44 protein-coding genes and 1 tRNA gene (1 of these 45 only partly in view) are annotated in these 57671 nt (G+C 69.5%); 22 read left to right on the top strand and 23 right to left on the bottom strand.

Features of this window, described 5'->3' with window-relative positions; translation table 11 throughout:
• Nucleotides 1-140 precede the first annotated feature (140 nt).
• Together gpmA and NUG21_RS13015 are read left to right on the top strand one after the other, a co-directional pair.
• On the top strand, nucleotides 141-890 hold the full coding sequence (gene gpmA / locus NUG21_RS13020; RefSeq protein ID WP_019798779.1) for a 2,3-diphosphoglycerate-dependent phosphoglycerate mutase: 750 nt from the start codon (nucleotides 141-143) through the stop codon (nucleotides 888-890).
• A 36-nt stretch (nucleotides 891-926) separates the two neighbouring features.
• Entirely contained in the window at nucleotides 927-1178 is a 252-nt protein-coding gene (locus NUG21_RS13015; protein ID WP_242081210.1) for an SHOCT domain-containing protein, read from the top strand.
• A 148-nt stretch (nucleotides 1179-1326) separates the two neighbouring features.
• Here the strand turns inward: NUG21_RS13015 and NUG21_RS13010 are convergent, their stop codons facing one another.
• Nucleotides 1327-3312: a glycoside hydrolase family 127 protein gene (locus NUG21_RS13010; protein ID WP_263391088.1), complete on the bottom strand. Its 1986-nt coding sequence runs from the start codon at nucleotides 3310-3312 to the stop codon at nucleotides 1327-1329.
• 29 nt (nucleotides 3313-3341) lie between these two features.
• Nucleotides 3342-4745 carry an MFS transporter gene (locus tag NUG21_RS13005; RefSeq protein ID WP_345780428.1) on the bottom strand — a complete coding sequence of 468 codons (1404 nt, stop codon included), beginning with the start codon at nucleotides 4743-4745 and terminating at the stop codon, nucleotides 3342-3344.
• A gap of 188 nt (nucleotides 4746-4933) precedes the next feature.
• Here NUG21_RS13005 and NUG21_RS13000 point away from each other — a divergent pair, with 188 nt between their 5' ends.
• Nucleotides 4934-5752, top strand: a complete 819-nt coding sequence (locus NUG21_RS13000; protein WP_019797120.1) for a helix-turn-helix transcriptional regulator — start codon at nucleotides 4934-4936, stop codon at nucleotides 5750-5752.
• Between the two features lie 270 nt (nucleotides 5753-6022).
• Here NUG21_RS13000 and NUG21_RS12995 read toward each other — a convergent pair whose 3' ends face one another.
• The 11 genes from NUG21_RS12995 to NUG21_RS12945 all read right to left on the bottom strand — a co-directional run bounded on the left by NUG21_RS12995 (nucleotide 6023) and on the right by NUG21_RS12945 (nucleotide 23264).
• A complete protein-coding gene (locus NUG21_RS12995) occupies nucleotides 6023-7099 on the bottom strand; it encodes a protein-glutamate methylesterase/protein-glutamine glutaminase (RefSeq protein WP_160948211.1) in 1077 nt (358 codons plus the stop codon).
• Nucleotides 7100-7127: 28 nt separating this feature from the next.
• Complete coding sequence (locus tag NUG21_RS12990; protein WP_160948210.1) at nucleotides 7128-7934, bottom strand: CheR family methyltransferase; 807 nt, start codon at nucleotides 7932-7934, stop codon at nucleotides 7128-7130.
• 12 nt (nucleotides 7935-7946) lie between these two features.
• A complete protein-coding gene (locus NUG21_RS12985; RefSeq protein WP_263391087.1) occupies nucleotides 7947-9218 on the bottom strand; it encodes an EAL domain-containing response regulator in 1272 nt (423 codons plus the stop codon).
• Nucleotides 9219-9267: 49 nt separating this feature from the next.
• A complete protein-coding gene (locus NUG21_RS12980) occupies nucleotides 9268-9801 on the bottom strand; it encodes a chemotaxis protein CheW (RefSeq protein ID WP_184502463.1) in 534 nt (177 codons plus the stop codon).
• A 9-nt stretch (nucleotides 9802-9810) separates the two neighbouring features.
• Nucleotides 9811-11727 carry a HAMP domain-containing methyl-accepting chemotaxis protein gene (locus tag NUG21_RS12975; RefSeq protein WP_263391086.1) on the bottom strand — a complete coding sequence of 639 codons (1917 nt, stop codon included), beginning with the start codon at nucleotides 11725-11727 and terminating at the stop codon, nucleotides 9811-9813.
• A 48-nt stretch (nucleotides 11728-11775) separates the two neighbouring features.
• Nucleotides 11776-13770: a methyl-accepting chemotaxis protein gene (locus NUG21_RS12970; RefSeq protein ID WP_263391085.1), complete on the bottom strand. Its 1995-nt coding sequence runs from the start codon at nucleotides 13768-13770 to the stop codon at nucleotides 11776-11778.
• A 58-nt stretch (nucleotides 13771-13828) separates the two neighbouring features.
• Complete coding sequence (locus tag NUG21_RS12965) at nucleotides 13829-15970, bottom strand: methyl-accepting chemotaxis protein (protein ID WP_263391084.1); 2142 nt, start codon at nucleotides 15968-15970, stop codon at nucleotides 13829-13831.
• 52 nt (nucleotides 15971-16022) lie between these two features.
• Nucleotides 16023-18119 (bottom strand): chemotaxis protein CheA, encoded by a 2097-nt coding sequence (locus tag NUG21_RS12960; protein ID WP_263391083.1) that lies wholly within the window; start codon nucleotides 18117-18119, stop codon nucleotides 16023-16025.
• A 13-nt stretch (nucleotides 18120-18132) separates the two neighbouring features.
• The gene (locus NUG21_RS12955; protein WP_019798878.1) at nucleotides 18133-18453 is read right to left on the bottom strand and encodes an STAS domain-containing protein; all 321 of its coding nucleotides are present in this window, start codon (nucleotides 18451-18453) and stop codon (nucleotides 18133-18135) included.
• 451 nt (nucleotides 18454-18904) lie between these two features.
• Nucleotides 18905-22600 carry a transcription-repair coupling factor gene (gene mfd / locus NUG21_RS12950; RefSeq protein WP_263391082.1) on the bottom strand — a complete coding sequence of 1232 codons (3696 nt, stop codon included), beginning with the start codon at nucleotides 22598-22600 and terminating at the stop codon, nucleotides 18905-18907.
• 121 nt (nucleotides 22601-22721) lie between these two features.
• Nucleotides 22722-23264, bottom strand: a complete 543-nt coding sequence (locus NUG21_RS12945; RefSeq protein WP_019797389.1) for a GNAT family N-acetyltransferase — start codon at nucleotides 23262-23264, stop codon at nucleotides 22722-22724.
• A gap of 132 nt (nucleotides 23265-23396) precedes the next feature.
• On the opposite strand from NUG21_RS12945, the gene NUG21_RS12940 reads away from it, so the two are divergent.
• Nucleotides 23397-24368 carry a YwqG family protein gene (locus tag NUG21_RS12940; RefSeq protein WP_263391081.1) on the top strand — a complete coding sequence of 324 codons (972 nt, stop codon included), beginning with the start codon at nucleotides 23397-23399 and terminating at the stop codon, nucleotides 24366-24368.
• A gap of 33 nt (nucleotides 24369-24401) precedes the next feature.
• On the opposite strand, the gene rlmJ is transcribed toward NUG21_RS12940, so the two are convergent.
• Nucleotides 24402-25259: a 23S rRNA (adenine(2030)-N(6))-methyltransferase RlmJ gene (gene rlmJ / locus NUG21_RS12935; protein ID WP_263391080.1), complete on the bottom strand. Its 858-nt coding sequence runs from the start codon at nucleotides 25257-25259 to the stop codon at nucleotides 24402-24404.
• A 393-nt stretch (nucleotides 25260-25652) separates the two neighbouring features.
• Here rlmJ and NUG21_RS12930 point away from each other — a divergent pair, with 393 nt between their 5' ends.
• The 9 genes from NUG21_RS12930 (at nucleotide 25653) to NUG21_RS12890 (ending at nucleotide 34629) form a co-directional block, all read left to right on the top strand.
• Complete coding sequence (locus NUG21_RS12930; protein ID WP_263391079.1) at nucleotides 25653-26252, top strand: hypothetical protein; 600 nt, start codon at nucleotides 25653-25655, stop codon at nucleotides 26250-26252.
• Between the two features lie 61 nt (nucleotides 26253-26313).
• Nucleotides 26314-27024: a two-component system response regulator CreB gene (gene creB, locus NUG21_RS12925; protein ID WP_263391078.1), complete on the top strand. Its 711-nt coding sequence runs from the start codon at nucleotides 26314-26316 to the stop codon at nucleotides 27022-27024.
• Nucleotide 27025: 1 nt separating this feature from the next.
• Nucleotides 27026-28468, top strand: a complete 1443-nt coding sequence (gene creC / locus NUG21_RS12920; RefSeq protein WP_263391077.1) for a two-component system sensor histidine kinase CreC — start codon at nucleotides 27026-27028, stop codon at nucleotides 28466-28468.
• A 267-nt stretch (nucleotides 28469-28735) separates the two neighbouring features.
• Nucleotides 28736-30094 carry a cell envelope integrity protein CreD gene (gene creD / locus NUG21_RS12915; protein WP_263391076.1) on the top strand — a complete coding sequence of 453 codons (1359 nt, stop codon included), beginning with the start codon at nucleotides 28736-28738 and terminating at the stop codon, nucleotides 30092-30094.
• 22 nt (nucleotides 30095-30116) lie between these two features.
• Nucleotides 30117-30554, top strand: a complete 438-nt coding sequence (locus tag NUG21_RS12910) for a hypothetical protein (protein ID WP_263391075.1) — start codon at nucleotides 30117-30119, stop codon at nucleotides 30552-30554.
• A 510-nt stretch (nucleotides 30555-31064) separates the two neighbouring features.
• Nucleotides 31065-31670, top strand: coding sequence for a GNAT family N-acetyltransferase (locus tag NUG21_RS12905; RefSeq protein WP_263391074.1), 606 nt, complete (start codon nucleotides 31065-31067; stop codon nucleotides 31668-31670).
• Nucleotides 31667-32551, top strand: coding sequence for a carbon-nitrogen hydrolase family protein (locus NUG21_RS12900; protein WP_263391073.1), 885 nt, complete (start codon nucleotides 31667-31669; stop codon nucleotides 32549-32551). The genes NUG21_RS12905 and NUG21_RS12900 overlap by 4 nt, the downstream gene beginning before the upstream one ends.
• Nucleotides 32552-32717: 166 nt before the next feature.
• On the top strand, nucleotides 32718-34124 hold the full coding sequence (gltX, locus tag NUG21_RS12895; protein WP_263391072.1) for a glutamate--tRNA ligase: 1407 nt from the start codon (nucleotides 32718-32720) through the stop codon (nucleotides 34122-34124).
• A 16-nt stretch (nucleotides 34125-34140) separates the two neighbouring features.
• Complete coding sequence (locus tag NUG21_RS12890; RefSeq protein ID WP_017907264.1) at nucleotides 34141-34629, top strand: transcriptional repressor; 489 nt, start codon at nucleotides 34141-34143, stop codon at nucleotides 34627-34629.
• Nucleotides 34630-34815: 186 nt separating this feature from the next.
• Here the strand turns inward: NUG21_RS12890 and rtcR are convergent, their stop codons facing one another.
• A complete protein-coding gene (gene rtcR / locus NUG21_RS12885; RefSeq protein WP_019796454.1) occupies nucleotides 34816-36426 on the bottom strand; it encodes an RNA repair transcriptional activator RtcR in 1611 nt (536 codons plus the stop codon).
• Nucleotides 36427-36610: 184 nt separating this feature from the next.
• Here rtcR and NUG21_RS12880 point away from each other — a divergent pair, with 184 nt between their 5' ends.
• The 5 genes from NUG21_RS12880 to NUG21_RS12860 all read left to right on the top strand — a co-directional run bounded on the left by NUG21_RS12880 (nucleotide 36611) and on the right by NUG21_RS12860 (nucleotide 42660).
• On the top strand, nucleotides 36611-38158 hold the full coding sequence (locus NUG21_RS12880) for a VWA domain-containing protein (RefSeq protein WP_263391071.1): 1548 nt from the start codon (nucleotides 36611-36613) through the stop codon (nucleotides 38156-38158).
• Nucleotides 38159-38739: 581 nt separating this feature from the next.
• Nucleotides 38740-38875: transfer RNA gene (locus tag NUG21_RS12875), tRNA-OTHER, on the top strand.
• A gap of 84 nt (nucleotides 38876-38959) precedes the next feature.
• A complete protein-coding gene (locus tag NUG21_RS12870) occupies nucleotides 38960-40180 on the top strand; it encodes an RtcB family protein (RefSeq protein WP_263391070.1) in 1221 nt (406 codons plus the stop codon).
• Nucleotides 40181-40275: 95 nt separating this feature from the next.
• Nucleotides 40276-41295, top strand: a complete 1020-nt coding sequence (gene rtcA / locus NUG21_RS12865; RefSeq protein ID WP_263391069.1) for an RNA 3'-terminal phosphate cyclase — start codon at nucleotides 40276-40278, stop codon at nucleotides 41293-41295.
• 243 nt (nucleotides 41296-41538) lie between these two features.
• Entirely contained in the window at nucleotides 41539-42660 is a 1122-nt protein-coding gene (locus NUG21_RS12860) for a hypothetical protein (protein ID WP_263391068.1), read from the top strand.
• A gap of 79 nt (nucleotides 42661-42739) precedes the next feature.
• Here the strand turns inward: NUG21_RS12860 and NUG21_RS12855 are convergent, their stop codons facing one another.
• Genes NUG21_RS12855 through NUG21_RS12845 form a run of 3 tightly spaced genes read right to left on the bottom strand, consistent with a single transcriptional unit; the run spans nucleotide 42740 to nucleotide 45395 of the window.
• The gene (locus NUG21_RS12855) at nucleotides 42740-43519 is read right to left on the bottom strand and encodes a LytR/AlgR family response regulator transcription factor (protein ID WP_263391067.1); all 780 of its coding nucleotides are present in this window, start codon (nucleotides 43517-43519) and stop codon (nucleotides 42740-42742) included.
• Nucleotides 43516-44595 (bottom strand): sensor histidine kinase, encoded by a 1080-nt coding sequence (locus tag NUG21_RS12850; RefSeq protein ID WP_263391066.1) that lies wholly within the window; start codon nucleotides 44593-44595, stop codon nucleotides 43516-43518. Before NUG21_RS12850 ends, NUG21_RS12855 begins: the two co-directional genes overlap by 4 nt.
• Before the next feature lie 44 nt (nucleotides 44596-44639).
• Nucleotides 44640-45395 (bottom strand): DUF2306 domain-containing protein, encoded by a 756-nt coding sequence (locus NUG21_RS12845; protein WP_263391065.1) that lies wholly within the window; start codon nucleotides 45393-45395, stop codon nucleotides 44640-44642.
• 331 nt (nucleotides 45396-45726) lie between these two features.
• Here NUG21_RS12845 and NUG21_RS12840 point away from each other — a divergent pair, with 331 nt between their 5' ends.
• From NUG21_RS12840 to NUG21_RS12830, 3 genes are all read left to right on the top strand, one after another.
• Nucleotides 45727-46875 (top strand): winged helix-turn-helix domain-containing protein, encoded by a 1149-nt coding sequence (locus tag NUG21_RS12840; protein WP_263391064.1) that lies wholly within the window; start codon nucleotides 45727-45729, stop codon nucleotides 46873-46875.
• 214 nt (nucleotides 46876-47089) lie between these two features.
• A complete protein-coding gene (locus NUG21_RS12835) occupies nucleotides 47090-48142 on the top strand; it encodes an XdhC family protein (RefSeq protein ID WP_263391063.1) in 1053 nt (350 codons plus the stop codon).
• The gene (locus NUG21_RS12830; protein WP_263391062.1) at nucleotides 48142-48747 is read left to right on the top strand and encodes a nucleotidyltransferase family protein; all 606 of its coding nucleotides are present in this window, start codon (nucleotides 48142-48144) and stop codon (nucleotides 48745-48747) included. The genes NUG21_RS12835 and NUG21_RS12830 overlap by 1 nt, the downstream gene beginning before the upstream one ends.
• A 291-nt stretch (nucleotides 48748-49038) precedes the next feature.
• On the opposite strand, the gene NUG21_RS12825 is transcribed toward NUG21_RS12830, so the two are convergent.
• From NUG21_RS12825 to NUG21_RS12810, 4 genes are all read right to left on the bottom strand, one after another.
• A complete protein-coding gene (locus NUG21_RS12825) occupies nucleotides 49039-51234 on the bottom strand; it encodes a xanthine dehydrogenase family protein molybdopterin-binding subunit (protein ID WP_263391061.1) in 2196 nt (731 codons plus the stop codon).
• 22 nt (nucleotides 51235-51256) lie between these two features.
• A complete protein-coding gene (locus NUG21_RS12820) occupies nucleotides 51257-52258 on the bottom strand; it encodes an FAD binding domain-containing protein (protein ID WP_263391060.1) in 1002 nt (333 codons plus the stop codon).
• On the bottom strand, nucleotides 52245-53078 hold the full coding sequence (locus NUG21_RS12815) for a 2Fe-2S iron-sulfur cluster-binding protein (protein ID WP_263391059.1): 834 nt from the start codon (nucleotides 53076-53078) through the stop codon (nucleotides 52245-52247). The genes NUG21_RS12820 and NUG21_RS12815 overlap by 14 nt, the downstream gene beginning before the upstream one ends.
• A 353-nt stretch (nucleotides 53079-53431) precedes the next feature.
• Nucleotides 53432-55822, bottom strand: coding sequence for a TonB-dependent receptor (locus tag NUG21_RS12810; RefSeq protein ID WP_263391058.1), 2391 nt, complete (start codon nucleotides 55820-55822; stop codon nucleotides 53432-53434).
• A 356-nt stretch (nucleotides 55823-56178) separates the two neighbouring features.
• Here NUG21_RS12810 and NUG21_RS12805 point away from each other — a divergent pair, with 356 nt between their 5' ends.
• A complete protein-coding gene (locus NUG21_RS12805) occupies nucleotides 56179-56511 on the top strand; it encodes a DMT family transporter (protein ID WP_010343489.1) in 333 nt (110 codons plus the stop codon).
• Nucleotides 56512-56566: 55 nt separating this feature from the next.
• On the opposite strand, the gene NUG21_RS12800 is transcribed toward NUG21_RS12805, so the two are convergent.
• Nucleotides 56567-57671, bottom strand: the 3' portion of a protein-coding gene (locus NUG21_RS12800; protein WP_263391057.1) for a TonB-dependent receptor. Its footprint extends 968 nt past the window's final position; 1105 of the gene's 2073 nt are visible here — the last part of the coding sequence; the start codon falls outside the window, past its right edge; its stop codon occupies nucleotides 56567-56569.

The following is a 57671-nucleotide window of genomic DNA, read 5'->3' as shown; positions in this document are numbered from 1 at the left end:
CGGCTCTGGCGATCAGGCGGCGCTTGGCCGCTTCACTTGCTGGAGAACCAAGCCCTTGCGAATCCCAAATCCCGAATCCCCGCCACCAGCTACAATCCAGGGCTGCACCACCCATGCATCCCCCAACGGAGACCGTCGCAGTGACCCGCAAACTCGTACTGTTGCGCCATGGCCAGAGCCAGTGGAACCTGGATAACCGCTTCACCGGCTGGGTCGACGTGGACCTGACCGAGCAGGGCCGCCAGGAAGCCGTGGCCGCCGGCCGGCTGATGCGCGAGGAGGGCCTGCAGTTCGACGTCGCCCATACCTCCGTGCTCAAGCGCGCCATTCACACCCTGCAGGGCGCGCTGAAGGAACTGGACCAGGATTGGCTGCCGGTGCACAAGAGCTGGCGCCTCAACGAGCGTCACTACGGCGGCCTGCAGGGCCTGGACAAGGCCGAGACCGCGGCCAAGCACGGCGAGGACCAGGTCAAGATCTGGCGCCGCTCCTACGACATCCCGCCGCCGCCGATGGACGCCGAGGATCCGGGCCATCCGCTGCACGACCGTCGCTACGCCACCCTGGACCGCAATGCGCTGCCGGCCACCGAGTCGCTGGCGACCACGCTCGAGCGCGTGCTGCCGTACTGGCACGACGCCATCGCGCCGCAGCTCAAGGCCGGGCAGACCGTGCTGGTCACCGCCCACGGCAACTCGCTGCGTGCGCTGTACAAGTACTTGAACGACGTGTCGCGCGAGGAGATCCTCGAGCTCAACATCCCCACCGGCATCCCGCTGCTGTTCGAACTGGACGACACCCTGCAGGTGCAGTCCTACCGCTACCTGGGCGATCCGGAAGCGGCGAAGAAGGCGGCCGAGGCGGTGGCCAACCAGGGCAAGGCGAAGTAAGCGCCAGGCCCGGCGCGCGGCCGACAGGAGGACGCAATGGGTGGATTCAGCATCTGGCACTGGCTCGTCCTCCTGGTCGTGCTCGCCTTCCCGCTGCTGATCGCTGTGGTGGTGTGGCTGGCGATCCGCGCCCAGCGGCGCCGGCCGGCGGCCGCGGCGCCGCCGCCACTGCCGCCCACCGCCTCGGTCGAGCAGCGCCTGCGCGCGCTGGAGCAATTGAAGACGCAGGGCCTGATCGACGCCGCGGAGCATGCGCGTCGTCGCGCGGAGATCCTCGCGACGTTGTAAGCGCACTTGGCGCTGCGCCGACACGATGCAGTCCGGATGCAGCTTGTCCGGCAGGAGCGGCTCTTGTCCCCTTTTGCGGGATCGGCCGCGACGGGCGTTCCCGGGAACGTCCAGCGCGTCCTACAGGCTACGTCCCGCAGAGGTGCCTTCAGCCGTCGCTGGCGTCCACCCATACCCGCATCTCGCCCTCGCCGCGATTGGCCCAGGCGAAGTAGGGCACGAAGGTCAGGGTCTGCGGCTGCCCCGCCGGCGGCGGCGCATCGTAGCGGTACAGCGGCGCGGCCGCGGCGTCCGCATCGCCGTGCAGGCGTTCGCCCGTGGCCTGCAGCAGCACCTGGCCGTCCAGCGCGCCGCTGCCGGGCACGGTCTGCAGCGTGGCGCTGGCCGGCAGGCGCAGCTGATGCAGGTCGGCGCCGTTGTCGGCCTGCTCCAGGCAGTACACCAGCGGTCCACGCTGTACCGCGACCTTGCCGGCCAGGTGACGCACGCGCGGGTGTCCGCTGACCCGCATCGGCGGCATCGGCAGGCGCAGTTGCAAGGTGTCGCCGGATTGCCAGCGCCGGCGCAGCACGCAGTAGCCGTGCTGGCGGTGCGCGTCGATCGCCACCGGCTCGCCGTTGAGCCGCAGCTGCGGCGCCTGGCACCAGTCCGGCAGGCGCAGCGCCACTGCAGCGTCCACTACTGCGCTGCACTCCACGTCGAAGGCGATCGTGTCCTGCCACGGATACTCGCCGCGCTGGCGCAGGGTCAGGGTCTGTCCGCCGACCTCGAACCGCGCATCGCTGCCGACGTAGAGATTCACGTACAGGGTGTCGTCGCGGCGGGTGTAGATGTAGTGGCCGAGCGAGGTCAGCACGCGGGCGATGTTGGGCGGGCAGCAGGCGCAGCCGAACCAGCGCTGGCGCACCGGCTTGACGTGGTCGAAGGTGTGGTTGCCGTGCACCGTGGGCGGGTGCACTTCCAGCGGATTGACGTAGAAGAAGTGGCGTCCGTCCAGGGCCATGCCGCCCAGCACGGTGTTGTACAGCGCCCGCTCCATCACGTCGGCGTAGCGGCCATCCGGCGCCAACTGCAGCATGCGGTTGGCGAACATCATCAGCCCGATCGAGGCGCAGCTCTCGTTGTAGGCGGTGTCGTTGGGCAGGTCGTAGTCGACGCTGAAGGCTTCGCCGTAGCTCTGCGCGCCGATCGCGCCGGTCAGGTACATCTGCCGCTGCGTGGCGTTGTCCCACAGCCGCGCGCAGGCCGCGCGCAGGGTGGCGTCGCCGCTGTGCCGGGCCAGGTGCGCCACGCCCGCGTACAGGTACACGAAGCGCACCGCATGGCCGACCGCGGTGTCCTGCAGCGCCACCGGCAGGTGCGCCTGGCTGTAGGCCTTGTCCTGGATCATCCAGGCCGGGCCGTGCCCGCCCCAGAAGAAGGTGCGGCCGCGCCCGGCGTACTCTTCGTCGTAGTAGTGCGGCGTGGTGCCGCGCTGTTCGACGAAATAACGTGCCAGTGCCAGGTAGCGCGCCTCGCCGGTGGCCTCGTACAGGCGCATCAGCGCCAGCTCGATCTCCGGATGCCCGGGGTAGCCGTGCAACTGCGTCGGGCCGGGGCCGAAAACGGCATCGATGTGGTCGGCGAGCCGGCACACGATGTCGAGCAGGGCGCGCTTGCCGGTGGCCTGGTAATAGGCCACGCCGGCCTCGATCATGTGCCCGGCGCAATACAGCTCGTGGCATTCGGCCAGGTTGCTCCAGCGTTCCTGCGGCGCCTTCACCGTGAAGTAGGTGTTGAGGTAGCCGTCGGCCTGCTGCGCGGCGCCGATCAGTTCGATGGTGGCATCGGCATCGCGCTCCAGCGCCGGGTCGGGATGCTGCGCCAGCAGGTAGGCCACCGCCTCCAGCCACTTGGCCACGTCGCTGTCCTGGAACACCATGCCGTAGAACGCGCCGTCGCTGCGGCCGGCAGCGATGCGGAAGTTCTCGATGGCATGGCTGGGCTCGGCATCGGCGACCTTGTCGTTGAGCGCGTCCCACTGGTAGGGCAGCACCACCTCCTGCACCAGGCGCTGGTAGCGCTGCCAGAACGGGTCGGCGATGCGCAGGTGGGCGAGCGGCAGTTCCGGGGACGGCACGGGCGAATGCGGCATGGAGCGCAGATCCTGAAGGGTGGGGAAGGTCAGTGCACCGGGCGCGCGGCGAGGTCGGCGGCGATGCTCGCCAGCAGCGGCCGGCGCAGCCGGCAGCGCAGGATCACCGCGGCCAGCAGCAGGTGCAGGCCGGCGGGGATCAGGGTTTCCAGCAGGGTGATGGCCTGCAGCGAGGCGGGGCTCTGCTGCGCGGCGCCGGCGCGGTAGCCGGCATGGACGAACAGCGCGCTGATCACCACCGCGCTCGAGGCCCAGGCCAGCTTGATGCAGAACAGGTTGAAGGCGAAGTTGATGCCGGAGGAGCGCACCCGGTTCTTCCAGGCGCCGTAGTCGTCGGCGAAGGCCATCAGCGAGAAGTGCAGCGGCAGCGCGAAGCCCAGCACCAGGCAATGCACGAAGATCACCCCCAGCCACAGCGTCTGCTGCGCCGGCCCGGTGGGCAGCCACCATTGCGCCACGCCGAACGCGGCCAGCGCCAGGTTGGTGTGCAGGTACAGCGCCAGCGGGTCGAAGCGGCGGCACAGCGCGTTGACCACGATCGCACCGAGCACCGTGGCCAGCGCCACCATCGCGAAGAACAGCGAGGCATAGCCGCTGCTGCCGCCGAGCACGTAGGTGATGAAGTAAAGATAGCCGCCGCCGCGGATGTTGAGCACGTTGATCAGCAGGAACGACATCAGCAGCACCAGCCGCAGCTGGTCGTTGCGCAGCAGGCCGCGCAGGTGTGCGCCGATGCCGGCGCCGCCGAGCAGGCTGACCGGCACCCGCTCGCGCACGGCGAAGAAGCAGCACAGGAACATCGCCACCGCCAGCGCCGCCAGTACGCCCACGCCGAGCTGGTAGCCGCGCGCGGCGTCGCCGTCGCCCAGTTCCCGCACCAGCCATGGCAGCCCGACCGACACCAGGAAGCCGGCGATGCCGCACAGCACGAAGCGCCAGGATTGCGCGGAGACCACGTCGCGGTGGTCGCCGGTCATGCTGTTGATCAGCGCGCAGTAGGGCACGTTGATCGCGGTGTAGCACAGCGACAGCAGGAAATAGCTGGCGAAGGCGTAGGCGATCTTGGCGCCGGCGCTCAGCTGCGGCGCGCTGAAGGTCAGCACGCAGGCGATGCCGATCGGCAGCGCGACCCACAGTTGCCAGGCGCGGAAACGGCCCCAGCGGCTGCGGGTGCGGTCGGCGATCAGGCCCATCACCGGATCGGACACCGCGTCGGCCACGCGCAGCACGGTGAACAAGGTGCCGACCAGCGCCGGGGTCAGGCCGAACACGTCGGTGTAGAAGAAGGTGAGGAAGTTGGCGATCAGGCAGGTGACCACCGTGCCGCCGGCATCGCCGAGGCCATAGCCGAACTTCTCCAGGCGCGACAGGCGTGGCGTGGTGGCGGCCGGTGCGGCGTCTGCGGCGGCGTGGCCGATGGCGGTCGCGTTCAACGGGCGGCTCCTGGCGCGCCCGGTCCGGCGCCAGCGCAAAGTGGCATGGCGACGCCACTGCGACAAGAGTCTGTGCGGTATAAAAGCGGTACGATTCCGACCATGGGCGCCGGGCCGCGCAGGTGCGGTGGCGCTCATCGAATTGCTGCAGTGCAGCGTCGTGTGCGCAAGGGGGAGACGTTTCCGACATGCTCGAATTCGCCGTCGCCTACCCGATCCGGGTCCAGAACGGGGGCCTGTTCATCTCCCGCGGGGTGGGCGCGCATCCGGCACGGGTGATCCAGTCCTACGAGCTGATCTTCGTCGAGCGCGGCATCCTCTCGATCCGCGAACAGGACAACGACTTCTACGTCGGCCCCGGCGAGACGCTGCTGCTGTGGCCCGGCCGCGCGCATGCCGGCCTGGGCCGGTTCCCGGACGATCTGCGGTTCTACTGGGTGCATTTCGAACTGGAACCGGGCGTGGCGCCGGCGGACCACGCCGTGGCGCTGTCGATGCCGCAACGCACCGCGATCCGCGATCCGGAGCGTTTCGTCGGCCTGTTCCGCTGGTTCCTGGCCGAGCAGGAGGAACGGCGCACGCTGCCGATGCTCGAGCCGATCGTGCTGTCGATGCTGCAATGCGTGGCCGGTGCCTGGCCGGATCCGCACGACTCCGAACGTGCCGGGGTGGCGCTGGCCTACCGCGCCAAGCAACTGATCGGCACGCAGTTCCACACCGCGCTCACCGCCTCGTCGCTGGCCGCGCAACTGCACTGCAATCCGGACTACCTGGGCCGCATCTACCGGCGCAGCTTCGGCACCACGCTGACCGAGGCGATCCACCGCCAGCGCATCGCCTTCGCCGAGAAGCTGCTGCTGGTCAACACCTGCGCGGTGGACGAGGTCGCGCAGCGCGCCGGCTTCAGCGACAGCGGCTATTTCCGGCGCGTGTTCCGCCAGCGCCTGGGCATGACCCCCAGCGCCTACCGGCGCCTGTACTGCAAGGAGCACATCAACTCGGGTTGAGGGGGCTTGTGGGGGCGGTGCGCGTGCTGCATGCCGCGCACTTCTTTGCGGGTGCGCGGGTGTCGGTTGGCTGCTGCGGTCGCAGTGCGTAGCCTGCTTGCGTCGTAGGAGCGGCTTCAGCCGCGACGGGCTTTCCAAGGGAAAGCTCGGTCGCGGCTGAAGCCGCTCCTACAGCAAACGCGGCTTTTGGTTGCTAGCTCTGCGCTTTTACGGAAACGCGCCGTCGCGGCTGAAGCCGCTCCTACGGTCCGGTCAAAGCCGCGTTGGTTGCTAGCTCAGCTGCTGGCCGATCTCACGCGCCATCGCGTTGAGCGGCAGGATCTTCTCCGCGCCGCCGCGCTTGATCGCTTCCTTGGGCATGCCGAACACCACGCTGCTCTGTTCGTCCTGGGCCACGGTGCGCGCGCCGGCCTGGCGCATCTCCAGCAGGCCGACCGCGCCGTCGTCGCCCATGCCGGTCATGATGATGCCCAGCGCGTTGCCGCCGGCGGCGCGTGCGGCGGAGCGGAACAGCACGTCCACCGACGGCCGGTGCCGGTTCACCGGCGGCCCGTCCAGCACTTCGACGAAGTACTGCGCGCCGCTGCGACGCAGCAGCATGTGCTTGCCGCCCGGCGCGATCAGCGCGCGTCCCGGCACCACGCGGTCGTTGTTGGCCGCTTCCTTCACCGAGATCTGGCACAGCGTGTCCAGGCGCGCGGCGAAGGCGGCGGTGAACTTCTCCGGCATGTGCTGGACGATGACGATGCCCGGGCTGACCCGCGGCAGCGCGGTCAGCACTTCCTCCAGCGCCTGGGTGCCGCCGGTGGAGGTGCCGATCGCCACTACCCGTTCGGTGGTCTGCGACAGCGGGCGATTGCCCTGCGCCGGCAGGATCACGTCGGCGGTGTGCTTGATCTCCGGCTCGGCCGGCGCCGGTGCCGCACGCGCCGACAGGCGCTTGACGTTGGCGCGCGCGGCGCTCTTCACCGTGGCGATCATCTCCTCGGCCGAGTCGGTGAGGAACTGCTTGAGCCCGAGCTTGGGCTTGGTCACCACCGCCACCGCGCCGGCGGCCAGCGCATCCATGGTCACCCGCGCGCCCTTCTCGGTGAGCGTGGAGCAGATCACCACCGGGGTGGGGCGCTCGCTCATGATCTTGCGCAGGAAGGTGATGCCGTCCATCTTCGGCATCTCCACGTCCAGCACGATCACGTCCGGCCATTGCTGGCGCATCTTGTCCATCGCCAGCAGCGGATCGGCCGCGGCGGCGATCACCTCGATGCCGGGCGCGTCGTTGAGCACGGCGACCAGCACCTGGCGCACCACCGCCGAATCGTCGATCACCATGGCCTTGATCGTGGTCATGCGGGGTTCCCTCCTGGCACGTCGGCCTTCATGGTTTGCGGTACACCGACGGCGCGATCTGCACCACGTCGCTGTTGACGTCGTTGAGACTTTCGGAGTGGCCGATGCAGAAGATGCCGCCGCGCTTGAGCGCGCCGAGCACCCGCGTCACCACTTCGCGCTTGGTCTGGCCGTTGAAGTAGATCATCACGTTGCGCAGGAACACCACGTCGAACTGGCCCAGATTGGGCAACGCCGCGTTGAGGTTGGCGTGCAGGAAACGCACGTGGTCGCGGATCTTGCGGTCGATCAGCAGGCTGCCCTCGTACTCGCCGCGACCCTTGAGGCAGTAGCGCTTGAGCATGGCCGGCGGCATGTGCTCGATGCGCAGCAGCGGGTAGTGGCCGGTCCGCGCCTTTTCCAGCACGCGGGTGCTGATGTCGGTGCCGACCACCTCGTAGGGGCGGCCCTGCAGGGTGTCGTCCAGCACCATGGCCATGCTGTAGGCCTCCTCGCCACTGGAACTGGCCGCGCTCCAGCAGCGGAACGGCGCACTACCGGTATGCGCGGCGGCGACGCTGCGCAGCAGGTCGAAGTGCTTGGGTTCGCGGAAGAAGTAGGTTTCGTTGGTGGTCAGCAGGTCGATGGCGGTCTGCACCTCGCCGCTGCCCTCGCGGCTTTCCAGCAGCTTGAGGTACTGGGTATAGGTCTGCAGCGAATGCGCCTTCAGGCGCTTGCCCAGGCGTCCGCACAGCATGGCCTTCTTGGCCGGCGAAATGGTGATGCCGGCCGCGTCGAAGATGAAACGCTGGAACCGGCCGAATTCCTGCTCGGTGATGGTGTCGTGGCTGGTCATGGTCGTGGCCGGTCAGTGAGTGGAGGGGGAAGCGGGGGCACTGGCGGTGCCGGTGGGGCCGTGTTCCTGCAGCAGGCGCTGGTGCTCCAGCAGCCAGGCGTGCAGCGCGCCGCCGCCCAGCGGGCGCGCCAGCAGGTAGCCCTGGCCGAAGTCGCACCCCAGCTCCTGCAGCAGGGTCCAGTCCTCCACCGTTTCGATGCCCTCGGCGACGGTGTGCAGGCCCAGCCGCTGGGCCATGCCCAGCGCCGATTCCAGAACCGTGCGCAGGTTGCGGCTGCGGTGCGCGTCGTGGACGAAGATGCGGTCGATCTTCAACTCGGTGAAGGGAATGCGGGTGAGTTGCTGCAGCGAGGAGAAGCCGGTGCCGTAATCGTCCAGCGACAGGCCGAAACCCTGCAGCCGCAGCCGCGCCAGCATGCCCAGCGCGCTGCCGCAGACCAGCGAACTCTCGGTGATCTCCAGCACCAGGTCGGATGGCGCCAGGCCATGCTTGCGCAGCAGCCCAAGCAGTTCGTCGAGCAGGTTCGGGTCCTGCAGCATGCGCGGCGACAGGTTCAGCGCCAGGGTCAGCTGAAACCCGTCCTGCTTCCACGCCGACAGCCGCGCCAGCGCCTGGTCGGCGACGCAGGCGGTGAGTGCGTGGATCAGGCCCTCGCGCTCGGCCACGGCGATGAAGCGGTCCGGCGCGATCGGCCCGGCGCTGGGATGGCGCCAGCGCGCCAGCGCTTCCACGCCGCCGACCCGGCCGCTGCGCATGTCGACCTTGGGCTGGTAGGCCACCTCGATCTCGCCGCGCTGCAGCGCCTCGCGCAGCATCGCGGCCATGGTCGCCTCGCCCGGGGCCTCGGCCTCGTTCCGAGGCGCCGGGGTCGGCGGGGCGTGGGCGCGCACCGCGGCCGCGAGCTGGGCGGCGCGCAGCGGCTTCTCCAGTCCCGCCAGCACCTGCAGGCCGTTGCTGCGGCCGACCTGCAGCACCGAGTCGATCAAGGCCGCGCCACGCTGTGAGGCGACCACGATCGGTACGCGCGCGCCGCAGCGGGCGAGCGCATCGAGCAATTGCACACCGTCCATGCCCGGCATTTCCAGATCCACGATCAGCAGCCCCAGCGGCGAACCCTCGGTCACCCGCGCCAGCGCGGCATGGCCGTCGGCCGCGCCTTCCACCGCCACCGCGCCCATCCGCAGGCACAGCGCCAGCGCATGTTCGCGCTGGACCTGGCTGTCGTCGACCACCAGGACCGTGCCGAAGTGGTGCAGGGCGGCGGTGTCGGGGGGCGTGGGCATGCGAAATCCGTTTCGAAGAAAGGGCGGGGCGATGCGCGGCGAAGGCCGCTCAGGCGGCGATGCCTTCTTCCACGTGGGCGTCGAGGCCGGCCATGCTGGCGAACTCCTGAGGCGCCAGCACCGCGTCGGCGGCGAGCAGGATCACGAACCGCTCGCCGACCTTGCCCATGCCGTGGATGAAATCGCGGCGAATGCCGGTGCCGAACGCCGGCGGCGGCGCGATGTCCGCCGTGGCGATCTCCAGCACCTCGCTGACCGCGTCCACCAGCAGGCCGAGCACCTGGCGCTCCTCGCCGCTGGCGACCTCGATGATGACGATGCAGGTGCGCTTGCTGATCTCGCTGGGCGCGCGGCCGAAGCGCTGCTGCAGGTCCACCACAGGCACCACCGCGCCGCGCAGGTTGATCACCCCGCGCAGGGCCGGCGGCATCATCGGCACGTCGGTCGGCGTGCGGTACTCGATGATCTCCTTGATGCCGAGGATGCCGACACCGAACATTTCCTTGCCGAGCAGGAAGGTCAGGAACTGGTCCGTCGCCAGGTCGCCGGCGTCGGAGGGTGAGAGCGAAGCGGGAGCGTTCATGGCCATGTCTCAGAAGGTTTCGAAGTGGGCTTCGTCGAGCGAGTCGGCCAGGACCAGCTGGCCGCCGGCGACGCGTGCGATCGGCTTGGCCCCGGCGTGCCCGCTGCGGCCGCGCACGGTGCCGGGACGCCGCGCCGCGGTCCTGGCCGGCGGGGTGCCCTGCACCTTGAAGAAGCTCATCAGCTGCTGCAATTGTTCGGCCTGCGCGCTCATCTCCTCGGCCGTGGCGGCCAGTTCCTCGGAGTTGGACGCGGCCTGCTGGGTGGTCTGGTTGAGCTGGCCGACCGCGGCATTGATCTGGCCGACGCCGGAGGTCTGTTCCTCGGAGGCAGCCGTGATCTCCTGCACCAGGTCGGAGGTACGCTTGATCGACGGCACCATTTCGTCCAGCAGCTTGCCGGCATTCTCGGCCAGTTCGACGCTGGAACTGGCGACATCGCCGATTTCCTGCGCCGCGATCTGGCTGCGTTCGGCCAGCTTGCGCACTTCCGCGGCGACCACGGCGAAGCCCTTGCCGTGCTCGCCGGCACGCGCGGCCTCGATCGCCGCGTTCAGCGCCAGCAGGTTGGTCTGGTAGGCGATGTCGTCGATGATGCCGATCTTCTGCGCGATCTGCTTCATCGCCTGCACGGTCGCACGCACCGATTCGCCGCCGTCCAGCGCCTGGCTGGAGGCCTTGCTGGCCATGCCGTCGGTGATCTTGGCGTTTTCGGTGTTCTGCGAGATCGACGCGGTCATCTGCTCCAGCGAAGCGCTGGTCTCCTCCACGCCGGCAGCCTGCTCGCTGGCCGCCTGGCTCAGCGACTGCGCGGTGGCGCTGACCTCTTCCGAGGCGCTGGCCAGCGATTCGGCATTGCCGTTGACCTCGCTGACCACCTGCGATAGGCGCGCGATGGTGTCGTTGATGTAGTTCTTCATTTCGGCGTAGGCGCCGTCGTAGTGCTTGTCGATGCTCTGGGTCAGGTCGCCCTCGGCCAGGCCGCCCATCACTCGCACCACGTCCTGGATGCTGCCGCCGGTGGTGGCCGCCAGCTCGTTCAGGCCCTGGCCCATCTCGCGCTGGAATCCGGCCAGGCCGTCCAGCGCGATGCGCTCGGAGAAGTCGCCGCGGTTGGCCGCCGCAACCACGCGGCGCTGGCCGTCGATCACCAGCTTCAGCCGCTCGACCATGGTCCGCATCGCATACAGCGCGCTGCCGGTGTCGTTGGCGCGCACCGCCACCTGCAGGTCCAGATCGCCCTGGGCGACCTTGTTGGCGATCTCGGCCACGTAGGCCGGCTCGCCGCCCAGCAGGCGGCCGAGGATGCGCACGATGAAGACCGCCACGACCACGCCCAGCAACAACGCCACGACGATGGTGGAGATGATCAGCGTGCGCGCCGAGGCGTACAGCGCGTCGCCACGGTCGCTGGCGTCCACGCCGCCCTTGACGTTCAGATCCACCAGCTTGTCGATCGCGTCGGCGGTGCCGCGGTACAACTGCCGCTGCTCGCCGTTCAGGACTGTCATCGCTTCCTGCGACTTCGCCTGCGCCACCAGCGCCAGCACCTGCTTGTGCAGGTCGCTGTAGCGGTCGAACTTCTTGGCGAAATCCTCGTACAGCGCGCGCTCTTCGGGCGAGGAGATCAAGGGGATGTAGGTCTTGCGGTTGCTCTCGAACGCGTCCAGCGTCTGCACCATGCGCGCGTCGTAGTCCTGCATCTCTGCTGGGCTGGTGGCGATGACCCGCTGCACTTCGAGCAGGCGCAGCTTGTTGAAGTTCGCGCTCATCTCCTCGATGTTGCGGATGCTGGGCATCCAGTTCCCGGCCATCTCCGTGGAGGAGCCGTTGATGCGGGCCATCTGCAGCGTGGCGAAGATGCCGGTTCCCAGCAGCAGCAGCAACACCAGGCCGAAGCCGATGCCGATACGCGTGCCGATTTTCATGTGCGTGAACATCGTGATCCCCTGGAAATGATGTCGTGGAAGTGGTTGTCAGAACGTATCGAAGTGGGCTTCGTCCGGCGCCGAAACCAGTGCCAGGCCGACCTCCCCGAACCCACGTTTGCGCGCAGGCGCCGCCTTGCGGGACGGGACACTGGAGACGGCGGTCGGACGCCGCGGCGCCACGACCTGGTTGGTCCGGAAGAAACTCATCAGCTGCTGCAACTGCTCGGCCTGGCCGCTCATTTCCTCGGCGGTGGCGGCCAGTTCCTCGGAGTTGGCCGCGGCCTGCTGGGTGGTCTGGTTGAGCTGGCCGACCGCGGCGTTGATCTGGCCGACGCCGGAGGTCTGTTCCTCGGAGGCGGCGGTGATCTCCTGCACCAGGTCGGAGGTGCGGCGGATCGACGGCACCATCTGGTCCAGCAGCTTGCCGGCGTTCTCGGCCAGTTCCACGCTGGATTCGGCCACCTGGCCGATCTCCTGCGCGGCCACCTGGCTGCGTTCGGCCAGCTTGCGCACTTCCGCCGCCACCACGGCGAAGCCCTTGCCGTGCTCGCCGGCGCGTGCGGCCTCGATCGCCGCGTTCAGCGCCAGCAGATTGGTCTGGTAGGCGATGTCGTCGATGATGCCGATCTTCTGTGCGATCTGCTTCATCGCCGCCACCGTCGAGCGCACCGCATCGCCGCCTTCGTTGGCTTCGCGCGCGGCCTTGGCGGCCATGCTGTCGGTGACCTTGGCGTTCTCGGTGTTCTGCGCGATGGACGCGGTCATCTGCTCCAGCGAGGCGCTGGTCTCTTCCACGCCGGCAGCCTGTTCGCTCGCCGCCTGGCTCAGCGACTGCGCGGTGGCGCTCACCTGCTCGGAGGCGCTGGCCAGCGCCTCGGCGTTGATGTTGACCTCGCCGACCACCTGCGCCAGCCGCGCGACGGTGGCATTGATGCTGTCGCACAGTTCCTTCAGCTTGCCCTGGCACTGCACGTCCGCCACGCGGGTCAGGTCGCCGCCCTCGATCGCCTTGAGCACGGCACCGGCTTCGTTGAGCGGGCCGATCACCGTATCCAGGGTCAGGTTGACGCCATCGACGATACGGCGGAAGTCGCCGTGGTGCTGGCTGCCGTCGGCGCGCACGTCCAGGCGCCCGGCCGCGGCCGCGTCGGCCAGCAGGCTGGTATCGCGGATCAGCGCGCGCAGGTTGGAACGCACTTGTTCGACCGTGTCGTTGATGAACGCCTTCTTGCCCGGGAAGGCGTCCAGCGGCGCGTCGAAGTTGCCGCGGCCGAATTCGGCGATGCAGGTCATCGCCTTCTTCTTGGTGGCGATATGGTCGCCGACCATGCGGTTGATGCCATCGGCCATGCTGCGGAAGTCGCCTTCGAAGCGGTGGCTCTCGATCACCACGTCGATGTCGCCGGCGTCGTGCTGCGCGGACATGTGCTGCATCTGCGCGATCAGCCCCTGCATGTTGCGGCGCACCTGCTCGATGATCTCGTTGATGAAGACCTTCTTGCCCGGGAACGTCTCCAGCGGCGCATCGAAGTTGCCGCGGCCGAACTCGGCCACGCAGGCCAGCGCCTTCTTCTTGGTGGCGATGTGGTCACCGACCATGCGGTTGATGCCCTCGGCGATCACCTTGAACTCGCCGTCGAAGCGGTGGCTGTCGATCACCACGTCGATGTCGCCGGCGTCGTGCTGCGCGGACATGCGCACGATCTCGTCGTTGATCTGGCGCACCCCGGTCTGCACCTGGCGCAGCGCCAGCAGTACTTCGCAGGCCTGGTCGTTGCGTATGGTCGGCATCACCACCTCGAAATTGCCGTTGGCGAAGCGGGCCAGGGTGGTGGTGGCGATCCGCAGCGAGCGGGTGATGGCGTGGACGGTATAGGCCAGCACCGCGCTAGCGATCACCGTGGCGCCGATGCTCAGCGCCAGGGTCTGCCCGGCGGGCAGGCCGAGGGCGAACCCGCATGCGGCGGCGGCCAATGGCAGCGCGACGGCGATGGCCGAACCGGTCCACAGCTTGGAGGACAGCGAAAGGGAGTTGGACATGCCGGTGTACCTGTGCGGGTGAAAAGTCCCCGGCCTGACAGGCCGGGACGGGGAGGGATCAGAACGAAACGAACGCCGCTTCTTCCAGGCGCGCGGCCTGGGCGGTGGCCGCCGGGCCACCGAAGCTGCGGGCGCGTGGGGCGCGCTGCGCCGACATCGGCAGGCGTCGCGGTTGTGGGGCCGGTGCCGGGGAGGTGGTGGCGCCGGTGGTGAAGAAGCTCATGAGCGTTTGCAACTGTTCTGCCTGGCTGCTTACTTCTTCGGCCGTGGCGGCCAATTCTTCAGCGTTGGCAGCGGATTGCTGTGTTGTCTGGCTGAGCTGAACCACGGCAGCGTTGATCTGGCCGACGCCCGTGCTTTGCTCCTCGGAGGCGGCGGTGATTTCCTGCACCAGGTCGGAGGTGCGGCGGATCGACGGTTCCATCTCGCCGAGCAGGCGCCCGGTGGTCTCGGCCAGGGTCACGCTGGTGCCGGCGACATCGCCGATCTCGTGCGCGGCCACCTGGCTGCGCTCGGCCAGCTTGCGCACCTCCGCGGCGACCACGGCGAAGCCCTTGCCGTGCTCGCCGGCGCGTGCGGCCTCGATCGCCGCATTCAGCGCCAGCAGGTTGGTCTGGTAGGCGATGTCGTCGATGATGCCGATCTTGCGGGCGATCTCCTTCATCGCGGCGACGGTGGCGCGTACCGCCTCGCCGCTCTCGGCGGCCTCGCGCGAGGCCTTGCTGGCCATGCCGTCGGTGATCTTGGCGTTCTCGGCGTTCTGCGCGATCGAGCCGGTCATCTGCTCCAGCGAGGCGCTGGTCTCCTCCACGCCGGCGGCCTGCTCGCTGGCCGCCTGGCTCAGCGACTGCGCGGTCGCCGACAGTTCCTCGGCGGCGCTGGCCAGGGTGGCGGCGTTGCCGTTGACCTCGGTGACGATGCTGGTGAGCTTGTCGATGGTGGCGTTGACGTAGCGCTGCATGTCGGCGAAGGCGCCCTCGTACTGGCCCTGCACCTGGCGGCTGAGGTCGCCCTCGGCCATCGCGCCCATGACCTTGATCACGTCGCCGACGCTGCGCAGGTTGCCGCGGGTCTGTTCGATGATCTCGTTGATGAAGGCCTTCTTGCCCGGCAACTGCGGCATCGGCGCGTCGAAGTTGCCGCGGCCGAACTCGGCGACCACGCTCAGCGCCTGCTTCTTGACCGCGATGTGCGCGGCGACCATGCGGTTGATGGCCTTGCCGATGGCGCAGAACTGCCCGTCCAGGTGCGTGCAGTCGATCTGCACGTCGATGTCGCCCCGGTCGTGCTCCTCGGACATGCGCGCGATCTCGCCGATCAGGCGCTTGAAGTTGCCGCGCACCTGCTCGAGGGTCTCGTTGATGAAGGCCTTCTTGCCGGGCAGCTGCGGCATGCCCGCGTCGAAATTGCCGCGGCCGAACTCGGCGACCACGCCCAGCGCCTGCTTCTTGACCGCGATGTGGCTTCCGACCATGCGGTTGATGCCCTCGGCCACGCTGCGGAAGTCGCCCTGGAAGTGCGCGCCGTCGATGCTGGCGTCGATCTCGCCGGCTTCGTGCTGCTCGGAGACGCGGCGCATCTCGGCGATCAGGCCGAGCATGTTGCGCCGCACCTGCTCGATGGTGTCGTTGATGAAGGCCTTCTTGCCCGGGAAGGCGGCCAGCGGGGCGGAGAAGTTGCCGCGGCCGAACTCGCCCACGCAGTCGATCGCCTGCTTGCACAGGCCGATATGGCCGCCGACCAGCTGATTGATGTCGCCGGCCACGACGCGATAGGCGCCGTTGGCGCTCGCCGCGTCCAGCATCACGTCGCAGTCGCCGGCGGCGTGCGCACTGGTCATGTGCGCCACGTCGGCCTGCAGCTGCCGCAGCGGCCGCTGCGCGGCGAGCAGGGCCTGGCCGATCTCGCTGCCGCCCGCCGCCGCCACGTCCACGCGGTCCAGTTCGCCCAGCGCCAGTGCCTGCAGGCCGGTGCGGGCCAATTCCAGTTCGCGCTGCGCGGCTGCGGCCGCTTGCTGCGCCGCGTGTACGCTGCGGCCCAGCACTGCGGCGGCGGCCAGCGTCGCCACGGCGACCAGCGTCCAGGCGAGGCCACCGGCCAGCGGCAGCGCCAGCGCCGCGACGGCCGCGGCGGCAGGCAGGGCGACGGCGACGATGGCGGCCGTCGGGAGCGTGAACAGGAGCGTCCGGTTCTGGGACATGACAAGGATTCCTGATGAAGGGTGCGGCGGGGGAATGACCGGGCGCGACGGCTCAGGCCGCCAGCGATTCGGCGCCGGGTTGCAACTGGCCGAGCAGCGACGGCACGTCCAGGATCAGCGCGACCCCGCCGCTGCCGAGGATGCTGGAGCCGCTGATGCCCTTGACCTGGGCGAACACCTTGGAAAGCGGCTTGATCACCGTTTGCCACTCGCCGAGCAGGGTGTCGACCACCAGGCCGAAACGCTGCGAGCCCTGGCGGATCACCACGATGCTCTCGCGCGCCGGCGGCGCGCCGGCGATGGCGAACAGCGAGCGCAGGCGCACGTAGGGCAGCACGTTGCCGCGCAGGTCGATGTACTCGCTCTGGTAGTTCGGCGCGAACTCCACGCATTCCTCGACCACGTCCAGCGGCACCACGAACACCGACTTGCCGACCCCGACCTGGAAGCCGTTGATGATCGCCAGGGTCAGCGGCAGCCGCACCGAGATGGTGGTGCCGACGTCCTGCTGGCTGCTGATGTCGACGCTGCCGCGCAGCGCGGCGATGTTGCGCTTGACCACGTCCATGCCGACGCCGCGGCCGGACAGGTTGGTGACCTTCTCGGCGGTGGAGAAGCCAGGCTCGAAGATCAGCGCGAACACCTCGCGGTCCGAGAGCAGGCGGCCGGGTTCGATCAGGCCGCGCTCCAGCGCCTTGGCCAGGATCCGGTCGCGGTTGAGGCCGCCGCCGTCGTCGCTGATCTGGATGACGATGCTGCCCGAATCGTGGAAGGCGTTGAGCCGCACCGTGCCGCGCACCGGCTTGCCGCGCGCCTGGCGCACCTCGGCCGGTTCGATGCCGTGGTCCATGGCGTTGCGCACCAGGTGGGTCAGCGGATCGGCGATCTTCTCCACCACCGACTTGTCCAGCTCGGTGTCCTCGCCGTTGACCACCAGCACGATGTCTTTGCCCAGTTCGCGGGCGACGTCGTGAACCACGCGGTGGAAGCGGCTGAAGGTGCCGCCGATCTTGACCATGCGCAGCTGCAGCGCGCTTTCGCGGACTTCCTCGACCAGCCCGGCGAGGATCGAGGTGGATTCCAGCAATTGCGCGTCGCCGGTGCGTTGCGCGTTGGCACCGGTGCTGGCGACGGCGATGATCAGTTCGCCGACCAGGTCGATCATGCGGTCGAGCTTGTCGGCGTCGACGCGGATCGAGCCGCCTTCGCCGCGTGCGCCCGCGGCCTTGGCCGTGCCGGCGTTGGCGGCGGCGCTCGCGGCCGCGGCCGGCGCGCTGGCCACGGCCGGTGCGGCCGCGGCGGGCGCGGCCTCCGGGGCGGCGACGCTTTCGAACCCGGCGAAATCGTCGGCGCTGGCCTGGCTGCCGGCTTCGGCCACCAGCAGCGGCAGGTCCAGGTTGGCCGCGTCGCCGTTCGGCTCCACCGCCAACACCTGCAGGTCGCAGTCGTCGCGCACGAACTCGAAGATGTCCTCGATCGCGGCCTGTTGCGCGTCGCTGCGCAGCAGGATGTCGAAGCCCAGGTAGCACGCCTCCGGATCCAGGTCCGGCAGCGCCGGCACGCGCTCGTGGCGGGTACGCACCGCCTCCAGGCTGCCGAGGCTGCGCAGGCAGCGGATCAGGTGCAGCGGCGAATTGCCGAAGCGCAGCGCGTCGGTGAACAGCTGCAGCGAGATCCGCCAGTAGCCGGTCTGCGCAGGCGCGGCTGGTACTGCCGGCGTTGCCGCGGTGGCGCTCGCCGTGGTGGCCGGTGCAGCGGCCGGTTGCAGGTAGGTCTGCAGGCGTGCCAGCAGCGGTGCGCCCTCGGCGGCCAGCGTGGCTTCGTCTGCCTCGGCGCCGGCCGCCGCTTCCACCAGCGCGCGGATGTGATCGCAGCAGGCCAGCATCAGTTGGATCAGTTCCGAATCCAGCGCGACCGCGTGCTCGCGCACCAGGTCCAGCACGCTCTCCACCACGTGGGTGAAGCCGACCAGCTGCGCCAGGTCGAACAGGCCGCCGGAGCCCTTGATGGTGTGGGCGGCGCGGAAGATCGCGTTGACCGCGTCGGGACCGGCTTCGCCGCGCTCGGCTTCCAGCAGGTTGCGTTCCATGTCCTCGAGCAGGTCGCGGCTCTCGGCGATGAAGGTCTGCAGCAATTGGGCCAGATTCATGTCGTGCTGCCGATTAGTGAAGGGTGTCGTTGCCGACGCGCTCGAACGCGTCGCCGAGGCCAAGCAGGTCCAGCGCATCGCCGACCGCGGTGCTGCAGCCCTCCAGCTGGAACGGCCGTCCCAGCGCGCGCAGTGCGGCCTGGGTGGCCAGCAGCAGCTGCACGCCGGTGGCGTCGATGTCGGTCACCTCCTGCAGCTGCAGGCGCAGGCCGCCGGGATGCTCCAGCGCGGGCAGCAGCAGCGGCTTCAGTTCGGCCGCACGGCGGATGGTCATGTCGCCGTCCACGCTCAGCTGCAGCGGCAGGTCCTGTTCATCGGGGGGCGTCGAGCGCATGGCGGGTCTCCGGCAGTGGCAAGTGGAAAGCCGGCAGCACGCCGTGACGGGCGCGTGCAGGCTTCGGTACCAGCGATATCGGCGCGGATGGGAAATATTTAGAAATATTTAGCCCGTGTGAACCATTTGTCTCGTGCAGCGCACGCGAGCCTGAGTGGTTCAGACACGCGCCGCGATGCGCATCCCATCTCCGCGCCGATGCGGTGGATACCCAGGTCTCTGCATGTGCTGTGCCAAACGGAATGGCGTGTGAAGGCGTCAAATCGCCGCGCGATGCGCGGGCGCGTCGGTCCTCACGTGAAGGCCGCTGCACAGTGACGACGCGGCAGACGCGCCCGTACCCCGCCGCACGTGGCCGGCGATCGGGGCGAGGCAGCCGGGCAGGGCGACCGTGTGGCGATGCCCGGCGGTCGGTGTGGGAAGCCGGCGCGGGCAGGATCGCCCGCGCCGCTCAGCGCGGCGACAGCGCGGTCAACAGGCCGCGCGCGGCATTGAAGCGGTCGGCCGCTTCCGGCAGCGGCAGCTTGAGCTTCAGCTTGTCCGGGCCGTCCATCGCGTACAGCTTGGGCTGCTTCTGGATCATCTGGATGATGGTCATCGGATCCACGTTCGGCTTGGCCTCGAACACCAGGCGCCCGCCGTGCTCGCCCAGTTCCAGCTTGCGGATGCCCAGCGCGTTGGCCTGCAGCTTCAGCTCGGCGATCGCGAACAGGTGCTTCACCGGATCCGGCAGCAGGCCGAAGCGGTCGATCATCTCCACCTGCAGTTCGCGCAGGCCGTCGCTGTCGCGGGCGCTGGAGATGCGCTTGTACAGGGTCAGGCGGGTATGCACGTCCGGCAGGTAATCGTCGGGGATCAGCGCCGGCACGTGCAGTTCCACTTCGGCGCCGCGCGCCTCCTCGCCGGCGTCCAGATCCGGCAGCTTGCCCTGGCGGATGCTGCGCACCGCGCGTTCTAGCAGCTCGGTGTACAGGCTGAAGCCGACTTCGGCCATCTGCCCGCTCTGGTCCTCGCCCAGCAGTTCGCCGGCGCCGCGGATTTCCAGGTCGTGGGTGGCGAGTGTGAAGCCGGCGCCCAGTTCGTCCATCGAGGCGATCGCGTCCAGCCGCTTCTGCGCATCGGGGGTGATGCTGCGCCGGTCCGGCACCAGCAGATAGGCGTAGGCGCGGTGGTGCGAACGGCCGACGCGGCCGCGCAACTGGTGCAACTGCGCCAGGCCGAAGCGGTCGGCGCGGTTGATGACGATGGTGTTGGCGTTGGGGATGTCGATGCCCGATTCGATGATCGTGGTCGACAGCAGCACGTTGAAGCGCTGCTTCTGGAAATCCAGCATCACCTTTTCCAGCTCGCGCTCGGGCATCTGTCCGTGGGCGATGCCGATGCGTGCCTCCGGCACCAGCTCGCTCAGCTCGCGCTGCATGCGGCCGATGCTCTCCACGTCGTTGTGCAGGAAGTACAGCTGGCCGCCGCGCGCCAGTTCGCGCTGGAAGGCTTCGCGCAGCAGCGCGTTGTCCCACTGGGTGACGAAGGTCTGCACCGCCAGCCGGTTCGGCGGCGGGGTGGCGATGATCGACAGGTCGCGCAGGCCGGCCATGGCCATGTTCAAGGTGCGCGGGATCGGCGTGGCGGTGAGGGTGAGCAGGTGCACGTTGGCGCGCAGCGCCTTCAGCGCTTCCTTCTGGCGCACGCCGAAGCGCTGCTCCTCGTCGACGATGACCATGCCCAGGTCCTTGAACTTCACGTCGGGCTGCAGTAGGCGATGGGTGCCGACGATCACATCGATGCTGCCGGCGGCGACCTTCTCCAGTTCGGCCTTGATCTCCTTGCTGCTCTTGAAGCGCGACAGCACCTCGACCTTGAGCGGGTAGTCGGCGAAGCGGTCGCGGAAGTTGCGGTAGTGCTGTTCGGCCAGCAGCGTGGTCGGCACCAGCACCGCCACCTGCTTGCCGGCGCTGGCCGCGGCGAAGGCCGCGCGTACCGCGACCTCGGTCTTGCCGAAGCCGACGTCGCCGCACACCACGCGGTCCATCGGCTGGCTGCTGGCCAGGTCGCGCAGGGTGGCGTCGATCGCGGCCAACTGGTCGGGCGTCTCCTCGAACGGGAAACCGGCGGCGAACGGCTCGTACATCGCACGGTCCACCTGCAGCGCCAGTCCGGCACGGGCCTGGCGGCGCGCCTGGATCTCCAGCAGCTCCGCGGCCACGTCGCGCACCTTCTCGGCGGCCTTGCGCTTGGCCTTGGTCCATTGCTCGCCGCCCAGCGAATGCAGCGGCGCGGTCTCGGCCGAGGCGCCGGAGTAGCGGCTGATCAGGTGCAATTGCGCCACCGGCACGTACAGCCGGTCGCCCTTGGCGTATTCGATTTCCAGGAACTCGCCGGGCATGCCGCCGGCATCGAGCACGATCAGCCCGCGGTAGCGGCCGACACCGTGGTCCTCGTGCACGATCGGCGCGCCCTCGGACAGCTCGCCCAGGTCGCGGATGATCGCTTCCGGCTCGCGCCCCACGCGCCGGCTGCGCCGCGGCTGGCTGGCGCGCTCGGGGAACAACTGGCGCTCGGTCAGCACCGCGATGCGCGGCGCCTCCAGCGCGAAGCCGTCGTCCAGCGGTGCCACCGCAATAGCGAAGCGCGCACCCACCTCACCGGAGTCGGGCCCCTCTCCCTCCGGCGACCGCAGGGAGTCCCCGTGGGAGAGAGGGGTTGGGGTGAGGGTACGACCGCTAGTGAGCTTTGCCTGCGCTGCGGTTGAGGACGCGGACGAAGCAGCAGCCTTCTTGGATGAGGACCGCGCAGGCGCCGCACCCTCATCCGGCGCTTCGCGCCACCTTCTCCCGGAGGGAGAAGGAACAAACGCGGCGAAGTTCGGCAGCACCTCCGGCTTCAGTTCCGCAGCCGCCAACACTTCCAGCAGCGCCTCGCGGCGGCCCGGCGAGTCGGCGGCGATCAGCACCCGTCCCGGGTAGTGGTCGAGGAAGCTCTTCAGCGCCGCGGCCGGCGCGGCGTCCTTGGCCGCCACCGGCAGCGGCGGCAGCGGCTGGTCGCCCAAGGCCTGCGCCTCGTCGATGCGCGGATGGTCGGCGGCCCACACGTCGATGCGCGGCAGCCCGTTGAGGCGCTCGCGCAGCGCATCCGGCGCCTGGTACAGCTCCTCCGGCGCCAGCAGCGGACGCTCCACGTCATGGCGGCGTTGCTCGTAGCGGGCCTGGGTCTGCGTCCAGAATGCATCGGCCGCGGCGCCCACGCCCGGGGCGATCAGCGGCAGCACGTGCTCGCCCAGGTAGTCGAACAGGGTGGCGGTGGCCTCGCGCGCGCCGCCGCTGCGCGTCTCCTGGAAGAACAGCGGCAGGTAGTACTCGATGCCCGACGGCGCCAGCCCGGCCTTCAGATCCTGGTACAGCGCGCTGCGCCGGGTATCGACGTCGAAGCGCTCGCGCAGCGCCGTGAGCACCCGCTCCACGCTGGCATCGTCCATCGGCACCTCGCGCCCGGGCAGCATGCGCACCGCTTGCACATGTTCCAGCGAGCGCTGCGATTCCGGGTCGAAGGCGCGGATCGAATCGATGTCCTCGTCCAGCAGTTCGATCCGCAGCGGCGCATCGGTGCCCATCGGATACACGTCGAGCAGGCCGCCGCGCACGGCGAAATCGCCGGGGTCCATCACCTGCGGCACGTTGCGGTAGCCGGCGCTTTCCAGCCGGCGCTTCTCCGCGTCCAGGTCCAGGCGCTGGCCCACGCGCAGGTCGAAACTGCCGCCGACGATGTAGCGCAACGGCGCCACCCGCTGCATCAGCGTCTGTACCGGCACCACCACGATGCCCTGGGTCAGCGTCGGCAGCCGGTGCAGCGCCGCCAGGCGCTGGCTGACGATGTCCGGGTGCGGGCTGAACTGGTCGTAGGGCAGGGTTTCCCAATCCGGGAACGGCACCACCGGCAGGCTGGCGTCGTCGCCGAGCAGGCTGTGCAGGTCGGCTTCGAGCTGATGCGCGCTCTGGTTGTCGCGGGCCACCACCAGCAACGGCCCGCGGTGCGCGGACGCGGCGCAGGCGATGTGCCAGGCCAGTGCGGTGGAGGAGGCGGGAGCGCGCCAGTGCGCGCGGAGCTGGCCGGATTTGGGCAGCGGCGGAACGGGGAAGGAAAGGGGCGGCATGGACCAACTAGTTTAGCAAGGTCGGGACTCGGGACCCGGGACCGGGGACCCGGAAGAGCAGGAGCTAAAGCTGCCTGCGGAGCTCTGGCTTTCCGGGTCCCGGGTTCCGGGGCCCGAGGTTTCAGTTGCCCAGTTCCAGCACCACCCGCACCAGGTCCGGATTGTCCGGATGCGGCATGCGCTGGAAGCCCAGCGACTCGGCCAGTTGCAGCATCGGCACATTGCGTTCGAGCACGTCGCCGTAGAGCCGGTCCAGGTACTTGCGGCGCGCCCACTTGACCAGCTTGCGCATCAGTTGCCGGCCCAGGCCCTGGCCGGAGACGAAGCTGCTGACCAGGATCGCGTACTGCGCCTCGCGGGTGCCCGGAATGATCGCTGCGCGCGCCACCGCGCCGACCACGGCCTCGCCCGGCGGCAGCGGCTCGGCCGCGACCAGGATCAGTTCCGACTTCGGATTGGGATGGGTGAGGCGTTGCGCCATGTCCTCGGTCAGTTCCTGGGTGGAATGCAGGAAACGCTCGCGGATCTCGGTCGGCCCGAGCAGGCCGAAGGCGCCTTGCAGGGGCGCGCTGTCCTCCGGCCGGATCGGCCGGATCAACAGTTCGCGCCCACTGGGCAGGGTGAAGGTTTCATGCCACGGAGGCATGCGGTTGCGGGTAGCCATGGCCGTATGATCCTCGACGAAGCCTGGATTCTCGCATTAGCCGACACCTGCGTCCGTGAACGCAGCGTCCTGCGTGTGTGCGGCTGCGGTGGCCTTGCTACAGTGGCGCTTCGTCCAAGGGAATGCACGACGATGAAGACATCGCATGCCGTTGCCGTGTCGGCGGCGATCGGGCTGGGAACGGCGGCGCTGCTGGTGCTGTTGCTGGTGGGCGGCGGCCGGTGGCTGCTGCGCATGCAGCACAGCGCCACGCCGACGACCGCCAGCGCCGCCCCTGTCGCCCCTGTCGCCGATGCGGAGCAACTGGCGACAGGGGCGTTGGCGCCGTACCGGGCGCGCCTGCAGGCCACGCGCCGGCCGGTGCTGCAGCTGCAGTTGCAGCCGATGGCGCAGGACGATCGCCTGGCCAGCAAGGTCGGCGGGCGCCCCTACTGGACCGGCGACAAGCCTTATCCCCACGCGGCCGATGGCCAGCCGCTGGCGCTGCTGGCGCAGATCGATCTGGCGCGGATGCCGCCCCTGCCGGGCTATCCGCGCCAGGGCATGCTGCAGTTCTTCATCGGCGGCGACGACTTCTATGGCGCCAACCTGGGCGACGCGCGCATCGACCTGGCTGCGCTAAGCGAACAACGCAATTTCCGCGTGGTGTACTGGCCGCAGCCGAAGGCGTCGGCGCGGCAGGTCGAGGTGCCGTCGCCGGCCGCCGACACGTTGCCGTTCGATCCGGCGCGGCCGCGGGCGATGCGGTTCGACGCCGGTGAGGAAACCATCGGCAGCAGCGACGTGCGGTTCGAGCAGGTGCTGGGGAAGCCGCTGGAGGAGGTCGCCGCCGCGTACGCCAGCGGCCACGCGGTGTCGCAGGATACGGTGGACGACGCGCTGTTCGATGCGCTGAGCCGGGGCGGGCACAAGCTCGGCGGCTACCCGGAGTTCACCCAGGAAGACCCACGGACGCCGCAGGACCGGCAGGTCCTGCTGCTGCAGTTGGACAGCGACGAGGAGATGATGTGGGGCGACAGCGGCGTCGCCAATTTCTTCATCGATCCGGACGACCTGCGGCGCGGCGATTTCAGCCGCGTCGCCTACAACTGGGATTGCTTCTGAGCGTGCGCGTGCGCGCTGCCGTGTGACGACAACTCACGCCTCGCGCTTGAGCCACTCCAGGCGCGTGCTGGCGCCGGCTTCGCCCAGGTGCGCCTTCAGCGGCGGCAGCGCCTGCGCCAGCGTCTGCTCGAATTGCCAGGGCGGATTGAGCAGCAGCATGCCGCTGCCGTTGAGCCGCAGCGGCGAATCGTCCGGGTGCACCTGCAGTTCGGCGACCAGCGCCGAGGCCACCGGCAGCGCCGCGGCCTTGCGGAAGAACGGCTGCAGGCTGCGGCGCTGCTTGATCGGATACCACACCACACACACCGCCTGTGGCCAGCGGCTCAGGGTCTCGCGCAGCGCGGCCACGATCAGCGGGTACTCGGCATCCTGCGCCTCGTAGGGCGGGTCGATCAGCACCAGTCCGCGGCCGATCCGGTTGGCCCCGGACTTCGGCGGCAGGAATGCCTTGATCGCCGCATAGCCGTCGCCGGCGTGCACCTGCACGCGGCGGTCGTGGGCGAACAGCGCCTTGAGTTCGGCGGCTTCCTCGGCCTGTAGCTCGCAGGCGGCCAGCCGGTCCTGTGCGCGCAGCGCCTGCGCCACCAGCAACGGCGAGCCCGGATAGGCGACCAGCGCCCCCACCGGATTGTCGGCCTGCACCGCGCGCAGGTAGCGCTCCACCACCTCGGGCAGGGTCGGCTGGCCCATCAACCGCAGCACGCCGGCGGCCGCCTCGCCGGTCTTGCGTGCCTCGTTGGCGGCGAACAGGTAGCGGCCGCGCCCGGCGTGGGTATCGAGCACGAAGAACGGGCTGTCCTTGCGCTTGAACGCATCGAGCAGCGCCAGCAGCACGATGTGCTTGAGGACGTCGGCATGGTTGCCGGCGTGGAAGGCGTGGCGGTAATTCATCCGCGCAGTGTACGGGGCGCCACGCCAGCCGGCCACGCTTGGCTGCGGCGCCGGGCAGGGACGGTCCGTGGCCGCGGTACACTGGCCGAGCGATCGCTGGCGGTCGCGTGGCGCCTGCCGGGCATGCGGCAGGAAGGCGTGGACGATGGGCCTGTGCATCCGGGCGCAGGCGTCGTTCGGGGCGTTCGGGTGCGCAGTGCCGGTGCCGCGTGGGCGGCCGGCGAGTGCCACGGTTTGCATGTCGATGCCTTTTTTCCTGTTGCTTGGAGTCCTGGCGCTAGCGTTGCCGTTCGCCGCATTCGCGCCGCCCGTGACCAGGCGTCCGACCCCCGCGCGGGGCAGGCCGCGGCGTTCGATGCATTGATCGAGGATGTCGGCGCGCATGGCAAGGACATGGCAGCAGACGAGCAGGCCTACCGTGTCGCGCATGCGCGCCTACAGGCCTTGCTGCCGGCCGACGATCCGGTGCGGCGCGCGCGCCTGGACGCCTTCGATTGCCAGCACGTCCCGCAGGGGCCGGCCGCAGCGGTGGAGCAGGCGCGGCGCGGCGAGCGCGGCGCGGTCGCGCGTGCCCATGTGAAGGTGCGCCTGGAGTACCTGCTGTGCGAGACCTACGCGCTGTACAACGACGGCCAGCGCCCGGCCTACCTGCAGCCCGCCATCACGATCCTGGCGCTGACCGACGCGCAGCGGTTCCCGCGCTTGCGCGCGGCGGCCCTGCGCATGCGTGCCTTCGGCGCGCGCGACGCCGGCCGCTACGCGCAGTCGCTGCGCACCCTGCAGGGCCTGCGCCGGCTCGATGCGCAGCGCGATGGCGGCTGGGTGGCGCTGCTGACCCTGATCGGTATCGCCGACGCCTACCTGGACATGGGCCTGCCGGACCTGTCGCAACAGGTCGTCGTCGAAGTCCAGCAGCGGGCCAGGCACGGCGGCCGCAACCGGGTGGAACTGGCGGCGTCGCCGGGCACGGCCAGCGTACGTGCCGCCAGCTGAGCCTATGACGGCCAATGCCGGCGCTGGCGGAATGGACTGCCGCGGCGCCCGCGTGGCGGCTATGCTGCGCGCCATGTCCACGCCTGCCGCCGCCTGTGTCCTCGTGGTCGAGGACGAATCCGCCATTGCCGACACCGTGCTGTACGCGCTGCGCAGCGAGGGCTACCAGGTGCGCCACTGCCAGCTCGGGCGCGAGGCCCTGGCGCAGCTGCGCGAGGGCGGCATCGACGTGGTGGTGCTGGACGTGGGCCTGCCGGACCTGAGCGGGTTCGAGGTGTGCCGCACGCTGCGCGGCTTCAGCCAGGTGCCGGTGCTGTTCCTGACCGCGCGCAACGAGGAGATCGACCGCGTGCTCGGCCTGGAACTGGGCGCCGACGACTACATGGCCAAGCCGTTCTCGCCGCGCGAACTGGTCGCGCGGGTGCGGGCGCGGCTGCGGCGTCCGGCGGTAGTGGTCGACGATGCCGACGCCGGCTGGCAGCGGCACGGCGATTTCGCCATCGACCGCGACGGCCGCCGCATCCGCTGGCAGGGCGCGGTGCTGGACCTGACCCGCTACGAGTACGCGCTGCTGGCGGCGCTGCTGCAGCGGCCCGGCGCCATCCTCAGCCGCGCGCAACTGATGGACCGCGGCTGGGACAGCAGCGCCGACAGCGCCGACCGCACCGTCGACACGCATATCAAGACCCTTCGCGCCAAGTTGCGCGCGGCCGGCGCCGTCCACGACCCGATCCGCACCCACCGCGGCCTCGGCTACGCGCTGGAGGCCTGAGGTGCGGCTGGGGCTGAAGCTGTTCCTGGGCTTCTTCCTGATCGTCGGCGTGGCCGCGTTCTTCGTGATGCGGGTGTTCGTCAACGAGGTCAAGCCGGGCGTGCGCCAGGCGATGGAATCGACCCTGGTGGACGCGGCCAACGTGCTGGCGCAGATGGCCGCACAGGATCTGCAGGACGGGCGCATCGCCAGCGGCCGGTTCGCCCGCGACCTGGCCGCCGCGCAACGGCGCGATCCGCGCGCGATGGTCTGGCGCTTCCCCAAGCACAGCGTCGACTACCGCGTCACCATCACCGATGCGGCGGGCATCGTGGTGTTCGACTCGCGCGGGCAGGACATCGGCCGCGACAACGCACGCTGGAACGACGTATACCGCACCCTGCGCGGCGAATACGGCGCCCGCTCCAGTCCCGAGGCCGACGGCGATCCCAACCACACGGTGATGCACGTGGCCGCGCCGATCTACGATCCGGCCGACCCGCGGCGGCTGATCGGCGTGCTGAGCCTGTCCCAGCCCAACCGCAGCATCGAGCCCTTCATCGTCGCCAGCCAGCGCAGCATCCTGTTGCGCGGCGCCTGGCTGATCGGCATCTCGGCGCTGATCGGGATCCTGATGACCTGGGGCCTGCTGCGCGGGATCGGCCGGCTCAACCGCTACGCGCAGGCGGTCAGTGCCGGTGCGCCGGTACCGCCGCCGCCGCCGCGCCGCGACGAGATCGGCGATCTTGGCCGCGCCCTGGAGACGATGCGGCGCAAGCTGGAGGGCAAGCAATACGTCGAGCAGTACGTGCAGTCGCTGACCCACGAGATGAAGAGTCCGCTGGCGGCGATCCGCGGCGCCGCGGAACTGCTGCAGGAACCGCTGCCGGAGCCGGAGCGGCAGCGCTTCGTGCGCAACATCGCCGAGCAGCAGCAGCGCCTCACCGAGACCATCGACAAGCTGCTGGCGCTGGCCGAGGTGGAGCAATACGGCTGGCTGCAGCGGCGCACGCCGGTGGCGCTGGCGCCGCTGTGCGCCGAGCTGGCCGAAGCGCTGGCGCCGCAACTGCAGGCGCGTGGGCTGCAACTGCAGGTCCAGGCGCTGGACCCGGCACTGGTGGTATCGGGCGATCCCTACCTGCTGCGGCAGGCGCTGCACAACCTGCTCGACAACGCCATCGCGTTCTCGCCGGAGGGCGCGGTCATCGTGCTGCGTGCCGAACGCGGCGCCGATGCGCGCGTGCTGCTGTCGGTGGAGGACGCGGGCCCTGGCGTGCCCGACTACGCGCTGGAGCGGGTGTTCGAGCGCTTCTACTCGCTGGCACGCCCGGCCACCGGCCAGCGCAGCTCCGGCCTCGGCCTGCCGTTCGTGCGCGAGGTGGCGCGCCTGCACGGCGGCGATGCCAGCCTGCGCAACCGCGACACCGGCGGCGCGGTCGCCTGCCTGGCGTTGCCGCTGGCCTGACCCGGGTCGATTCGCGCGAGGGCACGCCGAGCCGGCCTGCCGGCGTTCCCGCGTCGGGACTGAAGTCCCTCCCACAATGGCAATGGGCCGCGTCGAAAGGATGCCGGTTGCCAATCCCGAATCCCGAATCCCGATTCCCGAACCCCCAATCCCCAATCCCCAATCCCCAATCCCCAATCCCCGCACTTCACACCCACTTCAAATTCGCCTCAAACCCTGCCCACGCAGCGGCAGCATCCTGGCGCCCTCTCAAGACGCGAGGCGGCCATGAAATCCCTGAAACTGCTCCTGCGATTCGCCACCATCGGCGGATTGATCCTGTTGTTGCTGATCCCGCTGATGATGATTCGCGGCACCGTGCAAGACCGCCAGCACTACCGCGACGAAGCGGTAGAGCGTGTGTCGCAGAGCAAGGCCGGCGAACAGCGCCTGCTCGGCCCGCTGCGGGTGATCCCGTGGACCCAGGAGCGCGAGGTCGCGGTGCTCGACACCGACGGCAAGCGCGTGACCAAGCGCGAGACCGAGACCGGCTACGTGCTGCAGGCGCCGCGGCGGCTGCAGGTGGAGGGCGAACTGAAGCCGTCGCAGCGCCATATCGGCCTGTTCAAGGTGCAGGTGTACAGCTGGCATGCACGGCTCAAGGCCGAATTCGACGATCTCGACTACGCCGCCGTCGACGGCCGTCGCTACGGCACGCCGTACCTGGCGATCGGCCTGCAGGACGTGCGCGGCCTGGTCGGCACGCCCAATCTGCGCACCGACGGCCGCGCGCTGCCGCTGCAGCCGGGATCGAGGGGCCTGGCCGGCGTCTCCAAGGGCGTGCATGCCGTGTTGCCGGCGCTGCGCGATGCGCAGCAGGGGCGGTTGACCGATCTGCACGACGTGCAGATGGAGTTCGTGCTCGACGGCACCCAGGCGCTGTCGATCGTGCCGGTGGGCGACGACAACCAGATCGCGCTGAGTTCGCCGTGGCCGCATCCGCTGTTCGGCGGCCGCTTCCTGCCCAACGAGCGCCGCATCACCGCGCAGGGGTTCCAGGCGAACTGGGCGCTGTCGTCGCTGGCGACCGGTGCGCAGGCGCAGGTGCAGTCCGCGCTGGACACCCGCGGACCGTCGCCGCTTCCGGACTCCGGCGGCCAGGAGCTGGACGCGTTGCGCGTGGACCTGGTCGACCCGGTGGATGTGTACACCCAGGCCGAGCGCGCCAGCAAGTACGGCCTGCTGTTCGTGGTGCTGACCTTCGTCGCCTTCGGCCTGTTCGAGCTGATCAAGCGCCTGCCGATCCATCCGCTGCAGTACCTGCTGGTCGGCCTGGCGCTGGCGATCTTCTTCCTGCTGCTGCTCAGCCTGTCCGAGCACATCCCGTTCTGGCAGGCCTATCTGGTCTCGGCGGCGGCCTGTATCGGGCTGCAGTTCTTCTACCTGTCCGGGGTGCTGCGCAGCCGCCTGCGCGCGGCCGGCTTCGCCGCCATGCTCACCGTGCTGTATGGCGCGCTGTACGGGCTGCTGGCCTCGGAAGACAACGCCCTGCTGATGGGCTCGCTGCTGCTGTTCGGGATCCTCGGCGCGATCATGTGGATCACCCGCCGGATCGACTGGTACGCGCTCGGCGCGTCGCTGCGCTGAGCCGCCGCGAGGAGCACCGGACATGGTCGCGCACCGTCATCTGCATCGTCGCCTGCAGGCACTGCTGCCTGCCGCATTCGAAACCCATGGCCTGCATCACGGCAACCTGCCGGCGACGCTGGCGCGCAGTGCGCAGGCGGCGCTGGTCACCGCCGCCGACCGCGGCGGCGCCCTGTGGCTGCGCCTGAGCGAACGCAGCCGCGCGGCCCTGGCCGGCGACGCGGCGACGTTCCTGGGCGGCGCAGTGCAGGCGCGTGCGGCACTGCCCGGCGACACCGCGCCGTGGCGCTACTGCCCCTGGCGCGCGGTGCGCCACGATCCGGCCGCGGACACGGACGCGGACGCGGAGAACGCCAGCGGTAGGTCCGCGCCCGGCTTCGTCACCTGGGAGACGCAGGGGCGCGCGCGGCTGCTGGTGCTGCCGGCACAGGCGGCACTGCTGTGCCGATGGTGGCGCTGAGGCAGGGCCCCGCGCCGATCGCCGCCACGGCGGGGGATCGGATGGCATCAGCCATGGACGACAGGAATGCCGGCGGTGGCAGGACGCCACCACCGGGTACTGCACGGGTAGGACGCCCGCGCAGGGATGCGACAAGGCCACATGCGGACGCCGCAGGCCACGCAGCGTAAGGAAACGCGTAGTCATAGGACGCGCAGGGTAAGCACACAGGGATGTGCACACAGGGATGTGCACGCAGGGATGCGCACGCAGGGAGGCGGCAAGGAGGCGGCAAGGAGGCAGACGCAAGGACCTCACCAGGCAGGTGGCGCAAGGAGGCGCTTGCGTCTCAGGACGGGCTGGATGTCCACGCAAGGACGCACACGCCAGGGCGTCGCAGGCAGGCAGGGCAAGGAAGCGCGTGCGTCATGGGACGGGCAGGACGCCCACGCAGGGACGCAGCAAGGACGCATGGGCAAGGGCATCGCCAGGCAGGCAGCGCCAGGGAAACGCTTGCGGTAGAGTGCACGGATGCACTCTCCGCTCTCCATGCAGCGCCTGCGCGGCGCCGGGATCGTGCCGTTCCTGGACGCGGTCGCGCAACTGCGCATCGCGGTGTTCCGCGACTGGCCCTACCTTTACGACGGCGATCTGGACTACGAACGCGAGTACCTGTCCGCCTATGCCGCCTCGCCGGACAGCGTGTTCGTGCTGGCGCGCGACGGCGGCCAGGTGGTCGGCGCCTCCACCGGGCTGCCGCTGGCCGACGACGCCGAGGCCTTCGCCGCGGCCTTCGCCGGCAGCGAGATCGACCCGGCCGAGGTGTTCTATTTCGGCGAGTCGGTGTTGTTGCCGCAGTACCGCGGTCGCGGCGTCGGCCATGCCTTCTTCGACGAGCGCGAGGCGCATGCGCGCGCGCTCGGTCGCTTCCGCTTGACCGCATTCTGTTCGGTGGAGCGGGCGCCCGACGATCCGCGGCGGCCGCCGGACTATCGCGGCAACGACGCGTTCTGGCGCAAGCGCGGCTACCAGCCGCAGCCGGCGCTGCGTATGCACCTGTCGTGGAACGAGGTCGACCGCGGCGAAACGCCGCACACCCTGGAGTTCTGGACCCGCGCGCTGGAGCCTGCCGCATGAAAGTCGCCGTCGCCAAGTATCCGATCGGCGCGCCCGCCGATTTCGCCGCCTTCGCCGACAAGCAGGCCGCGCTGCTCGGCGAGGCCGCGCAGGCTGGCGCGCAGCTGGCGGTGCTGCCCGAGTATCTGTCGCTGGAACTGGCCGCGACCTTCGGCGCCGAGGTGTCGGCGCGGCTGCCGGCCTCGCTGGCCGCGATCCAGGCATTGCATGCGCCGTACATGAGGTTGTTTGCCGACCTGGCGCGGCGCCTCCGCCTGCACGTGGTTGCCGGCAGTTTCCTGCTCGACCACGGGCAGGGCCGCTACCGCAATCGCGCCTACTGGTTCACCCCGGACGGCGGCCACGGCTGGCAGGACAAGCTGCAACTGACCGGGTTCGAAAAGGCCACAGGGCTGATCGACGGCGGCGAGGCGCTGAAGGTGTTCGAGGCCGAGAGCGTGCGCGCCGGCGTGGCGGTCTGCTACGACAGCGAGTTTCCGCTGCCGGTTCGCGCCCAGTACGAGGCCGGCGCGCGCCTGCTGGTGGTGCCCAGTTGCACCGACACCGAGGCCGGCGCCACCCGCGTGCGCGTGGGCTGCTTGGCGCGGGCGCTGGAGAACCGCATCTTCGTCGCCCAGTCGGTGACCGCCGGCGTCGCCGAGTGGAGCCCGGCGCTGGACGTGAACACCGGCGAGGCGACGCTGTACGCGCCGATGGACGCCGGTTTCCCCGCCGACGGCATCGTCGCGCAGACCCGCGGCGAGCAGGTCTGGGCGATCGCCGAATTGGATTTCGCCGCGTTCGAGGCCAGCCGCGCCACCGCCCAGGTGGCCAACGACCGCGACTGGCGCGGGCAACTGGCGCCAGCCGTGCTCCGCGCGGAGCTGAGCGCCTTCGCATAGCGGGAAGTCCCCTGCAATCGACTGCGCACCCGGCTCGCGAGGACCTGTCGCCCCGGCACCAAGCCGCTTGCCTCAATCCCGAATCCCCACTCCCGAATCCCGCGGCGCCAGCAGGCGCCGCCACGGCAGAGTAAAATCGCCCGATTCCCGTCGTTTCGAGCGTTCCATGGCCTGCCGCACCCGTTTTGCCCCCAGTCCCACCGGTTACCTGCACATTGGCGGCGCGCGTACCGCGCTGTACTGCTGGCTGGAGGCGCGCCACCGCGGCGGCGAATTCGTGCTGCGGATCGAGGACACCGACCGCGAGCGCAGCACCCAGGCGGCGATCGATGCGATCCTGGAGGCGATGGAGTGGCTGGGCCTGGACTACGACGAAGGCCCGATCTACCAGACCCGGCGCCTGGACCGTTACCGCGAGGTCGCCGAGCAGTTGCTGGCGCAGGGCAAGGCCTACTACGCCTACGAGACCCGCGAGGAACTGGACGCCATGCGCGAAGCGGCGATGGCGCGGCAGGAAAAGCCGCGCTACAACGGCGCCGCGCGCGAACTGAACCTGCCGTATCGCGACGATCCCAACCGGGTGATCCGCTTCAAGAACCCCACCGAGGGCGTGGTGGCGTTCGACGACCTGATCAAGGGCCGCATCGAGATCGCCAACAGCGAACTGGACGACATGGTGATCTTCCGTCCCGACGGCTACCCCACCTACAACTTCGCGGTGGTGGTCGACGACTGGGACATGGCCATCACCGAGGTGATCCGCGGCGACGACCACATCAACAACACCCCGCGGCAGATCAACATCTACCAGGCGCTGGGCGCGCCGGTGCCGAAGTTCGCGCACATGCCGATGATCCTCGACGAGCAGGGCGCCAAGCTGTCCAAGCGCACCGGTGCGGCCGACGTGATGCAGTACAAGGATGCCGGCTACCTGCCGCACGCGCTGATCAACTACCTGGCGCGGCTGGGATGGTCGCACGGCGACCAGGAACTGTTCGGGCGGCAGGAGCTGATCGACCTGTTCGACGTCAAGGACGTCAATTCCAAGGCGGCGCGCCTGGACATGGCCAAGCTGGGCTGGGTCAACCAGCACTACCTCAAGAGCGACGACCCGGCGGCGATCGCGCCGCAGCTGGAGTTCCAGTTGCGCAAGCTCGGCATCGACCCGGCCGCCGGCCCGGCCGCGGCCGAGGTGGTGGTGGCGCTGCGCGAGCGCGTGCAGACCCTGAAGGAAATGGCCGAGAAGGCCGAGGTCTGGTACCGCCCGCTGACCAGTTACGACGACGCGGCGGTGGCCAAGCACTTCAAGCCGGGCGCCGAACTGGCGCTGGGCAAGGCCCGGGAACTGCTGGCCGCGCTGCCGCAGTGGAGCCTGGACGGCGTCGCCGCCGCGCTGCACGACACCGCCGCCACCCTGGAGATCGGCATGGGCAAGGTGGCGCAGCCGCTGCGCGTGGCCATCACCGGCACCCAGGTCAGCCCCGATATCTCGCAGACCGTCTACCTGGCCGGTCGCGAGGAGGCCTTGAAACGCATCGACGCCGCGCTCATCAAGATTCCAGCGGGAAGCTGATTCCCGGGAGACCGCCATGTCCAGCAAGAAGACCGCCTGCACCGAGCCGCACCACCACGTCCACGACGCTGCCGACTTCGTCAAGGTGGTGGAGCGGGTCAGCCGCGAGCGCGGTCTGCGCCTGACCCCGATCCGCGCCAACGTGCTGCGGCTGATCGCCGAGGCCGGGCGCCCGGTCAAGGCCTACGACCTGCTGGAATGGGTGCGCGAAGGCAAGGGCGTGGGCGCCGACGCCCCGCCCACCGTGTACCGCGCGCTGGACTTCCTGATGGCCAACGGCTTCGTGCACAAGCTCGAATCGGTCAACGCCTTCGTCGCCTGCCATCACCCGAGCAGCGCCCAGCACTCGGTGCCGTTCCTGATCTGCGACCGCTGCCACAGCGCGGTGGAGCTGGAGGACCGCGACGTGGTCAGCCAACTGGAGCAGCGCGCCAAGGCGCTGGGCTTCCAGCCGCAGGCGCAGACCCTGGAAGTGCACGGGCTGTGCGCGAAGTGCGCGGGCTGAGCCTGGCCTGCATCGCCGTGGATTGCGTACCCGCTGGCTGGAGCGTACGTTCGAACTGAGACTGCATGCCGTCGTTGCAAGTGCGCCGGCGCCATCGTGCTGCGTTCCGCGACACCGGCCATTCCAATCCTGGTATGCCTGCGGGAGCGTACACGCGATCGTCCCGATGCCGGCGGGCGCGTTCGATCACTCCTGCGGCACGGCGCGTCCGCCCTCGCGCACCTGCTCCCAGTCCAGTCCGAAGCGTGCCAGGTACTTGCGCAGGCGGTCGGCATCGTTGGTGCTGGCGCGCTGTGTGCGCGAGACGGCAAACAGTTCGCGTCCGGCCTGCGATAGCGACTTTGCCGTCGCGCAGACCCGGACCACGTCTTCCAGTTGTACGCGGTCGAAGCGGTCCAGTTGCGCCGCCGCCTCGCCAAGCAGGGTATCCAGTGGCGAGGGTGGGGTGCCGTCGCGCCATTGCCGGCGCAGGCGCTCGATTTCCTCCTCCACCAGTTCGCCTTGGATGCGTCCGGCATTGGCCAGCGTCGCCAGGCGCATCACCGAGGCGCTGAGGTCGCGGAAGTTGCCGTGCCAGCGCGCCTCGGCGCCGGTGGCGAAGGCGAGGTAGCGGCTGCGCGCCTCGCGATTGAAGGTCACCCGCTGGTGCTGTTCGCGCGACCAGCGTTCCAGTTCGAAGTCCAGGTTCGGCTCGATGTCCTCGCGGCGTTCGGCCAGGCCAGGCAGGTGGTAGGTCCACAGGTTCAGGCGAGCCAGCAGGTCCTCGCGGAAACGGCCTTGCGCGACGTGCTGGTGCAGGTCGCGGTTGGTGCCGGCAATCAGCTGGAATTCGCTCTCTACCTCGCGATCGCTGCCGACCGGCAGGAAGCGCTTCTCCTCCAGTGCCCGCAGCAGCATGGCCTGCTCGTCCAGGCCAAGCTCGCCGATCTCGTCGAGGAACAGCAGGCCCTGGTGGGCCGAGCGCAGCAGCCCCGGGCGGTCGCTGACCGCGCCGGTGTAGGCGCCCTTGGTGTGGCCGAACAGCGCGCTCATGGCGCCGTCGCCGCGCAGGGTGGCGCAATTGACCTCGACGAAACGCCCCGGCAACTGGTGCTTGAGCTTCTTCAGTTCGAACACGCGCTTGGCCAACTGGCTCTTGCCGGCGCCGGTCGGCCCCATCAGCAGCATCGGCGCCCTGGAGCGCGTGGCCACGGTCTCGATCTGTTCGATCATGCGGTTGAACGCCGCATTGCGCGTGGCGATGCCGCTCTTCAGCAGCGCACGGTCCTGCAGTTGCTGCTGCTGGAAGCGCTGCGCGATGCGGTCGTAACGCGACAGGTCCAGGTCGATCACCGTGTAGGCGCCGGCCTCGCCGCTGCCCTGTTTACGCGGCGGCGAGGTCTGCAGCAGGCGTCCGGGGAAGTGTCGGCTCTCGGTCAGCAGGAAGCCGCAGATCTGGCTGACGTGGCTGCCGGTGGTGATGTGCAGGTAGTAGTCCTCTTCGTCCGGGCGGAACGTGTAGCCGGCGAAGAAGTCGTGCAGGGTGGCGTAGACCCCTTCGAAATCCCAGGGATCGGCCAGGTAGGTGTCGTGCAGTTGCACCTGTGTGTCGGGCGAGACCTGGCCCAGATCCTCGCGTACCACCTCCGCCAGTTTCTGGTAGCGGCGCAGGTCGGTCAGCAGCTCCAGGCGGCTGAGCAGAAAGTCCTCGTGCATGCCCAGCGCCACCGTCGGGCGCCACTTCTCCCAGCGCCCGGGGCCGCTGCCGGAATCCAGTTGGGTGCCGAGCATGCCGAACACTACCTGTGGCCTGTCCATATCCATCCTTATAAGAGTGTCGCCAAAGTTATAGGAATAGCCGGCGTCGAACAAGCGGGCGCTGCCTCTCGTTTCTCAATTTTCGTATTTCAATCAATGCGTTGAGGTGCGTCCGAAAAAGTTGGCACGGCCATTGCGATATCTGGGCATCACCAACGCGGGCCGTTCCCGCCAGGAGCCTGACATGGTCAACCTCTCTCTGTTCTCGTCCTCGCGTGGCGCGCTGCTGCCGCCGGCGACCGTGCGCAACGACGCCGGCGGCGTCGCCTATGCGCGTTCGCCGCAGGCGGCGCTGGCGCTGTACGCGGCCACCGGCTGCTTGAATGGCACCTTCTATGCGGGTGCCGAGGTGCAACTGCAGCAGGTGCTAGGGCTGTGCGCGCAGGTCGATCCGGCCTTCGTCGCGCAGACCGCGATCTACGCGCGTCAGGTCGCGCACATGAAGGACATGCCGGCATTGTTGTTGGCCACGCTGACCACCCGCGATCCCGACCTATTCGCACGGGCCTTCCCGCGCGTGATCGACAACGGCCGCCTGCTGCGCAACTTCGTGCAGATCGTGCGCAGCGGACAGCTCGGGCGCAAGTCGTTGGGGTCGCGGCCCAAGCGCCTGGTGCGGCAGTGGCTGCAGCAGGCCTCGGCGCAGACCATCGTGCAGGCGGCGATCGGCCAGCAGCCGTCGCTGGCCGACGTGATCCGCATGGTCCACCCGAAGCCGGCCGACGCCGAGCGCGAGGCGCTGTATGCGTGGGTGGTCGGCAAGCCGTACCGCGAGGAGGCGCTGCCGGCGTTGCTGCAGGCGTACGAGGCGTTCAAGCGTGCACCGTCCGGGGCGTTGCCGGAGTTGCCGTTCCAGTACTACACCGCCCTGCCGCTGACCACGGCGCATTGGGCGGCGCTGGCCCGCAACGCCTCGTGGCAGACCCTGCGCATGAACCTCAACACTTTCGCGCGGCATGGGGTGTTCGAGGATCCGGCGATGTTGGCGCAGGTGGCGGCACGCTTGCGCGATCCGGCGCAGATCCAGCGCGCCCGGGTGTTCCCGTACCAGTTGCTGTTGGCCAGCACCGCGGCCAGTCAGTTGCCGCCGCCGATCGGCCAGGCGCTGCGCGAGGCGATGGAGATCGCGACGCGGCAGGTGCCGCGGCTGGACGGCAACGTGGTGGTGGCGGTGGATGTGTCCGGCTCGATGGCGGCGCCGGTGACCGGTTTCCGCCGTGGCGCCAGCAGCAGCGTGCGCTGCGTGGATGTGGCCGCGCTGATCGCGGCCTGCGTGCAGCGGGTCAATCCGCGCGCCACGGTGTTGCCGTTCGACACCGAGGTGCGGCCGCTGCGCTTGCGGCAGTGTCAGGACGTGATCGCGCAGGCGCAGCAACTGGCCGCGTTGTGCGGTGGCGGGACCAGCGTCAGCGCGCCGCTGCTGCAGTTGAACGCGCAGCGTGCGCAGGTCGACCTGCTGGTGCTGGTGTCGGACAACGAGAGTTGGCGCGACACCCGTAGCGGCGCGACGGCGACCATGCAGGCCTGGGCCGAGTTGAAGGTCCGGTGTCCGCAGGCGCGCATGGTTTGCATCGACCTGCAGCCGGTGGCCACCAGCCAGACGGTCGAACGCGACGACATCCTGCATGTCGGCGGCTTCAGCGACGCGGTGTTCGACCTGCTGGCCACGTTCGCGGCCGAAGGCGCCGGGGCCAAGCGCTGGGTCGAGCGAATCGGCTCGATCGTGGTGTGAGGCCTTGAAGGAAGGTGTTACCCGGCGGGCAATGGGGCCCGCCGGGCTGCGGGAGAACCAAGATTCGCGTTGACGGAGGCGGCGATGGCGGCCTCTATGTTTCGCCGCCGGCGTCCACGAATGCCGATGGAACTACAGCCTCCGAAGCTCCAGGTCGCGGGTTCGAATCCCGCCCACTTCAGGGATGGGGTTGGTAGCTCAGTTGGTAGAGCGGGAATGTTCCATCTCTCTTGTCGCGGACGTCGTCGGTCCTGTTGTGTGCGTTGCATGGAAGCACTGGACCCGGCGGGCAATGGGGCCCGCCGGGCTGCGGAAGAACCAAGATTCGCGTTGACGGAGGCGGCGATGGCGGCCTCTATGTTTCGCCGCCGGCGTCCACGAATGCCGATGGAACTACAGCCTTTTAAGCTCCAGGTCGCGGGTTCGAGTCCCGCCCACCCTACGATGGGGTGGTAGCTCAGTTGGACAGAGCGGGAATGTTCCATCTCTCTTGTCGTGGTTGTCGTCGGTCCTGTTGTGCGCGTTGCCTGGCGGATGCAGGCGGAACTCCATCGGTCGCGGGTTCGAATCCCGCCCGCCATATGGCGGTAGCTCAGCGGTAGAGCGATCGTTCCGCGTATGGACTTGCCGCGTGAGGCGATGCGTTGGTTTTGCGGTGAATGCAGGTGGAACTCCATCTGGTAGCCCTTCATGGGTCGGGTTCGAGTCCCGGCCGCCTGGCGGCACTGCCTCCAGGCGGCAGGTTCCACCGTCCCTCGTCACCGCGCTTTTTTTAAGATCCGTTGCACAAGGAGCAACACCATGAACACCGAGCAGTACGACGTCATCGCGCAGCCGGGAGCGGCCCCGATCAAGCTGTGGACCCGCGGCGTGCCGCTGGAAGACGAGGCGCGCCAGCAGCTGCAGAACATCGCCAAGCTGCCCTTCATCCATCGCTGGATCGCGGTGATGCCCGACGTGCACCTGGGCAAGGGCGCGACCGTCGGCTCGGTGGTGCCGACCATCGGCGCGATCGTGCCCGCCGCGGTGGGTGTGGACATCGGCTGCGGGATGATTGCCGCGCGCACCTCGCTGGTCGCCAGCGACCTGCCGGATAACTTGGCGCCGATCCGCAGCGCGATCGAGCGTGCGGTGCCGCACGGGCGCACGCCCGGCGCGCGCGACAAGGGCGCGTGGCAGACGCCGCCGGGCGCGGCGGTGGACGGCTGGGCGCAGCTGGCCAGCGACTTCGCGTTGATCTGCGAGCGCCATCCGCGCCTGCGCAAGACCAACAACCTGCAGCATCTCGGCACGCTCGGCACCGGCAACCACTTCGTGGAGATGTGCCTGGACGAGGCGCAGCGGGTCTGGTTCATGCTGCACTCCGGTTCGCGCGGCGTCGGCAATGCGATCGGCAACCACTTCATCCAGCTCGCCAAGGAGGAAATGCGGCGCTGGATGATCAACCTGCCGGACCAGGACCTGGCCTATCTGCCGGAAGGCAGCCAGTACTACGGCGACTACGTGTTCGCGGTGGACTGGGCGCAGCGCTATGCGCGGATCAACCGCGAGATCATGATGCGCAGCGTGGTCGAGGCGGTCCGCACGGTGATCGCCAAGCCGTTCGAGGCGCAGGCCGAGGCGGTGAACTGCCACCACAACTACGTCAGCCGCGAGCACCACTTCGGCAAGGACGTGTTCGTGACCCGCAAGGGGGCGGTGAGCGCGCGCAAGGGCGAGCTGGGTATCATTCCGGGCAGCATGGGGGCAAAGAGCTTCATCGTGCGCGGGCTGGGCAATGCCGATAGCTTCCACAGCTGCAGCCATGGTGCCGGCCGGGTGATGAGCCGCACCGAGGCGCGCCGCCGCATCAGTGTCGACGAACACGCCAAGGCCACCGCACACGTGGAGTGCCGCAAGGACCAGGACGTGGTGGACGAGTCGCCGGCGGCCTACAAGCCGATCGAGGCGGTGATGGCCGCGCAGCGCGACCTGGTGGACATCGTGCACACGCTGCGGCAGGTGGTGTGCGTCAAGGGGTAGCAAGAGGTGCCGGCCGGCTCGCAGTGCCGCCGGCCGGCGCCGATCGTCCGTGCGGGCTTGCCCGCGCGGGGTTTTCAATGATGGATTGTTTCGCAATGGACATGATCGAACTCGATGGTGCGGCGGGCGGCGGGCAACTGCTGCGCACCGCGCTGACGCTGAGCCTGTGCACCGGGACCGGCTTCACCTTCAGCAACATCCGTGGCGCGCGTCCGCGTCCGGGCCTGATGCGCCAGCACCTGACCGCGGTCGTGGCGGCCGCCACGATCGGCCAGGCGCGCACGCACGGGGCGCAGATCGGCGCGACCACGCTGCGCTTCGAGCCGGGAGCGGTGGTGCCCGGCGACTATCAGTTCGCCACCGGCAGTGCCGGCTCGACCACGCTGGTGCTGCAGACGGTGCTGCCGGCGCTGTGGCGCGCCGCTGCGCCGTCGCGCCTGACCCTGGAAGGCGGCACCCACAATCCGCTGGCGCCCTGCGCCGATTTCCTCGCCGAGACCTATCTGCCGGCGCTGCAGCGCCTGGGCGTGGCTGCGACGTTGACGCTGGACCGGCATGGCTTCTATCCGGCCGGCGGCGGCGCGCTGCGGGCCAGCATCGCGCCCTGTGCGCAGGTGCAGCAGGTCTCCTTCGATGCGCGTGGCGAACTGCAGGCGATCGAGGCGCAGGTGCTGGTCTCGGGCCTGTCCGGCAAGATCGGCCGCCGCGAACTGGCGGTGCTGGCCGAGCGTCTCGGCATGGACGCCAATCCGCGCCACGTGCACAGCGTGCGTCCGGCGCAGGGCCCGGGCAACACCGCGCTGGTGCGGGTGCGGCATGCGGCGCATGTGGAGGTCTTCGCCGGTCACGGCGAGCGCGGCGTCTCCGCCGAGCAGGTCGGCGAACGCCTGGCGGCGCAGGTGCGCCGCTACCTGGACAGCGGCGCCTGCGTCGGCGAGCACCTTGCCGACCAGTTGCTGCTGCCGATGGCATTGGCCGGTGGCGGTGCCTTCACCACCGACACGGTCAGCGCGCATCTATCCAGCAATGCCCGGTTGATCGAGAAGTTCCTGCCGGTAGAGATCGCCTGGGAGCAGGTGGCTCCGCAGCAGTGGCGGGTGGTGGTGTCCAGCTGAGGGCGGCGGTGCTGTCGGCGGGGTGCAACGATGTCGATGCAGGGATGGCGCAGCGGGCGTGGTCGTGCTCGCGAGGACCTGAAAGACCGACAGCGGCGCGGAACGCAACGCCGCTTGTCTACCCTTGGCGCCGCCGGTTGCCGGATGCAGGGCCATAATTGCCCAGCGCGGGCGCAGTCCCGCGCGGTCCCGGCGGTGTGCCGGGTTCCTGCCGCAGGATCAGGCGCTCAATGGAGGATGCACATGGACAAGAACGTGCGCGTGCTGTGCTGGTTGTTGTCGTCGACGCTGCTGCCGATCGCGCAGGCGATGGCCGATCCCCCCACCGAACTCATGCAACCGCTGCCCGCGTCGCTGATCTTCAACGACGACAACGGCAAGATTCTCGGGACGTCCGGGCCGCAGCAGCCCACCGCGTATGCCCTGGCGCAATGGGGCGCCAATCCGGACAGTTCGGATACCTTGCAGCCGGTCGTCGGCGGTCCGGGGCAGGGTTGGGAGACCGCCAGTGTGCGTGCGCGGGTGAAGTACTACCCGGTGTACGCCGGTCATGCCAATGCCTACGAACTGGCGCAGGCCGACAACAAGTGCGCCGGCTCGGATCCGGGCAATCCGAATCCATACGATGGCGAGAAGGATCTGTTCCTGGTGACCGCCGATCCGAGGTTCTGGGGCAGTAATGCCCTGCTTGGCTTCACGCCCAGTGCGCCGCTGTCCAGCCTTGGCGCCATCCGCGTACGCGTCGGGTTGAGCAGAACCTACGAGGACGATGTCCGCTGCGGCGGGACGGCGCCCAGCGGCACCGGCTATACCTTCAGTTTCATCCTCGGCAATACCCAGGGACAGACCCTGTTCTATCAGATCGACCTGGGCCATACCGGCGCGACCCCGGCGCAGGATCCGTCCACGCCGTGGTGTCCGCATGGGTACGAAGACACGCAGAGTCTGGACTTCTGCCTGGACGACGACATCCGCAACATGGGCGGGCAGTGGAACCTCGCCGGCACGTCGACGTCCAACGACGTCGATTTCCTGCCCAGGCTGCTGCAGGTCATCGGCAAGGGCCACACCAAGCCGGTGCGCGATAAGCAGGGCAATCCCATCAATCTGGACCGCGATCCGAGCCACTGGACGCTGACCTCGGTCTATATGGGCCACATCACACAAGGCAAGACCATCAGCACCACGATCTGGTACGACCCCAGCGTCAAGACCTGGCCGGGCGGCACCTTCTGCAATGCAGCGGGCACGCTGACCCAGTACACGTGCAACATGAGTTCCCAGGATGCGGCCCAGCTCGGATCGGGGTGGGTTGCGGTGGGCAATGCCTGCTATCACCGCAACGCGGGTACGTCCTGTCCGTAGTGACGCGTTGCTGCGCGCGGCTTTTCGCCACGATGCACGTGTCGCCGTTTCCGCGTTGCGGCGTTACCGCCGGGCGGACTTACATCGCCCGGAACAGCGGCAGATAGCTGCGGCTGACCGGCAACGTCTCCTTGCGGCCGCGCAGGTGGATCTGTGCGGTCTCGTTGTCGCCACGCACCACGTGCAGGATCGCGCGGCGGTTGACTACCACCGCGCGGTGCACCTGCTGAAAGTCATCCGGATCCAGTTGCGCGGCCAGGTCCTTGAGCGGCGTGGCCACGATCGATGTGCATGCCTGTCCGTCCGGGTCGTGCCAGGCGACGCTGGTGTACTTGCTGTCCGAGCGCAGGTAGTCGATGGCTTCCACCGCGATCAGGCGCACGGTGGTGCCGCTCTGCGCCTGCAGCCAGCGCAGCGGGGCGGGGCGCTCGGATGGACGCAGCCGCTGCGCCAGGCGCAGCAGTTGCTCGGTCAGGTCGGCTGCCGGTTGCGCTGCCTGCAGGCGCTGTTGCAACCGCACGACGGTGTCGGCCAGGCGCGCGTCCTGCACCGGCTTGACCAGGTAGTCGAGCGCGCCTTCGGCAAAGGCCTGCACCGCGTAGTCGGTGTAGGCGGTGACGAACACCAGATGCGCGCGGCGGCCGATCTGCTGCGCGGCCTGCACGCCGGACAGGCCTGGCATCTGGATGTCGAGCAAACAGATCTGCGGCGTGTGTTCCTCGAACAGGCGAACCGCCTCGCGGCCGTTGCGTGCCTTGGCGACGATCCGCAACTCGGGCCACAGGCGGGCAAGCTGACGCCGCAATGCCTCGCGCAGCAGCGGTTCGTCGTCGGCGATCAGCGCGGTGGGCGGGATCATCGGGGCGGTGCTGCCATCGGCAGACTGAGGTCGGCGCAGGTACCGTGCGGCAGACGCGGACGCAATTGCAGTTGCGCCGTGTCGCCGAAACCGAGCGCGAGGCGGTCACGCAAGGTGCGCAGGCCGGTGCCCAGCCCACCACGGCCGCGGTCCTCACCGGCGCCACTGTCCTCCACCCGCAGATGGCAGCGCTCGCCGCTGCGCCAGGCGCGGATGGCGATGCTGCCGCCGTCCTCGGTCGGGTCGATGCCGTGCTTGACCGCGTTCTCGACCAGGGTCAGCACGGCGAGGGTCGGGCAGCGCACTCCCTGCACGGCATCCTCTGCGTCGATCGCGTAGTGCAGCCGGTCGGGCATGCGCATGTGCATCAGCTCCAGGTAGGCGCGCGCCAGCGCCAGCTCGTCGCCCAGCGTGGTGGTGGCCTCGTGTAGGCGCGGCACCGCGGCGTGCAGGTAGGCGGTCAGGCTGCGCATCAGGTCTGCGGCCCGCGGCGACCCGACATCGATCAGCGCCTGCACGTTGGCGAGCGTATTGAACAGAAAATGCGGGGCGACCTGGCGTTGCAACAGCTGCAGGCGCGCGTCGAGCGCCTCGCGTTCCAGTTCGCTGCGTTCCAACGCGAACGCCAATACCTGGTGCCGGGCCAACGCATCCTTCTGCCGCACCAGGGCGGCCAGCGCCATCCATGGCGCGATCAGTACGCCGACGATGGTCAGCGTAGCGAAGCCGGACAGCCGATCCGGGTCCTGCCAGAACGGCGGCGCACCGGCGTGGGTGGAGCCCAGGTAGATCAGCAGGGTCGTCGTCGGGATCGCCAGTGCGACGCCGGCCACCTGCAGCGCCCAGCGCGCCAGCCAGCGTGGCAGCCGGTGTGGCCAGCGCTCGAATAGCGTGTACGCAGCCAGTGCGGCCGCGCCCAGCATGAGGCTACGGACCAGGACGGGCAGGGGAGTTTCCCAACTCAGGCTCATCAGCAGGCCGAGCATGCCGGAGACCAGGAACACCGGCACGATGCGCGCCCAGGTCAGCAGCGCGGGCGCGCGCGGCGATGCGGGGAGCGGAGACGGAGGCGACATGGCCGCGAGCATACCGGAGCCCGAGCGTTCGGCGAGGTGGCGGCTCAGGCTTGCCGCAGCACCGGCCACCACATCCCTGCGACCGCGGCGAAGGTGCCGATCAGGGTGGCCGCGCTCATCGCGACCAGCACCACGGCCGCCAACCACCGCGGTCCGCTGCGGCGGCTGTCGAGCGCGCGTAGATACAGTTCCAGCACCGCCAGCGGCAGCAACGACTGCGCGAACGCCAGGGCGGTCAGTGTCGGGCCGACGAACCGATCCGGATCGAAGCCGACCGGCGCCTGGTTGAGGGCGAGCCGGCCCATCAGCCCGATCCGGAAAAACCACACGCCGCTGACCACCAGGAACAGACGCAACGCCCAGCGCCGATGCGCCGGCCACTGGCCGTGGCGGGCGTGGCGCCAGGCCATTGTCACGCATAGCAGGATCAGCACCGCATTGACGCTGGTGCCGAGATGCTGTCCCAGATCGCCGGCGACGCCGCCGCGGATCCAGATCATTGCCAGCCCGCCCAGGCTGAGGACGACGGCGCAGACCAGGTAGATGCGTCCGTTCCAGCGATGCAGGGCGGGACGCCTGCGCCGCCACCCCGGCAGCAACTGCGCTGCGCCGCCGAGTACGATCGCCACGGCCAGGCCCAGGTGCAGCGCCAGTACCGCATTGAACACGGTGTCGCCGGCGACATGGCCGCGGGCCGTCACCTGGTTCCAGCGCTCGGGGGTGCCGGCCAGCGCGGTGCGTCCGTAGAAGCCGGCGACATAGGCGGCGAAGGCGAGCTGACCGCCGATGGCGATGCTCATCCACAGCGCTGCGGCACCACGCAGCAGGCGTGTCGCCCAGCCTTGCCCGGCGTGCGGCCGCGGCGGCCTCGCCAGGTGGGACGCGGTGGGAGCGGGGTGGTGCGGCATGGAGGTGATCGAGGACATGACGGCGTGAGCGACGGTGGCGGTAGCACGCAGTGTCAACAGCGCGGCGCTGCCGCACCTGCGCGATCGGACGGACGGCGGCCACGGCGGACGAAGCGCGGCGGATGCAGACGGGACGCGTCGCGCCGGCTGCCCGGCGCTCCGCGTTGCGCAATCCGGGTTGCTATCCTCATGGGCGCTGCCGCGTTACCAGGAAGGTCGTTCGATGCGCACTCCCGTCGCTTCTGTCCCACTCGCGCCCACGCGGGCGCGCGCGCTGTGGCTGCACGCCCAGCGGCTGACCACGCCGGCACCGTTTGGCGATGGTGCCGAGGCCGTGCGGCAGGCCACTGCGCACCTGGGCTATGTGCAGATCGACACCATTCACGTGATCGCGCGCAGCCACCACCACGTGCTGTATACGCGCATTCCCGCGTACCGCGAACAGGACCTGGAACAGGCGCAGTCGCAGGACAAGTCGCTGTTCGAGTACTGGACCCATGCCTTGGCCTACGTGCCGGTCGCCGACTACCGCATGTACGTGGCGCAGATGGCGCGACGACGGGCGCAGGCCGACGCCAGGGGCGCTGTCGATGCGCAGGACTACGCACGGCTGCTGCGGCGTATCCGCAGCGAGGGGCCGTTGTCGATCCGCGACATCGACGACGACGTGCTGGTCGAGAAGACCCACCCGTGGGGCAGCCGCAAGCCGTCGCGGGCCGCATTGCAATACGGCTTCTTCAGCGGCGACCTGGTGATCAGCCAGCGCAGCGGCATGCTCAAGACCTACGAGCTGGCCGCGCGGCATTTCGGCTGGCGGCAGCGGCCGCGTCCGGTCAGCGAGGCGCAGTACGCGCGTTACCTGCTGCAGCGTGCGCTGCGCGCGCAAGCCATCGTCGGCGTGGAGTCGATCTGCTATGGCGAGACCGCCGCCAAACCGGCGATGCGTGCGTTGATCGCCGCGGAAGTGGCGCGCAAGCGCCTGATCCCGGTGCATCTGCAGGGCCAGGAAGGCGTGGCCCTGTGGGCCGAGCCGGAGGTGCTGGACAGCACGCCGCCGTCGCCGGATCCGACCCGGGCGCTGTTGCTGTCGCCATTCGATCCGCTGGTGATCCAGCGCAAGCGGCTGCAGCAGTTCTTCGGCTATACCCATCGCTTCGAGGCCTACGTGCCGGCGCCGCAGCGGGTGCTGGGCTACTTCGCGCTGCCGGTATTGGTCGGCGACCGCATCGTCGCCGCGCTCGACCTGAAGATGGATCGCCGTGCCGGTCGCCTGCTGATCCAGCAATGGACCTGGCTGGAACCGCGACGGGCGGCGCTGCAGGCGACGATCGACGCGGCGCTGCAGCGGTTCGAGCGCTTCCATCTGTCGTAGCGGGCCGTCGCCGCCGCGAGTGTGTGGCGTGCCGGTGGCGCAAGGTCGGCGGCGCCGCATCCGCAGCGCAGCGCCGGACTGCGGCACCGCGCCGCGCATCGTCGATCTCCCTGCGCCGCCGCCGCGAACGCGACGCCTGCGAGCGGCCAGAGGGTCACCTCGCGACCACAAGCCGCCGCTTAGGCTCTGGATTCCCCCTTCGCCTGGCCGCCGCATGTCCGCTGCCCGCCACTGTCTGCAAGATGCGCTCGACGCCTGCCGCCGCGGTGCGCCCGCGGTGTTGGCCGTGGCGATGGCCCGCGAAGGCTCCACCTACGCGCATGCCGGGGCGATGGCCCTGTTCGGCGCCGATGGTGCGCAGCAGGGCTGGCTGAGCGGCGGTTGCCTGGAGCCGGAGATCGCGCGCTGCGCCGCAGAGGCGGCCGATGCCGGTACGCCGGTGTGGATGGAGATCGACACGCGCGAGGACGAAGACCTGCTGTCCGGCTCGGCAGCCGGTTGCCGGGGGCGCTTGCACCTGGCCTTGTTGCCGTTGCACGCCTTGCCGGGTTTCGACGGGGTAGCCCAGGCCTGGCTGCAGGGCCGCGGTGGCCTGACCCTGGCGCTGGACGCCGACGGCGGCATCGTCGCCAGTGTCGCCGAGCAGGCGGTGCGGTGGTGCCTGCCGTGGCGCACGGTCTCGGCCGCGTCGCCGCGTGTCGGCGAGGTGTACGTGCCGCCTGCGCCCCGGGTCAGTGTCTTCGGCGCCGGCCCGGAAACCGCCTTGCTGCTGCCCTTGCTGCGGCAGTTGGGCTGGATGACCACCCTGGTCGAGCAGCGGCCGCGCTGGTCTGGGTTGGCCGCGCTGGCCGACCGCGCGCTGGCGTGCACGCCGACGCGCGCGGTGGCCGACTGCGCCGGCAGCGATGCGGCGCTGGTGATGCACCATCATTTCGAACTGGACCGCGAAGCGCTGGATGCGCTGGCCGGCACCACGATCCCGTTCGTTGGCCTGCTGGGACCGGTGCGGCGGCGCGAGGACCTGTTCCGTTTGCTGAGCCCCGCGCAATGCGCGCAGTTGCTGCCGCGCCTGCATTCGCCAGTCGGGCTGCGCCTGGGCGGCAACGGTGCGGAAGCGATCGCGCTGAGCATCGCCGCGCAATTGCAGGCCAGCCGGGCGGTGCCGCCGCGGCTGAGCGCGGTCGTGCAGGCGAGCGACAGGCCGCGGCGATCGCATCGCGATGCGCTGGCGGCAGCGCGGCCATTGCTGGCCGAGGGCGGCGGCTGATGGCGCAGGCGCACGCGGCGTTGATCCTGGCGGCCGGCGCCAGCCGACGCCTCGGCCGCGCCAAGCAGGCGCTGACCAGCGACGGCGAGCCGCTGCTGCGCAAGGTCGTGCGGCTGGCCTTGTCCACTGCGCCGGCGCGCTGCGTGGTGGTGCTGGGCGCGCAGGCCGAGGCGCTGCGCCCGCTGCTGCAGGGATTGCCGGTGGAATGCGTGCGCAATCCGGGCTGGTCCACCGGCATGGGCGGCAGCCTCGACTGCCTGCGTGCGGCGGTACGCGACGATGCCGCGATCACCCGCAGCCTGGTGCTCGGCTGCGACCAGCCGGCACTGGCCGCGGCGCATCTGCACGACCTGCTGGCGGCGGCTGCGCGGGCGGCCTCCGGTTGCGCGGTCAGCGCCTACGCCGGCGTGCGCGGCATGCCGGCGGTGGTGGCGCAGCAGCGCTGGCGCACACTGCCATTGGGCGGCGACCAAGGCTTGCGCGCGTTGTTCGCAACGCTGGCGCCGGACAGCCTCGGCTGCATCGTCGCCCCGGCGTTGGCGCTGGATCTGGATACGCCGGAAGATGTGCAGGCGGCGGTGGCGCGGGGATGGCTGGATCCGTAGCGGTTGCCGTCGGGCGTGGCGTTGCGGTGGTTCCTGCGGGGGCTTGCATTGCGCTGCGCGAGGTGCAGCCGAGCAGGGGCTTCTGTCAGACGACGGTCGATGTTGGAAGGACGTTCTGCTTCGCTCGTCGTGCTGAAGGTCGCCCCTCACGCCGCCGGAAGCCCCGTTGTAGGAGCGGCTTCAGCCGCGACCGGCGTTAACGGGAATGCCTGTCGCGGCTGAAGCCGCTCCTACGAGGGGGGAAGGGTGCACGGCGCGTTTCTGGAGCGCGGCGCGCAGGGGCGCCCGCGCTCAGCCGATCAACTTGTCCGGCGTAATCGGCAGGTCGCGGATGCGCTTGCCGGTGGCGTGGAACACGGCGTTGGCGATGGCCGCGGGAATGCCGACCATGCCCAGTTCGCCCATGCCCTTGACCCCGAGCGGGTTGACGATGGTGTCGTCCTCTTCGACGAACATGGTCTGGATCTCGTGCACGTCGGCGTTGACCGGCACGTGATAGTCGGCCAGCGAGGCGTTGAGCATGCGTCCGTAGCGATGGTCGATCTCGGTGCCTTCGCTGAGCGCCATGCCGATGCCCATCACCACGCCGCCGATTTCCTGGCTGTGCGAGGTCAGCGGATTCATGATCTTGCCGCAGGCAGTGGCCTCGATGACCCGCGTCACCTGCACCATGCCGGTATCCGGATCGACCTTGACCTCGATGAACTGCGCACCGTGTGCGGCGGTCGCGTACTTTTTGCGCTCGGCCGAGGGCTTGGATTCGTGCACCACCTCCAGTTCCTGCAGGCCGTGCTGGCGCATCAGCTTGGCGACGTCCAGGCCGGCCTCGGGCTTGCCGGTCGGGCGCAGCTGGCCATCGACCAGTTCCACCGCATCCACGTCCAGCCCACTGAACGCGGTCTGCCCATCCTGCCTGGCCAGTTCCAGTAGCTTGCCGCGGATCTCGCGCGCTGCGCCGTGGATCGCGCTGCCGACGCTGGCGGTGGTCCACGAGCCACCCTGCGCCGGCGCCTTGGGCAGGCGCGTGTCGCCGAGTTCGAACTGCACGCGCTTGGCGTCGATGCCCAGATACTCGGCGGCGATCAGGGTCATCACCGTATAGGTGCCGGGGCCGATGTCGGCGGTGGCACTGCCGACCCGTGCGCTGCCGTCGGCCTTCAGCACGACCCGCGCCAGCGCCGGCATCTGCATGGCCGCCCAGGTGCCGGTGGCCATGCCCCAGCCGACCAGCAGGCGGCCGTCGCGCATGGAGCGCGGCTCATGCGAGCGCTTGCTCCAGCCGAAGGTCTCGGCGGCGAGCGCGTAGCACTCGCGCAGCGCCTTGCTCGAGAACGGCTTGCCGCTGTCCGGGTCGGTCTCGGCGTAGTTGGCCAGGCGCAGTTGCAAGGGATCCATCTTCAGCGCATAGGCCAGTTCGTCCATCGCGCACTCGATGCCGAACATCTGGCTGATCGTGCCGGGCGCGCGCATCGCCTGCGGTGTCGGCAGGTCGGTCTCCACCACTTCGAAGCGATCCTCCACGTTGGGGCAGGCGTACAGCGAGCGCGCATTGCGGAAGATGGCTTCGTTGAACGCCTCGATGCGCGAGGTGTTGAGCACGTGCCGGTAGCGGATCGCCTGCAGCGTGCCGGCGGTGTCGGCGCCCAGGCCCAGTTCCACGCGATAGTACGGGCGATAGCCATGGCCGCTGAACATCTGCCGCCGCGTGTAGACGATTTTCACCGGCAGCCCGACCGCCTTGGACACCGCGCCGAGCAGGAAGGTGTAGTAGTTCGGGCGCAGGCACGAGCCGAACGCGCCGCCGACGAACAGCGACACCACGTTGACCTTGTCCACCGGAATGCCGAAGTAGCCGGCCAACTGTTCGCGGTCCTGGTAGACGTTCTGGCTCTTGTTGACCACGGTCAGGGTGTCGCCGATCCAATAGCCGATGCCGCCGTGCGGTTCCATCGGGTTGTGGTGCTCGACCGGCATCGTGTACGCGGCCTCCAGCTTCACCGGCGCGGCGGCAAACGCCGCGGCCGGGTTGCCGCGCGGTTTCGGCGCGTCTTCCGGGGTCGGATCGTGCGCCTGGTCGAGCAGCGCGTCGAAATCCGTGTGCGCGGTCTCGGCGGCATACTCCACCTGGATCAGCCGCGATGCGTGCCGCGCCTGCTCGAAGGTGGTGGCCACCACCACCGCGATCGGCTGCGCGTTGAAATGGATGCGGTCGTCGACCAGGGCGCGGAACGACAGGTCCTCGCCCTTCTTCTTGATCGCGTCGGAGACCGGCTTGATCGCATTGAGATGGGTCAGCACCTTGATCACGCCCGGCGCGGCCTCGGCGGCGCGGGTGTCGATGCGCACGATGCGGCCCTTGGCGATGGTGCTGGTGAGGATGTAGCCGTGGACCAGGTGCGGGATCTGGAATTCCGCCGCATAACGGGCCTTGCCCGTGACCTTGGCGTAGCCGTCGACGCGGCGCATTTCCTTGCCGATGTAGTTCATTGCCGGTTCTCCGGTTGGCCGCTCACGCGGCGTCGCTGCCGCTGGCGCGGTGCAGGGCGCGGATCATCGCGTGCTTGCCCATCGGGATCTTGTAGGCGTTGTGCGCCAGCGGCCGCGCCGCGGCCATCTCGGCCTGCGCGGCGGCGGCGAAGGCGGCCTCGCCGACGGCTTGCCCGACCAGCGCGGTTTCGGCGGCGCGCGCGCGCCAGGGTTTGTGCGCCACCCCGCCCATGGCGATGCGCGCTTCGCGGATGCGCCCGTCCGGTTCCAGGGTCAGCGCCGCGGCCACCGAGACCAGCGCGAACGCATAGCTGGCCCGGTCGCGCACCTTCAGGTAGTGGCTGTGCGCGGCGAAGCTCTGCGCCGGCAGGGTGATCGACTCGATCAACTCGCCGTGCGCCAACTGGTTGTCCAGGTCGGCGCGCGCCTCGGGCAGCAGATGGAACTCGGCGAACGGGATCTCGCGGTGGGCGCCGGCCGGCGTGCGCACGTGCACGGTCGCGTCCAGCGCGGCGAGCGCCACGCACATGTCCGACGGATGCACCGCCACGCAGTGCGGGCTGTGGCCGAAGATCGCGTGGGTGCGGTTGAGCCCCTCGCGCGCGCCGCAACCACTGCCCGGTTCGCGCTTGTTGCAGGGCAGGGCGGTGTCGTAGAAGTAGCCGCAGCGGGTGCGCTGCAGCAGGTTGCCGCCGTTGCTGGCCATGTTGCGCAGTTGCATCGTGGCCCCGGCCAGGATCGCCTGGCTCAGCAGCGGATAGCGTTGGCGCACCAGCGGATGGTTGGCGGTCTGCGTGTTGTTGGCGAGTGCGCCCAGGCGCAGGCCGCCGTCGGCGGTTTCGGCGATCTCGGCCAGGCCCTTGAGCCGGGTCAGGTCGACGATCTCGTCGGCACCGGTCACCCCTTCCTTCATCAAGTCGAGCAGATTGGTGCCGCCGCCGAGGAAGCGCGCGTTCGGGTTGGCGGCGACGCGGCGGATCGCGTCCTCCGGCGAGGTCGCGCGCTGGTACTTAAACGGCGTCATCCGCCACCTCCTTGGCCATCTTCAGCGCGGTCAGCTCGGACTGGTCGACATAGCGCCACGACAGCGGCCGCGGCGCGCCGCCGCTGTGCACGTCCTGGATGGCGGCGACGATCTTCGGGTAGGCGCCGCAGCGGCAGATGTTGCCGCTCATGCGCTCGCGTACCTCGGCGTCGCTGAGGTCGGTGACCGGCCGACTGACGTCGGCGCTGACGTGGCTGGCGTCGCCGCGCTTGATCTCGTTCAGCAGGGCCACGGCCGAGCAGATCTGCCCTGGCGTGCAGTAGCCGCACTGGAACCCGTCGTGCTGCACGAACGCGGCCTGCATCGGATGCAGCCGTTCGCCGTCGGCCAGGCCTTCGATGGTGGTGATCTGGGTGTCTTCGGCCTGTGCGGCCAGGGTCAGGCAGGACAGGCGCCGCTCGCCGTCGACGATCACCGTGCAGGCGCCGCACTGGCCGTGGTCGCAGCCCTTCTTGGTGCCGGTCAGTGCCAGATGTTCGCGCAGCGCGTCCAGCAGGGTGGTCCGTGGGTCCAACTGCAACGCGTGGCGCTGGCCGTTGACCTCCAGGACCACCGGCAGCGCATTCTGCGGCGGCGCGGCCTTGGCAACGGGCGCGGCGAATGCGGCCTCGCTGAAGAGGATCTGCCCACCCGCGCTGCTCAGGCCCGCGGCCGAGAGCAGGGCGATGAATTCGCGGCGCGAGAGGCCATTGATGCCGAGCCGGCGTGCGAGCGCGGCCTCGTCCTCGCTCAGCGGGGTATCGGGCGCGCTGTCGGCGGCGCCGGACGCGGCCTCGGAACGGCGGGGGTCATGCTGCATCGGTCTCTCCTGCCTGGGGACCGCCACCACGCGCGCCGTGGCGCAGCATGGAGCGAATCGACCTGGGTAGCGGCGCCGCCATCGCGACGCCGGCGTAGGGGCGCGCATCGGCACCCGAGCGCCAGCATCGCGGCGGTACCGCGAAGGGATTGCGAAGAGATCGCGAAGGCAGGGTGTCGAGACAGTGATGCGGTCAGGCGGATGCGCACGAGCGGGAACGGCGCACATGCGCGGCGTCGAGCGCTTCTGCAGGAGCGGTCACCGCCGCGACAGGCATCGATCGCGCCTGTCGCGGCGGACGCCGTGCGACGCACCGTGCGATGGCAGCACAGGCGTCTGCCATCGTGCGGGCGCTACCAGCGATACGCCACCGACAGCTGGTACTGGCGGCCGGCGATCGGGCGTCCCATGAACACGCCCCCGGTGGCCGCACCGGGCACGCGCACATTGCCCTCGGTCAGGCCCAGGGTGTCGGTCACGTTGCTGCCGCTGACGGTGAACTCCCAGTGCTCGCCGCTGTGCAGGCTGGCGCCGAGGTCGAGCATGTCGTAGGACGGCAGGCGCTGGCTGTTGGCCAGGTCGGCGTAGCGCTCGCCGATGTAGGAGTAGGTGGCGAACACGCGCAGGTCGCCGAACGGCAGCATCCAGTAGTAGCTCGGCGTCAGCCGGAACTGGCGCTTGGGCTGGCGCATGACCTGGTTGCCGGTGTACTCGCGGTAGTTGCGGTATTTCGCATCCAGCCACACCCCCGTGCCGGCCAGCTCGAAGCCGCCGAACGGGCGGATCGCGCCTTCCACCTCCAGGCCGTAGGCGCGCGAATCGCCGACCGTGGTGAAGTTGCTGCCGTTGGCCAGGAAGGCCTGGAACGGCGAATTCTTGAAGGTGTTGTAGAACGCGGTCAGGTACAGATCGTAGTTGGCCGCACCCGACTTCAATCCCAGTTCGTACTGCCGGATGTCCTGCACCTTGGTCTGCCCGTCGCGCAGGTTGTCGAAGCCGGGGAACTTGACCCCGGAATTGACCCGCGCGAACACGCTGTTGTGCGCGTCGAGCGTGACGTTCAATCCGGCGGTCCACGACAGCGCATTGTCGTCCTGGTCGATGCGCCGCGCGCTCGGCAGCGAGATCGAGGTGGCATTGTCGTACAGCGTGGCCGGATTGCCGTCCAGGTCCACGGTGGCGGTGTCGTGCACGGTGCCGGTGACGTGCTGACGCTCGTAGCGCACGCCCAGGTCCAGGCGCAGGCGCTCGTCCAGCTCCCATTCGTCGGCGACGAACACCGCCGCGTTCTCGCCCTCGTAGTGCGCCCGCAGGGCCAGGAAGGCGGTGCTGGTGAAGCCGTCGCGGGTGGGCTGGCGGCCGTCGTCCAGCGTCACGTCGATGCGCCGCGCATGGTTGCGCGCGGTCAGCAGCATGGTGTTGCCGAGGTACCAGGTGTCGTTGGAGGTATACCTGGCGTAGTAGCTGCCCACGGTGAGCGTGTTGCCGGCGAACAGCGCGCGGCTCAGGCGCAGGTCGTTGGTGAAGGAGTTCAGGCGCTTGTCCACCGACCACCAGCCGGCTTCCAGCACCTGCTGGTTCGGATCGACCGCACCGCCGCCATTGGTATAGCGCGCGCTCCCGGTGCTGCCGTAGCCGGCGATGAAGTCGCCCAGCCGCTGCGGCGCGTCGCCGGTGAACAGCGCATAGGTCGGTGCGGTGCCGCCCATCACGTTGAAGCGGTCGGCGATGGTCCAGTCGCCCAGCTGCCAGTTCAACTCGCCGCCGAACACGTCGATGTTGACGCCGCGGCCGTCGCCGAGGTCGCGCTGGATGGTCTGGCCGTTCGGGCCGACCGGCAGGGTGACGTTGCGGAAATCGTCGCTCAGCAGCGTGCCGCGCTGCGCATTGAGGCCGGGGAAGCTGGACAGATCGCGGCCGTTGTTGCGCGACAGCAGCGGGATCGCAGTGTAGAAGGCGTTGTTGTCGTCGGTGTGGCGCGCATAGAACGACAGTTCGCCGCTGTCCCAGCGCTTGCTCAGGGTGGCGCTGAACTGGCCGCCCTTGTCGGCGGGGAACTGCGGGTCGCGCACGCCGTCGGTCTCGCGGAAGAAACCCCCGACGCTGTAGTACCAGCCATTGCCCATCGGCCCGCTGTCGAACAGGTCGATGCGGCGCAGGGCGTCGCTGCCGCCGGTGAGGCGCACGCTGCCTTCCGGCTCGTCCTGGCCCTTCTTCTGGATGAAGTTGACGGTGATGCCGGCCTGGCCGTTGGAGAAGATCGGACTGGAGCCGCCGCGCAGCACCTCCATGCGTTCGATGGTGTCGTCGGTGCGGAACAGCGTGGAGTTTTCCAGGAACGACAGGGTCGGCGGCGGGAACAGCGGTGCGCCGTCGAGCTGGAAGGTGACGAACGGCGCATCGCCTTCGGACGGCATGCCGCGCACGAAGATGTTGGCGCCGGTGCCGCCGCCGCTGGGCTCGGCCCACACCCCGGGCACGATCTTCAGCAGGTCGGCGCTGCTCTGTGGCACCGCCTGCTGGATCTGTTCGGGTGTGGCGGTGGTGATCGAAAAGCTCGCATCGCGCTTGCGCAGGCCGCTGAAGCGCGCAGTGCCGCTGACGACCACGGTATCCAGGGTGGTGGCGTCGGGTTGTGCGACAGGCGCAGCGGGGGCATCGGCGGTCTGCGCCAGCGCGGGGGGCGCGAGCAGGGCGGCGGCGACGGACAGGGGCAGCAGCTGGCGGAGCGGGGCAAATTGCATGAAGAATCTCTCCTTTCTTCATCCGGAACGGTCGGCCGGCAGGCGGGCGCACGCGTGCAGCGCGTGGCCACGTCGCAGCGGCCGCGACGGCGCGAGACAGAGGGCAACGCGCGGCGCTCTTTGTACCCCTGTCCAGCGAGCGGGCTGTTGTGCAGCGCGGTACGCGCCAGGTTTGCGTGACAGGTTGCCCACGCAGGCCGCCATCGCACGGCCATGCACGGCCTGCGCTGCGCAGTACGGTGTCGCGCGACCAGGGCAGGTGCGGTGGCGCGGATGCCTCTGGCAGACGCGCCGTCGCCATCGTCGCCACGCCGCACTTGCTATGGTCGCGCGCGTATTTCCAAGAGCGTCCTGCAATGAAGAACTGGTTGTTCCTGCTGGTGGCCATCCTCGCCGAGGTGGTCGCGACCTCGGCACTGAAGGCCAGCGAGGGCTTCACCCGGCTGTGGCCGACGCTGCTGGCGCTGTGCGGCTATGGCATCGCCTTCTACCTGCTGTCGCTGACCCTGCGCAGCGTGCCGGTGGGCGTGGCCTATGCGCTCTGGTCGGGCATCGGCATCGTGTTGATCTCGCTGCTGGCGTGGTGGCGGTTCGGCCAGGCGCTGGATCCGCCGGCGATCGTCGGCATGGCGCTGATCGTCGCTGGCGTGGTGGTGATCAACGTGTTCTCGCGCAGCGCGCCGCATTAGCCAAAGAAAAGGCCGCCCGAAGGCGGCCTCCTCACGCTGCTGCGAGCGTGCCCGATCAGAAGAACAGGCGCACGCCGAACGAGGCGCTGCGGCCGGGCAGCATGACGTCGTCCTTGAGGAACGAGGTGTGCACGCGGGCATCCTGGTTGGTCAGGTTGTTGCCGTCCAGGAACACTTCCCAGGCGGTGCTGCCGCTGTCGATGTGATAGGCCAGGTGCGCATCGACCAGGGTGTAGCCGGCGGTCGGGGTCTCGTTGACCGCCACCTTGTCCTGCTTCTGGTAGCGGGTGGCGCCCAGCGCGGCGCGCCAGTTGCTGGCGTCCCAGCGCAGCTGCGCGCCGTAGCGCGCCGGCGCGATGCGCGGCAGGTTGCCGCCGTCCTTCAGCCGCGCACGCACGGTGTCGCCGAACACGCGCAGGTCCCAGGCGCCGCTGTCGTTGTTGGCCAGGTGGAAGGTGGCTTCGCCCTCGAAGCCGTGGAAGATCGCATCGGCCTGGGTCCACTGGCGGATCGGCAGGAAGTCGTTGTCTTCCTCGTGGTACCACTGGCCGCCGGTGTCGACGATGTAGATGAAGTCGTCGTAGCGGTTGTAGTAGCCGGCCACCTTGGCGTCGACCCAGTCGTTCTTGAAGATCAGGCCCAGTTCGGCCTGGTTGGCCTTCTCGGTCTTCAGGTCGGGGTTGCCGATCTCGTAGGCGAGGGTGGCGATGTGCGGGCCGTTGGCGAACAGCTCTTCCTCGGCCGGGGCGCGCTCGGCGTGGTCGAGGTTGGCGGTCAGGCGCCACTGTTCATTGAAGCGGAAGCCGCCGCTGAGCGACAGGCTCTTCGGGGTGAAGTCGCGGTCCACGCCGGTGTCGGTCTCGTACTTGGTCTTGTCCACGCGTGCACCGACCTCGGCCTGCACGCGGTCCCAGCTGTTGCGCGCCAGCGCGAACACGCCGAGGGCGCGGGTGTCGGTCTTCGGCACGAAGGCTTCTTCGCCGACCGCCTGGAAGGTGGAATCGCTGCCCTGCACGCCAACCGCGGTCTGCCAGCCGCCGCCCAAACCGAAAGAGGCCTCCACGCGGCCCTCGTTGGCGCGCTTGTCGAACTTGGTGCCCACTTCCGCGCCTTCGAACTCGGTGTGGGTGTAGGCGGTGTGGCCGAAGCTGTAGCGCAGC

Origin of the sequence: Xanthomonas sp. CFBP 8445 (genome assembly GCF_025666235.1) — a bacterium.
GTDB lineage: Bacteria > Pseudomonadota > Gammaproteobacteria > Xanthomonadales > Xanthomonadaceae > Xanthomonas_A > Xanthomonas_A indica.
Note: the sequence above shows the minus strand (reverse complement) of the source record. Positions and strands in the feature narration are given on the sequence as shown.

Coding starts and splice junctions, on each gene's coding strand:
- NUG21_RS13015 (WP_242081210.1), top strand. CDS start 927: ATGGGTGGATTCAGCATCTGGCACTGGCTCGTCCTCCTGGTCGTGCTC.
- NUG21_RS13010 (WP_263391088.1), bottom strand. CDS start 3,312: ATGCCGCATTCGCCCGTGCCGTCCCCGGAACTGCCGCTCGCCCACCTG.
- NUG21_RS13000 (WP_019797120.1), top strand. CDS start 4,934: ATGCTCGAATTCGCCGTCGCCTACCCGATCCGGGTCCAGAACGGGGGC.
- NUG21_RS12995 (WP_160948211.1), bottom strand. CDS start 7,099: ATGACCACGATCAAGGCCATGGTGATCGACGATTCGGCGGTGGTGCGC.
- NUG21_RS12990 (WP_160948210.1), bottom strand. CDS start 7,934: ATGACCAGCCACGACACCATCACCGAGCAGGAATTCGGCCGGTTCCAG.
- NUG21_RS12985 (WP_263391087.1), bottom strand. CDS start 9,218: ATGCCCACGCCCCCCGACACCGCCGCCCTGCACCACTTCGGCACGGTC.
- NUG21_RS12980 (WP_184502463.1), bottom strand. CDS start 9,801: ATGAACGCTCCCGCTTCGCTCTCACCCTCCGACGCCGGCGACCTGGCG.
- NUG21_RS12975 (WP_263391086.1), bottom strand. CDS start 11,727: ATGAAAATCGGCACGCGTATCGGCATCGGCTTCGGCCTGGTGTTGCTG.
- NUG21_RS12970 (WP_263391085.1), bottom strand. CDS start 13,770: ATGTCCAACTCCCTTTCGCTGTCCTCCAAGCTGTGGACCGGTTCGGCC.
- NUG21_RS12965 (WP_263391084.1), bottom strand. CDS start 15,970: ATGTCCCAGAACCGGACGCTCCTGTTCACGCTCCCGACGGCCGCCATC.
- NUG21_RS12960 (WP_263391083.1), bottom strand. CDS start 18,119: ATGAATCTGGCCCAATTGCTGCAGACCTTCATCGCCGAGAGCCGCGAC.
- NUG21_RS12955 (WP_019798878.1), bottom strand. CDS start 18,453: ATGCGCTCGACGCCCCCCGATGAACAGGACCTGCCGCTGCAGCTGAGC.
- mfd (WP_263391082.1), bottom strand. CDS start 22,600: ATGCCGCCCCTTTCCTTCCCCGTTCCGCCGCTGCCCAAATCCGGCCAG.
- NUG21_RS12945 (WP_019797389.1), bottom strand. CDS start 23,264: ATGGCTACCCGCAACCGCATGCCTCCGTGGCATGAAACCTTCACCCTG.
- NUG21_RS12940 (WP_263391081.1), top strand. CDS start 23,397: ATGAAGACATCGCATGCCGTTGCCGTGTCGGCGGCGATCGGGCTGGGA.
- rlmJ (WP_263391080.1), bottom strand. CDS start 25,259: ATGAATTACCGCCACGCCTTCCACGCCGGCAACCATGCCGACGTCCTC.
- NUG21_RS12930 (WP_263391079.1), top strand. CDS start 25,653: ATGGCAGCAGACGAGCAGGCCTACCGTGTCGCGCATGCGCGCCTACAG.
- creB (WP_263391078.1), top strand. CDS start 26,314: ATGCTGCGCGCCATGTCCACGCCTGCCGCCGCCTGTGTCCTCGTGGTC.
- creD (WP_263391076.1), top strand. CDS start 28,736: ATGAAATCCCTGAAACTGCTCCTGCGATTCGCCACCATCGGCGGATTG.
- NUG21_RS12910 (WP_263391075.1), top strand. CDS start 30,117: ATGGTCGCGCACCGTCATCTGCATCGTCGCCTGCAGGCACTGCTGCCT.
- NUG21_RS12905 (WP_263391074.1), top strand. CDS start 31,065: ATGCACTCTCCGCTCTCCATGCAGCGCCTGCGCGGCGCCGGGATCGTG.
- NUG21_RS12900 (WP_263391073.1), top strand. CDS start 31,667: ATGAAAGTCGCCGTCGCCAAGTATCCGATCGGCGCGCCCGCCGATTTC.
- gltX (WP_263391072.1), top strand. CDS start 32,718: ATGGCCTGCCGCACCCGTTTTGCCCCCAGTCCCACCGGTTACCTGCAC.
- NUG21_RS12890 (WP_017907264.1), top strand. CDS start 34,141: ATGTCCAGCAAGAAGACCGCCTGCACCGAGCCGCACCACCACGTCCAC.
- rtcR (WP_019796454.1), bottom strand. CDS start 36,426: ATGGACAGGCCACAGGTAGTGTTCGGCATGCTCGGCACCCAACTGGAT.
- NUG21_RS12880 (WP_263391071.1), top strand. CDS start 36,611: ATGGTCAACCTCTCTCTGTTCTCGTCCTCGCGTGGCGCGCTGCTGCCG.
- NUG21_RS12870 (WP_263391070.1), top strand. CDS start 38,960: ATGAACACCGAGCAGTACGACGTCATCGCGCAGCCGGGAGCGGCCCCG.
- rtcA (WP_263391069.1), top strand. CDS start 40,276: ATGGACATGATCGAACTCGATGGTGCGGCGGGCGGCGGGCAACTGCTG.
- NUG21_RS12860 (WP_263391068.1), top strand. CDS start 41,539: ATGGACAAGAACGTGCGCGTGCTGTGCTGGTTGTTGTCGTCGACGCTG.
- NUG21_RS12855 (WP_263391067.1), bottom strand. CDS start 43,519: ATGATCCCGCCCACCGCGCTGATCGCCGACGACGAACCGCTGCTGCGC.
- NUG21_RS12850 (WP_263391066.1), bottom strand. CDS start 44,595: ATGTCGCCTCCGTCTCCGCTCCCCGCATCGCCGCGCGCGCCCGCGCTG.
- NUG21_RS12845 (WP_263391065.1), bottom strand. CDS start 45,395: ATGAGCATCGCCATCGGCGGTCAGCTCGCCTTCGCCGCCTATGTCGCC.
- NUG21_RS12840 (WP_263391064.1), top strand. CDS start 45,727: ATGCGCACTCCCGTCGCTTCTGTCCCACTCGCGCCCACGCGGGCGCGC.
- NUG21_RS12835 (WP_263391063.1), top strand. CDS start 47,090: ATGTCCGCTGCCCGCCACTGTCTGCAAGATGCGCTCGACGCCTGCCGC.
- NUG21_RS12830 (WP_263391062.1), top strand. CDS start 48,142: ATGGCGCAGGCGCACGCGGCGTTGATCCTGGCGGCCGGCGCCAGCCGA.
- NUG21_RS12825 (WP_263391061.1), bottom strand. CDS start 51,234: ATGAACTACATCGGCAAGGAAATGCGCCGCGTCGACGGCTACGCCAAG.
- NUG21_RS12820 (WP_263391060.1), bottom strand. CDS start 52,258: ATGACGCCGTTTAAGTACCAGCGCGCGACCTCGCCGGAGGACGCGATC.
- NUG21_RS12815 (WP_263391059.1), bottom strand. CDS start 53,078: ATGCAGCATGACCCCCGCCGTTCCGAGGCCGCGTCCGGCGCCGCCGAC.
- NUG21_RS12810 (WP_263391058.1), bottom strand. CDS start 55,822: ATGCAATTTGCCCCGCTCCGCCAGCTGCTGCCCCTGTCCGTCGCCGCC.
- NUG21_RS12805 (WP_010343489.1), top strand. CDS start 56,179: ATGAAGAACTGGTTGTTCCTGCTGGTGGCCATCCTCGCCGAGGTGGTC.